Genomic DNA, 50000 nt, shown 5'->3' with positions numbered 1-50000 from the left:
CGAGCAGGGACGAAAGTCGGGCTTAGTGATCCGGTGGTTCCGCATGGAAGGGCCATCGCTCAACGGATAAAAGCTACCCCGGGGATAACAGGCTTATCTCCCCCAAGAGTCCACATCGACGGGGAGGTTTGGCACCTCGATGTCGGCTCATCGCATCCTGGGGCTGTAGTCGGTCCCAAGGGTTGGGCTGTTCGCCCATTAAAGCGGTACGCGAGCTGGGTTCAGAACGTCGTGAGACAGTTCGGTCCCTATCCGTCGCGGGCGCAGGAAATTTGAGAGGAGCTGTCCTTAGTACGAGAGGACCGGGATGGACGCACCGCTGGTGTACCAGTTGTCTTGCCAAAGGCATCGCTGGGTAGCTATGTGCGGACGGGATAAGTGCTGAAAGCATCTAAGCATGAAGCCCCCCTCAAGATGAGATTTCCCATAGCGCAAGCTAGTAAGATCCCTGAAAGATGATCAGGTAGATAGGTTCGAGGTGGAAGCGTGGCGACACGTGGAGCTGACGAATACTAATCGATCGAGGACTTATCCTAAATGATACGCCTAACGGCGTCACACATGAAATGGCACGGAGTTGCCGGTTACTTGAACATATTATCCAGTTTTGAAAGAACAAACTCTTTCAACTTTATACAGTCTGGTGGCGATAGCGAAGAGGTCACACCCGTTCCCATCCCGAACACGGAAGTTAAGCTCTTCAGCGCCGATGGTAGTTGGGGGATTCCCCCTGTGAGAGTAGGACGCTGCCAGGCAATCCAAAAGAACAGCAGACGCTGTTCTTTTTTTTGTTAAAAACATTCCTGATAATCGCTAGATTCGTATATTTTTAACCTATCAAGGCCATACTAGCTTTCAGGAGGTGGAGAAAATGGGGAATTTATTCAAAGGTAGTAAAACGTGCATCGTTTGTGAAAAAGAAAAAAATGAAGGGATGCATGTGTACACAGCATTTATTTGTTGGGAGTGTGAAAGAGAAATTGTCCAGACAGAGCCTGAATCTGAAAAGTATGCGGAATTTGTAAAAAAGTTGAACAAAATAAGAAAGCCCTCTGTTTTTTCGTGATCCCGTCGCTTTAGTGTGTTAGGCTAAGAGAAAAGTATAGAAAAGGCAGGATATTCATTGAAACAAACACGTACCCCACTCGTTGATGCATTACAACAGCATATTAAACGGCAGCCTTTGTCTTTTCACGTACCGGGCCATAAGAACGGCTCGTTGTGGAAGGAAGGGCTGCCTGCTGGTTTTCAAATTTTTTTAGCTTATGATGTGACCGAAATATCCGGGATGGATGATCTCCATTCACCCGAAGGCTGCATTTTAGAAGCCGAGCAGCTGTTAACGGATTTATACAATACAAGAAAGAGTTATTTTTTAATCAATGGGAGCACAGTTGGAAACTTGGCTATGGTTATGTCTACTTGTAAGGAAGGAGATACCGTTTTTGTCCAACGCAATTCTCACAAGTCTATTTTTCATGCATTGAAGCTGGCAAGATTAAATCCCGTCTTTCTAGATCCAGAGTATGATAGCTACGTACAGTCGGCAGGGCAAGTGAGTCTACATACATTGACCGAAGCATATAACCGTTTTCCTGCTGCAAAAGCGGTCATTTTAACGTATCCTACTTACTATGGCATGGCTAAGGAAATGGAAGAATTGATTCAACTGGCAAAGCATCATGGATCATTTGTTCTTGTCGATGAAGCCCATGGCCCTCATTTTATTCTGCAAGAACCCTTTCCGAAAACTTCTTTAAAGTCAGGGGCTGATATCGTTGTTCATTCAGCTCATAAAATGCTGCCTGCCATGACAATGGGTTCTTACCTTCATGTACAATCCGAAAACGTACTGCTGGAGAAGCTAGAATTTTACTTGCAGGCTCTTCAATCCAGCAGTCCTTCTTATCCAATCATGGCCTCATTAGATATGGCTCGCGCGTATTTAGCTAGCGTAACAGCAGAGGATCAGGCCTTTATCGTTCATATGAGAGAAAAGCTAGCTTTGCAGTTATATGAGAAAGGAATAGAAACGGTTTTTCCGGATGACCCTTTGAAAGTGCTGCTTAGAAAGCCAGGATACACTGGATATGAACTGCAGAAGAGACTGGAAGATGTGAATATTTACACAGAACTGGCTGATCCTGTACAGGTTTTATGTACGCTCCCTTTAGTTAAACAAGGAGATCATACTTTTTTAAACCATGCCGAAAAAAGGCTGTCAGAGATTATAATAGAAGAGAGACAATCGCATGCTTCTAACAGCATCCCTATTCTCCAACAGGAGAAAATATCTCCACTAGTCTTGCCCTACACAGCACAGGAGAAATGCCAAATAGAATGGATAGCTATCCAGGAATCGGCAGATAGAATAGCAGCTGAAACGGTTATTCCTTATCCTCCGGGGATTCCTTTGATTATAAGTGGGGAAAAGATATCCAAGGAACAAGCTGTGGCGATAGAGAAGTTACACGCCCAAGGGGTACATATACAAGGGGGACAGCGGTTGCGAGAAAATCAATTGGCTGTTTTTACAAAGGAAACGGCTACTAACTAACCAGGTGGAGGACTGTATGAGAAAAGGACTATTTATTACCATTGAAGGCCCAGAGGGAGCTGGCAAGACAAGCATTATCCAAATGCTTGCGCAAAGGCTTGAGGAAGAGGGGCAAGTCGTTATGGCCACACGTGAACCAGGCGGCATTTCTATAGCTGAGCAAATACGGAAGGTCATTTTAAATAAAGAAAACATCTCAATGGATGGGCGGACAGAAGCACTATTATATGCTGCAGCAAGAAGACAGCATCTCGTGGAAAAGGTGAGTCCTGCTCTTGAGGAAGGTCATATCGTGCTTTGTGACCGTTTCATCGATAGTTCTCTTGCTTATCAAGGATATGCGAGAGGATTAGGCGTGGAAGAGGTCTATGAAATCAACCGGTTCGCGATTGGAGAACTAATGCCTCATCTCACTTTATTATTTGATGTTCGTCCGGAAATTGGTCTGGATCGGATTAAAGCGCATAAAGAGCGGGAAGTGAACCGTTTAGATTTAGAAGCTTTATCTTTCCATAAAAAAGTAAGAGAAGGATATTTGCAGTTGGCGGACAAATTTCCAGACCGAATTGCCGTTATAAATGCAGAAGCTTCTATGGAATCTGTGTATCAGGAGAGTCTAAAGTTAATTTTGGCTAAGATTAAGGAGCGATCTCTTTGCCAGTAATGATGAAAGAATTCCTGAGAAAGGGGTTCTTTTTTCACAATATTGTTTGTACAATTCAAAAAAACAATCTTTTTCTTGGTATAATAGAAAAAAGAGGATAGAGGAGGAAGAGGAATGAAATTAATTTTGGCAGTGGTACAGGATCAGGATAGCCATCGTTTATCACAAGCTTTAATAGAGAATAATTTCCGTGCAACAAAACTTGCTACAACAGGCGGCTTTTTAAAAGCAGGAAATACTACATTTATCATCGGAACAGATGATATTCGGCTTGATCGGGCACTCGCTATTATTAAGGATAACTGCCAGTCACGTGATCAGATGGTAGCACCTGTTTCACCAATGGGAGGCAACGCTGATTCTTATGTTCCTTATCCTGTAGAAGTTCCGGTGGGTGGAGCCACAGTATTTGTCTTGCCAGTAGAGCAATTTCATCAATTTTAATAGGGGAATAGATGATGAAAATCAACAAAGATATAAACTTTAATATAGATAAGCTACGGACAGATCAGAAGCTAGAGCAGACAGGACAGTCGAAATTTGCAGGACTTGTGCAGCATCAGAGCCAGCAAATGAAAACAGAGCAGCTGACAAAATTGTTGGCTGATATTGAGGGAGCGGGAGAGAGATTGGCCCGCTCGCGAACCTTCCAGGATATGGCTAAATACAAGACGCTCGTACGACGGTTTATTAAAGAAGCAGTAGATTTTGGCATGAATTTGAAGAATTCGCATACGTGGAATCAATTCGGCGAAGGGCGCAAGTTAAAAACTGTTGAAACCATCGACGAGAAATTAATTCAATTAACAGAGGATGTAATGAAGCAGGAAAAGTCATCCGTTGATTTATTAGGCCAAATTGGCGAGATCAAGGGATTAATTATAAACTTATACACATAGGCGGGGATGAAAGTGTCCGATATATGGAAAGATTTAAATGAAATGCAGCCTATTGTGCTCAAAATGATTACAAACAGCCTGGCAAAAGACCGGGTGGCTCATGCTTACCTGTTTGAGGGGGATCCGGGGACAGGTAAGAAAAAGACCGCCTTTTATTTTGCCAAAAGTTTGCTTTGTAAAGAAGGGACCATGCCTTGCAATGAGTGCAGCAATTGCCGGCGGATTGACAGCGGCAACCATCCTGATGTTCATATGGTAGAGCCTGACGGCTTATCGATCAAAAAACAACAGATTGTATTCCTTCAACAAGAATTTAGCAAAACAGCTGTAGAAGCGAACAGGAAAATATACATTATCAACCACGCAGACAAGATGACTGCGAGCGCTGCTAATAGTTTGCTAAAGTTTTTAGAGGAACCAGCAGCAGACACAGTCGCCTTGCTTTTGACTGAACAGGCGCAGCGAATGCTTCCAACGATTATTTCTCGTTGTCAGCTCCTCTCTTTTAAACCGCTGCCCCCAGCTCTCCTAAAAAATAAACTCGTTGAAAAAGAAGTTTCCCTGCCAATGGCTGCACTGGTTTCAAGGCTGACAAACAACTTTGATGAGGCGTTTCGTCTGGGTACCGAGGAGTGGTTTGCACAGTCACGCAAGATAGTGTTAAAATTATACGAAGTCCTACTCAAAAATCCATTGGAAGCAATGGTAAAATTGCAGGAGGACTTTAATGGGCATTTTAAAGATAAACAACAAGTAAGTCTGGCACTCGATCTTTTACTGCTGCTTTTCAAAGATTTGTTGTCCATCCAAACAGGAGAAGAACAAGGTCTTGCTTATCCTGACCAGCTTGCCTTGCTTAAGAACACAGCTCTTCATTCTTCCATTGTAAATACAACAGAGCAGATAACTGCTATTTTAGAAGCAAAGCGGAAACTTGATGCTAATATGAATCCACAGCTGCTAATGGAGCAGCTTGTGCTAAAATTGCAGGGGGGAGCATCCTTTGTATGACGTAGTAGGAGTACGTTTTAAAAAAGCGGGTAAAATATATTATTTTGATCCAATGGATCTGGGCGTTGAAAAAAACGACCATGTAATTGTAGAAACAGCGAGAGGCGTAGAACACGGTGAAGTAGTAGTAGGGCCGAAAAAGGTAGAGGATGATGATATCGTCCTTCCTTTGAAGAAAGTCATCCGTAAAGCTGATCAGAAAGACCGCTTAATTGTTGAAGAAAACAAAACAGCTGCAGAAGAAGCTTTCGAGATCTGCTGTGAGAAAATTTCTGAACATAAGTTGGATATGAAGCTTGTTGATGTTGAATATACGTTTGATCGCAATAAGGTTATTTTTTATTTTACGGCAGACGGAAGAGTCGATTTCCGGGAGCTTGTAAAAGATCTCGCTGCCATTTTCCGAACAAGAATTGAACTTCGGCAAATCGGTGTTCGTGACGAAGCCAAAATGCTTGGCGGGATTGGTCCATGTGGCAGAATGCTTTGCTGCTCGACTTTTCTGGGAGATTTCGAGCCAGTTTCAATAAAAATGGCGAAGGATCAGAACCTCTCATTAAACCCGACTAAAATTTCAGGTTTGTGTGGTCGTTTAATGTGCTGCTTAAAATATGAGAACGATGAATATGAAGCAGCAAAAGAGATTCTTCCTGATATAGGTACAAAAGTAAACACCCCTCATGGTGCCGGAAAAGTTGTCGGTTTGAATATTTTAGAACGGGTGCTTCAAGTAGAAGTATTCAATCACGAGCGGATCCTTGAATTCACCATTGATGAAATTGGGGCGGAAGGTGCCGTGTCAGTACAAGCCACAGAGTAATGGGGTGGAACGGGTGAAAAAAAAAGAATTTCTTGATTCGGTCAGTGATATGGAAATGCAAATCAGCCAGTTGTATAAACAGCTTGGAGATTTGAAAAAAGGTTTAACAAAAATGATGGAAGAAAATCATTCATTACGGTTAGAGAATGATCATTTACGACGCCGGCTTGAAGAGATTGAGCTTTCGCATAATCAAGTTGGACAAGAGATGGACAAAGAGGCCAGCAGTAAAAACTTTTCAAAGCTGATGGATATAGGTGAAGGCTATGATAACCTTGCCAGACTTTATCAAGAAGGTTTTCATATTTGCAATATTCATTTTGGAAGTCCGCGTAAAGACGAAGATTGCTTGTTTTGTTTATCATTTTTAAATAAAAAGTAATAGAGCATGCTAATGAGGCTGTCCATGAAGGCTAATGCCGGAGCTGTCAATCATTTAAGGAGAGATGACATTCTTCCTAAGTGAAGTGACAGTCGGGCCTGCCTGGACAGTCTTTCTTTTTTGTAAAAACAGGAGGAAAGAAAGAATGGTACTATTAAAGGATGATGAAAGGCTCGATTATTTATTGGCGGAGGAGCTGCGAATTATTCAAAGTCCGTCTGTTTTTGCTTTTTCCCTTGATGCAGTCCTTCTCGCGAGGTTTGCCTATCTTCCAACTAAGAAGGGTTCCATTGTTGATTTATGTTCTGGAAATGGAGTCGTGCCACTATTAATGAGTGCGAAAACAAGCGTTCCAATCATCGGTGTAGAAATTCAAGAGCGGCTATATGATATGGCTGTCCGCAGCATTGCATACAATGGTCTCGAAGACAGAATCTCCATGGTACATGGAGATTTGAAAGAGGCACCAGCACAATTAGGATATGAAAAGCACAGCGTCGTGACCTGTAACCCTCCCTATTTTGTCACACCCTCTCATAAAGAATTAAATATGAATGAACATTTGGCCATTGCCCGTCATGAAATTCACTGTACACTAGAGGATTGTATCCGCTCAAGCAGTGAGCTCTTGAAACAAGGTGGAAAAGCAGCGTTCGTTCATCGCCCGGGAAGGTTATTGGATTTAGTGACGTTGATGAGGAAATATCGTCTAGAGCCTAAGCGACTTCGTTTTGTTTATCCGAAAATGGGAAAAGAGGCCAATACGGTTCTCATCGAGGGTACGAAAGATGGGGCGCCTGATTTGAAAATATTGTCGCCATTATTCGTATATGATGAGCAGGGTGAATATACAGCAGAAGTAAGAGAGATGTTATATGGAGAAAAACACTGATCATTTTTTCTACGTGTTGGAGTGCAAGGATCATTCGTTCTATGGAGGGTACACGACAGACTTAGAGAAAAGACTGAAGGCCCATAACTCTGGTAAAGGGGCAAAATATACACGAGGCAGAGGGCCGGTGCGACTGATTCATTGGGAAAAATTTCATACAGTAACAGAAGCCATGCAGGCGGAATATGCCTTTAAACAGCTGACACGAAAGCAAAAAATTAATTATTTGCAAAGGGAGGGCAGCCGCTATGATAGTTAAGCAAAAAAGTTTTATTGATGAGCAAGGAGCTCTTTACCTCGTTCCTACACCAATCGGTAATTTAGAGGATATGACTTTCCGGGCCATTCGAATCATGAAAGAAGCTGATGTCATTGCTGCCGAAGATACACGCAATACAAAAAAACTCTGTAATTACTTTGAGATCGCTACTCCGATAACAAGCTATCATGAACATAACAAAGAAACGAGTGGAAAGCAGCTTCTCGAACGCATCAGACAGGGGGAAAAAGTAGCCTTGGTCAGCGATGCGGGAATGCCATCTATTTCAGATCCGGGTTATGAGCTAACTTCCGCTGTTATAGCCGAGGGATTAACGGTAGTTCCTCTGCCTGGAGCAAATGCCGCACTAACAGCTCTCATTGCTTCAGGACTTGCTCCCCAGCCATTTTATTTCTATGGCTTTTTAAGCCGATACAAAAAAGAAAAGAAAGCACAGTTAGTCGAGTTGAATAAAATACGCAGCACATTTATTCTGTATGAATCCCCACACCGGTTAAAGGACACACTCGCTTTCATGGCTGAAATATTGGGAGAGGACCGAAAAATTGTATTGTGCCGGGAATTGACAAAGAAGTTTGAAGAGTTTTTGCGAGGTACGATAGCAGAGGCAATTGTCTGGTCAAAAGAAGAGGATATCCTTGGGGAATTTTGTTTAATCGTCGAAGGAAATGAAAAAGCAGAAGAAGAGGAAACTGAAGAATGGTGGTCTTCTTACTCTGTCGTTGACCATGTTCATTATTATATCAACGAAAAAAATTTCTCTACAAAAGAAGCTATTAAGCAGACGGCTGTTGATCGAAATATGGGAAAACGGGATGTGTATCAGGCTTATCACATAGAATAAAGGGAGTTTTTACAAATTTGGTTGCTATGAGGTATTGATTTCCATTTTCCAGAAAAGAGCCAAAATAAAAACGAGCCCGTTGGCTCGTTTTTATTTTGTAGAAGCAAATGACTCGGAAATTTCTTTCATCAATTGTTCTGCACCTTCGCGGCTAAGAATTAATTTTCCGCCTGCAAGCTTGATATTGTCATCAGAAACTTCTCCTGTAATGTGACAAGTCATGCTAGGTTTGTATTTTTTAAGAATGATTTTATCATCATCTACGTAAATTTCTAGAGCATCTTTCTCCGCAATACCTAATGTGCGGCGAAGTTCGATTGGAATAACCACCCGTCCTAATTCGTCAACTTTACGAACAATACCTGTTGATTTCATTTTTTTTGCTCCTTCCAAACTTGTTTATTTAAAAAATATAAAGTTTAATCGTCAATTTTCGACATATTTTTCACTTATGATCTTATCATACCAGCTATTCCCAACATCGTCAACAAGAAAATGTAATTTTACCAGGGAATGTAAAGCGCTTAAAATACTGATATATTAAGGTTTTTCAAAGATTAGTAACAAATTGGAAAAAGAGAAATAAAAAAAATGTCGAATGACCTAGTATTGATGTCGAATCCATTAAAAATCAAAGAGATAAGAGAGTTTAATATTTACAATTGCTACGGAATAAGAGAAAATAAAAGAAGTGGCTCTTTAACGGCGTCCTATGTATATTTTTTTTGTATAATAGTCATAATGTCAATAAAATTTAGTATGAATTGTCCGCTAGGGGCATGAATGTAAAAGAAAGCTCTCAACCGCCGGGTGAGGGCTTTTCTACATAAGAATCAGCGTTTCAAGGAGGGGTACAAGATGAATGATCAAAAAAACACATTTTATCTAACGACACCGATTTATTATCCGAGTGGAAATCTCCATATTGGACATGCTTATACAACGGTAGCAGGTGACGCTATGGCGCGTTATAAGAGACTGCGCGGATTTGATGTCATGTACTTAACAGGTACCGATGAACACGGACAAAAAATTCAACGGAAAGCAGAAGAAACAGGAGTAACTCCACAGCAGTATGTCGACAATATTGTCTCTGGCATTCAAGAGTTATGGGACAAGTTAGATATTTCTTATGATGATTTTATCCGTACAACGCAAACTCGTCATAAGGACATTGTTGAAAAAATCTTTAAACAGTTATTAGATCAAGGGGATATTTATCTAGACGAATATGAGGGCTGGTACTGTACACCTTGTGAATCTTTCTTTACAGAGCGCCAGTTGGAAAATGGCAACTGCCCGGACTGCGGTCGCCCTGTTGAGAAAGTAAAAGAACAGTCTTATTTCTTTAAGATGAGCAAATATGCTGACCGACTGCTTGAATATTATGAAGAGAACCCGGACTTTATCCAACCGGAATCCCGCAAAAATGAGATGATTAACAATTTTATTAAACCGGGACTAGAGGACTTGGCTGTCTCACGTACAACGTTTGATTGGGGCATTAAAGTACCGGGTGATCCTAAGCATGTTATTTACGTGTGGATCGATGCGCTCTCTAACTATATTACAGCCCTTGGCTATGGCACCGATCATGATGAGAGATATCAAAAATATTGGCCGGCTAATGTCCATCTTGTCGGCAAGGAGATTGTCCGTTTCCATACGATTTACTGGCCAATTATGCTGATGGCGCTTGACTTGCCGCTTCCTAAAAAAGTATTTGCTCATGGATGGCTGCTCATGAAAGACGGGAAGATGTCGAAGTCAAAAGGTAATGTAGTAGATCCCGTTACGTTGATTGACCGTTATGGATTGGATGCCCTTCGTTATTATTTACTTCGTGAAGTACCATTTGGTTCAGACGGCGTCTTTACACCGGAAGGCTTTGTTGAACGGATTAATTACGATCTAGCCAACGATTTAGGCAACTTGCTAAACCGGACTGTTGCAATGATCAATAAATACTTTGACGGTGTCATTCCAACATATAAAGGATCGAATGGGGAATTTGACAAGCAGCTTCAACAGTTGAACATGGAAACAGTCAAGCAGTATGAAGAAGCGATGGAAAAAATGGAGTTTTCCGTTGCGTTGTCAGCTCTCTGGCAGCTCGTTAGCCGTACGAATAAGTACATTGATGAAACACAGCCATGGGTGCTTGCTAAAGAGGAAGAGAAAGATAAGCTTGGCGATGTCATGGCACACTTAGCAGAATCGCTCCGCCGAATGGCTGTTCTTTTGAAGCCATTTTTAACACAGACGCCAAAGAAGATTTTTGAGCAGCTGAATATTCAGGATGAAAAACTGCAATCATGGGATAGTCTGTCTCAATTTGGACTAATACCGGAAGGAACGACAGTAGTAAAAAAAGGAGAACCAATCTTCCCTCGTCTGGATATTGAGGAAGAAATCACTTATATTAAAGAAAAAATGCAAGGGACTCCTGAGAAAAAAGAAGAGCCGAAAGTAGAGTTAACAGAGGAAATAAAAATTGATGATTTCATGAATGTCGATCTGCGTTCAGCAACAGTTATTGCAGCGGAACCAGTTAAAAAAGCTGACAAATTGTTAAAGCTGCAGTTGGATCTCGGTTTTGAAAAGCGTCAGGTCGTTTCAGGTATCGCTGAATTTTACAAGCCAGAAGAGTTGGTCGGCCGCAAAGTAATCGTTGTCGCTAACTTAAAGCCTGTTAAATTGCGTGGAGAACTGTCACAAGGCATGATTCTTGCTGGTAAGGCTGATGGCGTATTATCATTAGTAAGTGTAGATGAAAGCTTGCCAAACGGTTCACGGATTAAATAAATGAGTCGATCGAAAAACATAGAATGTTTCACGTGGAACGATTATTCGACGGGAACGTCTATGTTTTTCTTTTAGAAAGGATGAAAAGAGTGCTATTCGATACGCATGTTCATTTAAATGCTGAACAGTATAATGAAGATATAGAAGAAGTAATTGAGCGGGCTAGAGCAGCTGGAGTAGAAACCATGGTCGTTGTTGGTTTTGACCGTCCAACGATTCAAAAAGCCCTTGAACTTATTGAAAAATATGAATTTCTGTATGCCAGTGTCGGATGGCATCCAGTAGACGCCATCGACATGGAAGAAGAGGATCTTGCTTGGCTGGAAGAGCTGGCGGCACATCCGAAAGTCGTAGCCTTAGGAGAAATGGGGCTTGACTATCATTGGGACAAGTCGCCTAAGGATGTTCAGAAAGAAGTATTTCGTAAGCAAATCCAGCTCGCTAAAAAAGTAAAGCTTCCTATCATTATTCACAATCGGGAAGCCACACAAGACATCGTTGAGATTTTGAAGGAAGAAGGAGCCGAGGAAGTCGGTGGGATTATGCACTGTTTTAGCGGCAGTGTAGAAACCGCGCGTGAATGTGTAGCGATGAACTTTTATATTTCCCTTGGCGGCCCTGTTACATTTAAGAATGCTAAAAAGCCAAAAGAAGTAGCGGTTGATATTCCGCTTGATAATTTGCTCATCGAAACGGACTGTCCATATCTCGCTCCTCATCCTTATCGTGGCAAACGGAACGAACCGGCTTATGTAAAATTGGTTGCAGAGCAAATTGCTGAGCTAAAAGGGATGGATTACGAGGAAGTCGCACGCATAACAACTGAAAATGCCCATAAGCTTTTCTCTATTGAGCGGTGATCGATCATATGAAAATAAAAGAAATCATCGTAGTAGAAGGAAAAGATGACACAACAGCGATTAAGAGAGCGGTAAATGCGGATACGATTGAAACAAACGGCTCAGCCGTTTCAGAAGCTGTTATTGAGAGAATTAAATTAGCACAAGAAACAAGAGGCGTGATCGTCTTCACAGATCCCGATTATCCAGGAGAACGGATTAGACATATTGTTGCTGAACGTGTGCCGGATTGTAAGCATGCTTTTTTGCCGAAGCATGAAGCGATTGAGAAAAGAGGAAGAGGTGTCGGCGTGGAGCATGCTTCTATCGAGGCAATCCGCAAAGCATTAAAAGACGCCCAGACTGTTGAAAAAGAAGCAGTAGAGCAAATTTCCAAAGAGGATTTGGTCGATGCCGGATTAATTGGAGGAGCGCAAGCAAAGGAAAGAAGACAGAAGCTTGGTGAAAAGCTGCGAATTGGCTATACGAATGGAAAGCAGCTGTACAAACGGCTACTCATGTTCCAAATTACACGGGAACAATTTGCCCGTGCCTTAAAAGAAGTGTTGCAGGAGGAAAAGACATGAAAGATATTGCTACTCCTACGCGAACGAAAGAGATATTAGAAAAGTACGGTTTTTCTTTCAAAAAAAGCTTAGGACAGAATTTTTTAATTGACCCGAATATTTTACGCAGAATTACGGAAACAGCCGAGCTGACAAAGGAGACCGGAGCGATTGAAATCGGTCCGGGAATTGGTGCTTTAACGGAACATTTGGCCCGGAGTGCAGGAAAAGTGGTTGCATTTGAAATTGATCAGCGTCTTCTTCCCATTTTGTCGGATACGCTTTCTCCTTATGACAATGTAAAGGTCATTCACGAAGATGTTCTAAAAGCAGACGTTGCTCAAATAGCTGGACAGGAATTTGAAGGCTGTGAACAGTTAATGGTAGTGGCAAACTTGCCTTACTATGTGACAACGCCAATTATTATGAAGCTGCTTGAGGACAAGGTTCCTTTTAAGGGGATTGTTGTCATGCTTCAAAAAGAGGTAGCCGATCGTATCTCAGCCAAGCCTGGTACGAAAGACTACGGTTCTCTGTCAATTGCCATTCAATATTATATGGAAGCAGAAACAGCTTTTATTGTGCCTAAAACGGTCTTTATGCCGCAACCGAACGTTGATTCTGCTGTTATTAAATTGCTGAGACGAGAGCAGCCGGCTGTAGAAGTAATTAACGAAGAATTTTTCTTTACAGTGACACGTGCTTCTTTTGCCCAGCGACGAAAAACAATCTTAAATAATCTAACAAACCAGCTGCCTGCAGGGAAAGAAAAGAAAGACCAGATTATAGAGGCGCTTAGCCAAGCAGAAATCGAGCCTTCTAGAAGAGGAGAGTCTCTTTCCCTAGAGGAGTTTGCTCGGCTCGCCAATGCCCTTTGCCCAGTTTTTTGTTAACAGAGTATCCGCCTCAATTTGCAGGCGGATATTTTACTTTGAGAGTTTTTCTTTCATAAATATAGAAGTACATTCCCCAATTGGGCATTTCCTGCATAAGATAATCGGAAGAGTAAAAATTAACGGGGATGATCACATGGTGATTCGTATTAATTCTATTGTCAGCCGCCCGTCTTATGGGAACGACATTTTGTTTAGAGTAATGGAAATCAAAGATACGGAAGAAGGCAAAATAGCTATTTTGTCAGGAGAAGATTATCGGCTGATTGCAGACGCCCCGTTCTCCGATTTGTTAGAAGTAGACCCTGATGAACAAAAAAGAATGACACGCGCTACGAGAATGCGAGAAGAGCAGTCGCTGCACCTATTTAGACAAGAGCTAGAATTAATTAAAGAAAAGCAGGAGTACAGGGCAACAGATTGTTATCGGAATGAAAATGATGTTTTTCAAATACCAGGCAGAGTACTACACATGGATGGTGACCCCAATTATTTAAAAAAATGCTTGGCCGCTTATGAAAAAATCGGTCTTCCGGTTTATGGCATACACTGTCTGGAAGAAGAAATGCCCAAAAAAATCTCAGCATTAATCGACGAATATCGCCCCGATATCTTAGTCATAACGGGGCATGATTCATATTCAAAAACGAAAGGAAGCAAATCAGATATAAAGGCCTACCGACATTCAAAATATTTTGTACAAACGGTTCGATTGGCGAGAAAGAAAGTCCCTCACTTAGATCAATTGGTTATTTTTGCTGGAGCGTGCCAGTCACATTTTGAATCTTTAATACGGGCAGGAGCCAACTTTGCTAGTTCTCCCTTCCGTGTAAATATTCATGCACTGGATCCGGTCTACATCTCCTCTAAAATTGGCTTTACACCTTTCAATGAGCTTGTCGATGTCAGAGAAGTGTTGAGAAATACACTGACAGGTAATAAAGGGTTGGGGGGAGTTGAAACAAAAGGAGTGCTCCGCATTGGCATGCCGTTTAACCAGTCTGAGGAAGAATAAAGAAGGCGAAAAACAATTTTGTCATGGTTATTGGATTATTGGGAACGCTAAAAATATGATGAAAAAAGCAGGTTTTTGTAAAATAAAAAACGTTGACAAAAGGGGGCGCGGGTTGATAAAATATTTTATTTATTTGACTTGCTATTTAAATCATGTTATTATAAAAATAGTGAGGTGGAAGCGGATGCCAAAAACATTAGCCGACATTAAAAAATCCCTTGATTCAAATTTAGGAAAAAGACTCTTGTTGAAAGCGAACGGGGGACGCCGTAAAACTATTGAGCGATCTGGGGTTCTAGCTGAAACATATCAAGCAGTCTTTGTTGTAGAATTGGATCAAGATGAAAACGCATTTGAAAGAGTATCGTACAGCTATGCAGATGTGTTAACAGAAACAGTAGAATTAACGTTTGAAGACGCAGCAGGAAGCGCCGTTTAATTTTGCAGTAAACAATATTGTTTACTGCTTTTTTATTGGTTTAAAGTTAGTCACCTGGGAGACACTTAACTTTTCCCCGACCAAAAGAAAAGCAAACTTTTTAATAAATAGTATTTCATAGAGGCCAAACGAGCGCTCTCTGCTTTTGATGCTGTCCAGCTCCAAGCGCTAACACGTACGGCAGTTTCGGCCTGTCTGCAGAGCCAAAGAACGGGCTCTTTCAGTCAGCCCTCCAACTGCCTATCGTGCTAAACGAGCGCTCTCTGCTTTTGAAGGCTTCCCTTCATTTTCCGCTAATCGTTTTAAATAGGCTGGTTAAGCTATAAATGGCGGCAAAAGGAGGGCAACTAATGGGCAGAAGAAGAGGAATTATGTCTGACCAATTGAAAGAAGAGCTTGCGAAGGAGTTAGGGTTTTATGACACTGTTCAACGGGAAGGCTGGGGCGGAATTACAGCCCGTGACGCGGGTAACATGGTCAAACGAGCAATTGAACTGGCAGAAAACCAGCTCGTCAACAAGCGCTGACACTTTTAGCTAACTTCTAATTAAAAAGCCGCTAAGGGATCGGGGAAACCCCGATCCTTTTTTACATAGAAAATTGCTCCATCACACATCATATTTACAACTCCTAATCGACTTTATGATAAAATAAGCTAAACTGTAATGTGCACAAAGTAGGTGGCCTATTGTGAAAATAATGATGAAAGCACCGGCGAAGATTAATTTAACGCTCGATGTGCTACATAAACGTGCGGATGGATATCATGAGGTAGAGATGATCATGACAACAGTAGATCTGGCAGACCGAATTGAATTGGAACCACTCGCAAAAGATGAAATTAAAATTATATCCCATAACCGTTTTGTTCCGGATGATAAACGTAACTTAGCTTACCAGGCAGCGATGCTGCTTAAAGAAAGGTACGGCATTCGTTCAGGTGTAGCGATTGGCATTGAAAAGGTGATCCCGGTAGCTGCTGGTCTAGCAGGCGGCAGCAGTGACGCCGCTGCTACATTGAAGGGGCTAAACAAGCTATGGGATCTAGGGTTAAGTCTAGACGAACTAGCGACTCTCGGAGCGGAGATTGGTTCCGATGTTTCTTTTTGTGTATACGGCGGCACCGCTTTAGCCAAGGGACGGGGAGAAAAAATACAGCACCTTCCAGCTCCCCCGAATTGCTGGGTGGTTCTTGCTAAACCGACAATCGGTGTGTCCACAGCTGAAGTGTACAAAAATTTAAAGATTGACGGCTTGCGGCATCCTAATACACAGGCAATGATGTCTGCCATTGAAACGAAGGATTATCATAAAATGTGCGCTCATCTTGGCAATGTTCTGGAGTCTGTGACATTAAAGCTCTATCCGGAAGTGGCTCAAATTAAAGAACAGATGGAACGATTTGGAGCAGATGCTGTGCTGATGAGTGGAAGCGGACCAACCGTTTTTGGACTAATGCAGCATGATTCTAGAATGCACCGGGTTTGCAACGGCTTAAGAGGCTTTTGCGACCAGGTATACGCAGTCAGAATGCTAGGAGAAGGGATTCCTGTTGATTGAACCCGTATGTTAAGATATATTTAAAATTAAATATTCGGATTTACTCCTTAGGAGGGTCGAACAGAACATGAAGTTTCGTCGAAGTGAACGGTTAATTGACATGACACATTATTTACTGGAGCATCCACAGCAGCTTGTTTCACTTACTTTTTTTGCCGAACGGTACGGATCGGCAAAATCATCTATTAGTGAAGACTTGTCTATTGTGAAGGAAACGTTTGAACAGCGCGGCATTGGCTCTCTTCAAACCATTCCGGGAGCTGCTGGTGGGGTTAAATATTTCTCAAAAGTTAGTGAGATAGAAGCACGAAAATTTATCGCAAATCTTTGCGAACAAATTGAAAGCCCCGAGAGACTTCTTCCTGGCGGCTATTTATACATGATGGACCTGCTTGGTCATCCGCAAGTTATTCATCAAGTCGGCAAACTTCTTGCCTCTGCTTATGCAGGCATGGAGATTGATGCCATCATGACAGTAGCAACAAAAGGCATTCCCATCGCCCATGCCATTGCCTCACATTTGAATGTTCCGGTTGTTGTCGTTCGTCGGGACAGCAAAGTAACAGAGGGCCCGACTGTCAGCATTAATTATGTATCGGGTTCTACAAAGCGCATACAAACGATGGTGCTCGCAAAGCGCAGTTTGAAAGAAGGATCCAAGGTGTTGCTTGTAGATGATTTTATGAAGGCTGGCGGGACGATAAATGGAATGATCAGTCTGTTAGCAGAGTTTAATGCTTCTGTAGCAGGAATTGCTGTCCTCGTTGAAGCAGAACATGACGAGGAAAGACTCGTAGAGGATTACATATCACTTGTTAAGCTGCAAGATGTAAATGTTCGCACGTCTGCTATTTCTGTAGTAGAAGGAAATTATTTTTCCAAAAACATACAGTTTTCATAAGGAGAGGTTAAAATGAAAGTAGTAGCGACAAATCAAGCACCAGCGGCCATTGGCCCATATTCTCAGGGGATTATTGTAAATAACATGTTTTATAGTTCTGGTCAAATCCCATTAACACCTGCAGGGGAATTAGTAAATGGAGATGTAACCGAGCAAACTCATCAAGTATTTAAAAATCTTCAGGCTGTTTTAGCTGAAGCTGGAGCTTCCTTGGATACAGTCGTGAAGGCTACAGTCTTCATCGCTGACATGGAAGAATTCGGGGCAGTGAATGACGTGTACAGCCAATACTTTGGTGAACATAAACCAGCCCGTTCCTGCGTGGAAGTGGCAAGGCTGCCTAAAGATGTGAAAGTCGAAATTGAAGTAATTGCCCTCGTAAAATAATACGAGTAACCAAGAGTTGGAAACGCTTTTCTTCGCCAGCATGTTGATTGGTAGAAATGGTGGTTTTGACTGGCATATCCATCTCTAAAATCAGTTTTTTCCGTTTCGAAACACTCGTGAAATCATCACGGGTGTTTTTTTATACAAAATAAAGTAAAATTTTTTCAAAAAAAAGAAGGAATATTTGAAATATTATTGAATAGTTAGTTTAAGCTTTTTATATAGGGGAAAAAGGGGTGAACAGAGTGGAAGTAACTGATGTGAGACTAAGACGCGTAAATACGGATGGCCGCATGAGAGCGATTGCATCAATTACGTTGGACAATGAATTTGTTATTCATGATATCCGTGTAATTGACGGCAACAATGGTTTGTTTGTTGCTATGCCAAGCAAACGTACGCCAGATGGCGAGTTTCGTGATATTGCCCATCCAATCAACTCCAACACACGCGGTAAAATCCAAGATGCTGTTTTAGCTGAGTATCACCGTCTGGGAGAATTGGAAGAAGTGGAATTAGAAGAAGCAGGAGCTTCATAAATTTACATGCAACAAGAGCCTACTTCAAATGTATGGCTCTTTTTTCATTGAAAAAAACACCTCCATTTCCACTCATATTTCCCTTTTGGCATCTTCTTTCTTACATTCCTTTAAAAATCCGAATATTCATTGACAAAAATTTGTCGTTTTTTAAGCTGTCTTGAAATAAGAGCCCTTTTAAGATATAGTCAATAAGGATAAAAAGTTATAGGGGGACCCTCAATGACGAATATTTATGCTGTCATTCTTGCGGCAGGAAAAGGCACACGGATGAAGTCTAAGCTTTATAAAGTGCTTCACCCTGTCTGTGGTAAACCGATGGTAGAGCATGTGATTGATCAAATATCTGATTTACATACAAATAAAATTGTTACAATTGTTGGCCATGGAGCAGAAAAAGTAAAAGGCTATCTTGGTGAAAAGAGTGAATTTGCTTTGCAGGAAGAGCAGCTTGGTACTGCTCATGCAGTCATGCAGGCAGAAGCTATTCTTGGAGAAGAAGAGGGCTGCACACTCGTTGTTTGCGGTGATACACCACTTATTAAGTCTTCTACTATGGAGCAGCTTGTTCATTATCATACAGAACAGCAGGCGAAGGCAACAATTTTAACAGCTTATACAGAGCAGCCAGACGGCTATGGACGGATCATTCGAAACGAGCAAGGAATGGTCGAGAAGATCGTTGAGCATAAAGATGCAACAGACGAAGAACGGCAAGTAAAGGAAATCAATACAGGCACTTATTGCTTCGATAACCGCTATCTATTTGATACGTTGAAAAAAGTATCGAATGATAATGCTCAAGGTGAATACTATTTGCCAGATGTAATTGAAATTCTTAAGAAAGCTGGAGAAAAAGTAGCAGCTTATCAAACAGAGGATTTTAATGAAACATTAGGTGTAAATGATCGCGTGGCTTTAAGTCAGGCAGAGAAGATTATGCGTGAACGTATTAATGAGCAGCATATGCGCAATGGTGTCACGCTCATCAGTCCAGAAAACACATTTATCGGTCCGGATGTTGTCATCGGTTCGGATACAGTGCTTTACCCTGGAACCGTCTTATCGGGAAATACAGTGATCGGTGCTGACTGTGAAATTGGACCAAATAGTGAAATCACTAATTGCCAAGTCGGAGATCATACTGTTGTTCGCCATTCTGTAGCGGCCGATAGTGAAATTGGTTCTCGCGTGGCTATTGGGCCATTTGCACACATTCGCCCGGCTTCTCAAATCAGTGATGAAGCAAAGATCGGTAATTTTGTTGAAATTAAAAAAACTGTCTTTGGCAAAGGCAGCAAAGCTTCCCATTTAAGTTATATCGGGGACGCGGAAGTAGGAAGCGGAGTAAACATCGGCTGTGGTTCCATTACAGTTAACTATGATGGAAAAAATAAGTTTTTAACAAAGATTGAAGATGATGCATTCATCGGCTGCAATTCTAATCTTGTAGCCCCAGTTACAGTAGGCAAGGGAGCATATGTAGCAGCAGGCTCTACGATTACAAACGACGTACCTGGTGAAGCTTTATCTATTGCTCGTGCCCGTCAAGTAAACAAAGAAAATTATGTAGAAAAATTAAATCTTAAAAAATAAAGGCGGAGGTCCACCCATGCATAATCAGTATTTAGATCCGAAGTTGAAAATCTTTTCTCTTAATTCTAACCGCAAACTTGCTGAAGAAATTGCTGAAACGATCGGCGTAGAATTAGGGAAATGCTCCGTGAAGCGTTTTAGTGACGGAGAGATACAAATTAATATTGAAGAGAGTATTCGCGGCTGTGACGTATACGTTGTTCAATCAACAAGCGCACCGGTCAATGAAAATCTAATGGAATTACTCATTATGATTGATGCTCTAAAAAGAGCCTCTGCTAAAACGATTAATATTGTCATTCCTTACTATGGTTATGCACGTCAGGACCGCAAAGCCCGCGCTCGTGAGCCAATCACAGCTAAGTTGGTAGCAAACTTACTTGAAACGGCTGGAGCTACTCGCGTGATTACGCTTGATCTACATGCACCGCAAATTCAAGGATTCTTTGATATACCAATCGATCATCTAATGGGTGTACCAATCTTATCTGATTACTTTAAAGGAAAGAACTTCAGCGGAGATGATGTCGTTATTGTTTCTCCAGATCATGGCGGAGTAACACGCGCACGTAAAATGGCTGATCGCTTAAAAGCACCGATTGCTATTATCGATAAGCGTCGCCCAAGACCAAACGTAGCTGAAGTGATGAATATTGTTGGTAACATTGATGGAAAGATTGCCATCTTGATCGATGATATCATCGATACAGCTGGCACAATTACACTTGCAGCAAATGCTCTTATCGAAAATGGAGCAAAAGAAGTATACGCTTCTTGTACGCATCCTGTACTTTCAGGTCCAGCGATCGAGCGCATTCAAAACTCTAACATTAAAGAACTGGTTATTACTAACTCCATTGCCCTGCCTGAAGAGAAGAAGACTGATAAAATTGTAGAGCTATCGATTGCACCATTGATCAGCGAAGCCATTATTCGCGTTCACGAAGAGCAATCTGTCAGCACTCTATTTGATTAATAGAAAAGCGGAGGGCGCTTGTTCAGCGGCGTAGGGACTGGACGGTTCTGCATGAGATAAAGGAAACACGAAGAGCGTTAGCGATTCGATGTTGATTTATCGCAAGAAAGGGCAGGGAGTCAACTAGCCGCTAAGCGCCTCCAGCTGGACAATAGAAAAGCGGAAGGCGCTCGATTAGCGACGACAAGCATAGGTCAAGCCGTCTGGAAGGTTGTTCTTTAACCTTCTGGGCGGCTTAGCTTATGACCTTGGGTCCCAAGGAGGCGCAGTTGAGCAAAGAAAAACAGAAGGTGCTCAATTCGCGTGATAGAAGGTTGGAGGGATTTCTGTTAGAGTCACTCTTAGCTCGAGCGAGATTTTCCAAACCGCCAGCCCCTTAATAAAATAGCCTTTTCCCAAAAAGCTGTTTTTTCAGTTTTAGAGGGAAGGGCTTTTTTATTTAGGCAGGCAGACACTGGTTGCTATAAAGTGACTATGAGCAAGTCGGCGGGTCTTTCATTCAGAGATAAAAAGAAGTCATTCTGCCCTTTTATGTTTAAGTATGACGAAATCAGGGAATAGATGATTTAGGACAAAAATTTTAAACAGAGATCATAATACAGGAAGGTGAGTTTCTCTAATGAATTCAGTACTTGAAGCAAAAAAGCGTCAAGAATTTCAACGTTCTGCTAAAACTGAGCTTCGTGAGGAAGGAAATTTCCCTGCTGTCGTTTATGGAAAAGATATGGAAGCAGAATCCGTCTTCGTCAATGAAGGAGATTTCATTAAAGTCATTAAAGAAGTTGGCCGCAATGGTGTGATTTCTTTAGCAGTGGATGGAAAAGAACATAACGTTATTCTGCATGACTATCAACAAGATCCCATTAAAAATTACATTGTCCATGCGGACTTCCTTGCGGTAGATTTATCATCCGAGATCACTTCAAATGTCCGGGTAGATTTAGAGGGAGAAGCAGCTGGAGCGAAAGAAGGCGGAGTTGTCCAACAACCGCTATTTGAGCTTTCAGTGACAGCCAAAGTTAGTGAATTCCCTGAAAATCTTACAGTCGATGTTTCCCACTTAAACATCGGTGATAGTTTGTCTGTTGGAGAAATCCGTGGTAATCATCCGTTTATCATTAATCATGAAGATGATGAGGTCGTTGTATCTATTCTTGCTCCGCGTGTGGAGGAAGCCGCCGAGGATAGCAATCCTGAAGCAGCAGAAGAAGGCAGAGAGGCAGAAACAAATACAGCGCAAGAATAATATAATTAAAGAGGCCAGCCCAGTTTTTACTGGAGCCGGCCTCTTTTTTATGGGAGAAAGAAGTGATGGAATAGAATTAGGCGTATAATTTCTTATGCATGTGCGTTATACTTAAATTAATTTATTGAAGAAAAATTTGAGGTGCAAAACATGAAGCTAGTTGTTGGTCTCGGCAATCCGGGGGCAAAATATGCAGGTACGAGGCATAATATCGGTTTTGATGTGATTGAGGAGTTAGCTGAACGTTTCAATTCCCCCCTCACAGAGGCAAAGCACAAAGGGGTTTATACGATTGTGCGAAAGGGAACAGAGAAAGCGATTTTGCTTAAGCCGCTTACATACATGAACCTGTCCGGAGAAAGCATCGGGGAGGTTATGCGCTATTATGATGTGGCAACAGAGGATGTTGTTGTGATTTATGATGATCTAGACTTGCCAACCGGCCGTATCCGCCTTCGACAAAAAGGCAGTGCAGGCGGGCATAATGGAATAAAGTCAACTATTGCTCATCTTGGTACGCAAAACTTTAATCGCATCCGTATTGGGATTGACCGCCCAGTTCCTCCGATGAAGGTGGTTGATTACGTATTAGGCAAATTTACGGAGGATGAGCAGGAAAAAATGAAACAGGCTGTTTCAAAGAGTGCGGATGCAGTAGAAGCATGGTTGGAAAAGCCGTTTCTTGAAGTAATGAACGAATATAACATTCAAACGTGAATAAATGCTTTCTTCTTTGCCTATACTAACGTTAACTACATAGTAGAGGTTAGCAGCAAAGGAGGAGGCACATGGCCATTCATTACGTTTGCCGCCATTGCGGAACGACAGTTGGGAGTCTTAAACAGCCAGTTGTTTCAAGCCGGCAGCTTGGCATTCACGCACTGACGGAAGACGAGAGAATAGAGATGGTTCAATACGATTCTGAAGGTAACGTGACAATAACAACAATATGTGAAGATTGTGAGGAGTCTCTTCAAAGAAACCCTGATTTTCACCAATACGATTATTTTATACATTAAAGCAGCTTTGGACAGCGATCCAAAGCATTTTTCTGTTTTCCACCAGGGCAATACACAGACAGCCTTGGCTGAACGGACAGCAAAGCGTCCATTTAAGGGGAGGAAGAAAGTGTGAATAGTTTACAGAAAATTCTCTTACAAAATAATGATATTCAATCTATTTTTGATGGGGTAACAGGAGGGCTGAAGGAGCAACTGGCCGCAGGTCTTTCGGGATCATCAAGAGCCCTTTTTATTTCGGCTGCCTATGAAAAAACAAGCAAGCCGATCATTGTAGTAACATACAACTTACTGCAAGCTCAAAAGTTATATGATGATTTGCTGCAATTTGTAGACGATCAAGAAGTGTATTTATACGCGGCTAATGAGTTAATAGCAGCAGAAATTAGCGTGGCCAGCCCTGAATTGCGTGCCCAGCGGATTGAAGTGCTGAATCATATGGTCCATGAGGCAAAGGGGATTTATATCGTTCCTGTTGCCGGATTGCGAAAGCTGCTTCCGCCTAAAGAAGTATGGGCTGGCTTGCAAAAAACCATTAAAGTTGGAGAAGAAATCGATCTAGACAATATGATTCATCAGTTTGTGCAAATGGGCTATCAACGTACAGATATGGTGTATGCTCCGGGGGAATTCAGCTTACGTGGTGGCATTATCGATATTTATCCGTTAACAATCGAACATCCTGTGCGAATCGAACTATTTGATACAGAGGTAGATTCGATTCGTACCTTCTCCATGGAGAATCAGCGTTCTATTGAAAATAAGTCTGCTATTGAAATCAGTCCAGTAACAGAAACACCTTGTTCTTCTGAGCAGCTCGTCATCCTATCGCGGCGGCTGGAGGAAGCTTTACAAGACTCACTAAAGAAGGTAAAGAAGGCTGAAACGAAACAGTTGATGAAAGAAAATATCAGCTTCGAGATCGATCGACTAAAGCAAGGGATAGCAATAGACGGGTTATCCAAATATACAGCTTTACTGTATGAGAACCCAATGAATTTAACGGACTATTTACCGGAGAATGGCCTTGTCTTTTTTGATGAAATCAGTCGGATCAATGAAATGAATGATTCTTTGCAGCAGGAGGAAGCTGAATGGTATGTTGCCTTGCTCGAAGAGGGGAAAATTATTCATGATATTAAGCTCTCCTATCATTTTACAGAGACACTATCAGCTATCCGACAGCCCATCATTTACCTTGCGCTGTTTTTGCGTCAGGTCGCTCATACGAGACCCGAAAACATTGTGAATTTCTCTTCACGGCCAATGCAAGATTTTCACGGGCAGATGAACGTGCTTCATGCAGAGGTGGAACGGTGGAGAAAGCTTGGCATGACAGTTGTATTTCTCGGTGAAAGCGAAGAGCGAATAGCTAAAATTCAGCGAGTTCTAGCAGATTATGAGATTGAAGCCACTAGTTCACTAGAAAAAAATAATATTATCGAACGAGTGGTACAAGTCGCTCGAGGCTCTTTGACAGCAGGATTTGAATTTCCTGCCCTGCATCTAGCGGTTATTACAGAACAGGAGCTTTTCAATAAGAAGCCAAAAAGAAGCAAGCGACGACAGAAACTGTCTAATGCAGAGAGAATTAAGAGCTATTCTGAATTGAAGCCGGGCGATTACGTGGTGCATGTGAACCATGGGATTGGGAAATATTTAGGAATTGAAACGCTCCAAATTAAAGGAGTGCACAAAGACTACTTAAATATTAAATACCAGGGAACAGACCAACTTTATGTTCCGGTCGAACAAATCGAACTCGTGCAAAAATATGTAGGTTCAGAAGGCAAAGAACCTAAAGTATATAAATTAGGTGGCAGTGAGTGGAAGCGCGTAAAAAGTAAAGTTCAATCTTCTGTCCAGGATATTGCCGATGATCTGATCAAGCTTTATGCAGAAAGGGAAGCAGCTAAAGGGTATGCATTCTCACCTGATGGGGAAATGCAACGAGAATTTGAAGCCGCTTTCCCATATGAAGAAACGGAAGACCAGGTTCGTTCTATTAATGAAATCAAAATAGATATGGAAAAAGAACGGCCGATGGATCGTTTATTGTGTGGAGACGTCGGTTATGGAAAGACGGAAGTCGCGATTCGGGCAGCTTTCAAAGCGATTGCTGATGAAAAACAAGTAGCGTTTCTTGTGCCGACCACTATTCTTGCTCAGCAGCATTTTGAAACAATGAGCGAGCGCTTTCGGGACTTTCCTGTAGAGATTGGATTGTTAAGTCGCTTTCGTTCTAGAAAGCAACAGACAGAGACGATTAAAGGCCTTAAAAATGGCACGGTAGATATTGTTGTTGGAACCCATCGCCTTTTGTCGAAAGATATTCAGTACAACGATCTAGGGTTGCTAATCGTGGATGAAGAGCAGCGTTTCGGGGTAACACATAAAGAAAAAATTAAACAGCTGAAAACAAATATAGACGTTTTAACGCTAACGGCGACTCCGATCCCGCGAACTCTTCATATGTCGATGCTCGGTGTAAGAGATTTATCTGTTATTGAAACGCCACCGGAAAATCGTTTTCCAGTGCAAACATATGTGGCAGAACTCAATCCGGCTTTAATTCGGGAAGCTATTGAACGAGAACTGGCCCGTGAAGGACAAGTGTTTTATCTGTATAACCGTGTAGAAGATATTGAGCGGAAAGCGGACGAAATTGCCATGCTTGTGCCGGATGCGAAAGTTGCTTATGCCCATGGCCAAATGACGGAACGAGAGCTCGAAAATGTGATCTTAGGCTTTCTGGAAGGAGAATTTGATGTTCTTGTCACGACAACGATCATCGAAACGGGTGTCGATATTCCAAATGTAAATACACTCATTGTCCACGATGCCGACCGGATGGGCTTGTCCCAGCTTTATCAAATCCGTGGCCGTGTCGGACGTTCTAACCGAGTAGCCTACGCTTATTTTATGTATCGCAAGGATAAGGTATTGTCAGAACAAGCAGAAAAGCGCTTGCAGGCGATCAAGGAATTTACCGAGTTGGGCTCTGGCTTTAAAATTGCCATGCGAGACTTATCCATTCGCGGGGCAGGAAATCTGCTTGGTTCTCAGCAGCATGGGTTTATTGATTCTGTCGGTTTTGACTTGTATTCTCAAATGCTGAAGGAAGCAATCGAGCAAAAACAAGGAACGGACAAACAAGAAACAGGCCCTTCGTTTGAAGCAGAAATTTCTATTGATGCTTACATTCCGGATACGTATATTAAAGACAGCCGCCAGAAAATTGAGATGTATAAGCGTTTTAGAAGTATAGAATCATTAGAAGAAGTGGAAGAACTTAAAGAGGAAATGGTTGACCGGTTCGGTGATTATCCACATGAGGTAGCAGATCTGTTTAAGGTAGCAGAGATGAAGGTATATGCCATAGCTGCTCAATTGGAGTTAATCAAGCAGGAAAAAGAGTCGGTATATATATTGATGAATGAAGCTGGAACAAAACAAATCGATGGCTCAAAAGTGTTCAATATCTGTAATAAACATGGCCGTTCAGTGGGTCTGGGCATGGAGGACAACAAACTCAAACTCACCATTGATATTAAGAACATGGCCACTAATACATGGTTCGAAATTGCCTTTGATATTATAAAGAACTTGGAGACGGCGAAAAAATAAAGGGAAAAACACAACAAAATGTATAGAACTTCCCAGATGATAAATAATAACAATCACAGGGGCAATATCATCGAGCTTGCATCGTTGAACTATTGTCAATTAATCATCTGAGGAAAGTGAGGCAACATGAGATGAAAGCAACTGGTATCGTTCGTCGAATTGACGATTTAGGTCGGGTTGTCATTCCAAAGGAAATCCGCCGTACGTTAAGAATTAGAGAAGGAGATCCATTAGAGATTTTTGTCGATCGTGATGGAGAAGTCATTTTAAAAAAATATTCCCCGATTAGCGAGTTAGGAGACTTTGCTGACGAGTATGCAGAGGCATTGAATGACAGTTTAAACACGGCTGTCTTGATTTGTGACCGCGATGCCATTATTGCTTCTGCCGGAGTATCTAAGAAAGAGTACGTTAATAAAAGTATTGGGGAAGTCATTGAAAAAGCGATGGATGACCGGCAGAGTGTTTTACATCACCCACAATCAAAGATCTCATTCGTGGATGGCCGTGAAGAAAAGGTGCAATCCTATACGCTAGCCCCTATTGTGGCAGGTGGCGATCCAATCGGTGTAGTTGTCATTTTCTCTGATGAACGCTCCATAGGAGAAGTGGAGAGAAAATCAGCAGAAACCGCCGCCAGCTTTTTAGCTAAACAAATGGAAAGCTAATCAGACAAGGAAGCAGAGGCAAAACTGCTTCCTTTTTTGATGGATCAAACATTTGTTTGTATATAGATGAAGAGGGACTTTTTATTAAATTTCTTGCGCTTTTCTATGCAAATATATTAAGTTGGAAGCAGTATGTTTAGAAGGGCAGAGTGTTATATGTTGCCATTAAGGAAGAAAAATTCATTGATACAAGGAGCCGCCATTTTAACGATTGCCGCTATTTTCGTAAAAATCTTAAGTGCTGTATATAGAGTTCCCTTTCAAAATATAGTCGGGGATATCGGCTTTTATATTTATCAGCAAATATATCCTTTTTACGGAATTGCTAATGCATTAGCTACATATGGGTTTCCGGTCGTTATTTCAAAATTAATCGCGGAATCAGCAGGTGATGGGCAGCGCAGGCAGGAAGTGGTTCGACTTTCTTACTATGTAACAAGCTGCACGGGCATTTTGCTCTGGGCCGCTGTCTTTTTCGGAGCTGGATGGATAGCAGACAAAATGGAGGATCCTTCTTTGCGGCCACTCCTTCAGATTGTAGCTTTTTCTTTTTTACTGATTCCGTTTTTAACTGTATGGCGCGGTACATTCCAGGGTGAAGGAAATATGGTCCCGACAGCGGTTTCTCAGACAGTGGAGCAATCTGTCCGGGTTGGAGCTATTTTATTATTCTCTTATATTTTAATTGGAAAGGGAGCCTCTCTTTATACGGCCGGTGCAGGAGCATTTGCAGGATCAATAGCCGGCAGCCTTGCTGCACTGGCAGTTTTATTTTACTTTATAAAGAAGAGTGTTTCTATCTCTGAAAAAAAGGTGAAGAGGGGAAACACATTGGCTGGAAAAGAAATCCGAATGCTCTTTATCCAGGCAGCGGCTATTTGTCTGTCTAGCATAGGAATTGTATTGTTCCAGCTTGTCGATTCATTTAACCTATATAGTGGATTAATTCAATCGGGTATGGGCGAATGGGAAGCTAAAATGGCCAAAGGAATTTATGACCGTGGCCAGCCCCTCTTGCAGCTTGGCACTACAGCGGCTGCTTCTCTTGCTTTAACGGTTGTGCCACTCGTAACCTCTGTTTATCGCAGAGGGTTGTATCAGGAGCTAGATAGCTGTATCCAGCTGGCGCTGAAGGTTAGTTTTACATTTGGACTGGCAGCAACAGTGGGGTTAATCAATATTATGGGAGAAGTAAACACGATGCTGTTCGAAAATGGAAGTGGGTCGTTTGTTCTTTCGATTTTTTGTGCATCGATTCTATTTAGTTCACTTGCTCTGACATTGACGGGTATTCTGCAAGGGTTTGACAAGGATTTCATTCCAGCTCTCGCTGTGTTAACAGGCATTCTTTTTAAGTACATGGGGAACATTCTCTTTATTCCTCGTTTTGGAACAGCAGGGGCTGCAGCGGCTACGTTGCTCTCATTTGTTTGGATGGCGCTTTTTTTAGCCGCCTTTCTTCGAAAACATTGGAAGACAGCTTTCCTGAAAAAGGAGGCTGCTGGTAAAGCAGTATTTGCCGTTCTTTGTATGACAGGTGTATTGCAGGTTTGGAAATTACTCATAGGATATATCTTGTTTAAGGAAGCTCACAGCCGGCTTATTATGGCCGGGACGGCATTAAGTAGTGTCATTATTGGCGCATTTGTTTTTATTTATCTCATTTTTAAGCTAAAAGTGTTCACAGAAGAAGAGTTGCAGCAGATCCCTTTTGGCAGCCGGCTGAGCAAGAAACTTAGTTAGGTTGCCTATTTAAAAATCATAGTAGAAAGAGAGAGGGAACATGATACCATCTATTACTATTGCCGGTCTCGGAGCCGGAGATATTAACCAACTGCCGCTTGGCATATACAGATTGTTGTTACAGTCGAAGCACGTATTCACCCGTACCCTTGATCACCCGGTCATTAATGATCTTCAACGGGAGGGTGTCCGCTTCGAAAGTTTTGATTCTATTTATGAAAAACATGATCAATTTGAAGCGGTCTATGAAGAAATTGTTTCCTTGTTAATAGAGAAAGCCAAAGATCACGGTGCGCTCATTTACACAGTTCCCGGCCATCCTATTGTCGCAGAGAAAACAGTTCAGCTTTTGCTTGAGGCAGCACAGCCAGGCAAATTGGAGGTAACGATCGCTGGCGGTCACAGTTTTCTTGACGATCTGTTTGCCGCTGTTGGGGCAGACCCGATAGAAGGCTTTCAATTTCTTGATGGAACATCCTTAAGAAAAGATGATATTAACATTTTCCAACACATTGTCATTGCACAAGTATACGATGCCTTCGTCGCCTCTGATGTGAAATTGACACTAATGGAGAAGTATCCGGATGACTATGAGGTAACTATCGTTACGGAAGCAGGGAGTGGAAACCAGCACACCGTAAAGCTGCCTTTATATGAATTGGATAGACAAGTAACACTGAACAATCTAACATCTTTATATGTGCCGCCTGTACGGAAAGAAGAAGATACATATAAAGAATTTGCTGTTCTGCGACAAATTATCGCAACGTTGAGAGGGCCGGGGGGCTGTCCTTGGGATCGTGAGCAAACGCACGAATCGTTAAAGAAATATTTAATTGAAGAAGCCTATGAGTTACTTGACGCTATTGATCAGCAAGATGATGATCACATCGTGGAGGAGCTGGGGGACGTGCTGTTGCAAGTGATGCTTCATGCGCAAATTGGCGAAGACGAAGGAATGTTCTCCATTGAAGATGTCATTGAATCGATTTCTAGTAAAATGATTCGCCGCCATCCGCACGTATTTGGCGATGCAACAGCTGAAAATGCAGAAGCAGTTATTTCAAATTGGCAAAAGATTAAGAGCGAAGAAAAAGGAGAAAGACAAGCTTTCCGGCTTGATGAAGTAGCGAAAGGATTGCCCGCGTTGTTGCGCGCCTATGAATTTCAAAAGAAAGCAGCAAAGCTGGGCTTTGATTGGGATGATGCCAATGGGGCCATGGAAAAGGTGCTGGAAGAGTGGCAGGAATTTCTAGAAGAAGTGAAGAATGAAGATAGCAGCAAACAGCTTGATGAATTCGGTGATGTTCTTTTTGCACTCATCAATGTTGCCCGCTTTTATCACCTTCACCCCGAAGAAGCGCTGGCTAAAGTAAATGAAAAATTTTACCGCCGTTTTTCTCATGTCGAAAAACGGGTAAAAGAGAGCGGCCGGCCATTTAATGATTTCACACTAGATGAGTTAGATGCATTCTGGGACGAAGCGAAAAATATAGGTTTATAAAGGGAGAGAGAAACATGTCGACAATGAGACTCGATAAGTTTTTAAAAGTATCACGTTTAATTAAACGGAGAACACTGGCAAAGGAGGTAGCGGATCAAGGAAGAATCACCATTAATGGAGTAACTGCGAAAGCGAGCTCTAACGTAAAAGAAGGCGATGAGTTATCTATTCGGCTTGGCCAGCGCATTCTTACTGTGAAAGTGGAAAAGCTGCAGGAAACGACAAAAAAAGAAGAAGCAGCTGGCATGTATCAGTTGCTGAAAGAAGAGAGAGTGAACGAATAAAAGAGAGAGTCAATGAATGAACGTTTAATGCCTATTTAGAAAGTGCTCAAAAGCTATGCTTTTTGAGCACTTTTTTATAAGATCTAATGCTTCCTCTATCTTTATTAACATCCGTCTAGGGTCTTTGAAACGTGTGTGCGTCTTTTAAATTTTTGGCTTCTCCTCATAGTTTTGCTATTGCTCGCATACATTTAGTGGCAAAGCTTGTACTTTGCAGTGAGGGGGAGAAAGATGAATCAGATGCATGATTCTACTAATAGTCGCTCAGCTGACGGTCATGATATTGTTATGCAAGGTAGAAAGATAATGGAAATTACTGGTGTCAAGCAGGTGGAAAGTTTCGACAGCGAGGAATTTTTGCTGCTCACTGTGATGGGAATGCTCGTTATTAAAGGTGAAAACCTGCAAATGAAAAATTTGGATGTAGATCGCGGCTTGGTAGCGATTAAAGGCCGCATCTCCAGCCTTATTTATACTGACCAATCCGCCGGGGACAAATCAAAAGGATTATTCAGTAAGTTGTTCAAATGACATTAACTGTTCAATTTGAAACGTTGTTGTCAATGATAGCTATGGGAATAACATTTGGAGCCTTCCTCGACACCTACCAAAGGTTTTTAAAACGGCAGACCCGGCCGCGAGCCGTTTCTTTTTTCACTGACATTATATTTTGGTGTCTATTTGGATTGCTCATCTTTTATTGCTTATACCGGGTTAATTACGGTGAAATCCGTCTCTATCTTTTCCTCGCCTTACTTTGTGGTTACTCGGCTTATCAAGCCTTATTTAAGCGGCTTTACCTTCGGCTTCTTGAGCAAATGATTTTAGCGGTTGTAAATATTTTCTTATTTTTAAAGAAGTGCGGTTATTTTCTTATTATCCTCCCAATTAAGTTAATTATAAAGGCGATAGTAATTGTTATAGGTTTAATCGGGAAGACTTTGCTAGTCCTTGCCAAAAGTACCCTTTACCTATTATTATGGATAGGAAAGATTGTTTTTTCGCCTATTCTCTTAATTTGGCGCTTTTTTCCTGACAGCATAAGGAAAAGAGCAACCGCCTTAAAAGAGAAGCTGGCAGGATTTTTCTTATTAATCAAGAATAAAATTATGGATAGAGCAAATCGCTGGAAAAAATGAGCCGGGAGGAAGGGAAATGAGCGGTGTAAACAAACGGAAAGTAACTGCCTTGAAAAACGCCTTTGTCTTCAGCCGTGCGAGAAAAGATATGTTTTTAGCGAGACATAAAACAAAGCTGTACAGAAGGCTAGGTGCTTTCGTAGTTGTGGCCCTTATTCTTTCTGTCGGTTTGGGATCAACTCTTTTTTCACGAACGGCCCATCTTGAAGAACAAAAGCTTGAAAAGAAAAAAGCTGAGGCAGCTCTTGTAGAATTGAAGCAGCAACAAAAGCAGTATGAAGAAGAATTGAAGAGATTGGAAGACGATGAATATATCGCAGAGCTCGCCAGGAAAAAGTATTTTTTATCGGATGATGGAGAGATTATATTTAATATTCCTGAGTCAAGTGAAAGCAAAGGGAAAAGTAAAGAATAAGAAGGGGTATATTGACACCTCTTTTTTTCGTAATATAATAAAGGGTAAAGTTTGATCATTTCTAAGGAGGAACATTTTTTTTATGTCAATCGAAGTAGGCAGCAAGTTACAAGGTAAAGTGACAGGGATCACTAAATTCGGAGCGTTTGTTGAACTGCCAGAAGGCTCAACTGGATTAGTACACATTAGTGAAGTTGCAGACAATTATGTAAAAGACATCAATGATCACCTAAAGGTTGGTGATGAAGTAGAAGTAAAAGTCATTAATGTGGAAAGTGATGGAAAGATCGGTTTGTCCATCCGCAAGGCGAAAGACCAGCCGCAGCAACAGCAGTCCTATCGTCCCCGTCCAAGAAATAATGATTACCGCTCTAAAGGTCCAAGAGGAGGAGGAGGCTATTCGACTCCGAAAGAAAACTTTGAACAAAAAATGGCCCGCTTTCTCAAGGAAAGTGAAGATCGTCTGTCTACCTTGAAACGCCAAACAGAATCGCGCCGTGGCGGTAGAGGAGCGAAACGGGGTTAATTGCTGTCTATTTAACTATAACTATGAACTGATCGGAAACGTTCAGCAGCTAAAAAAAACAGCCTTGCAAGATATCATAAATCTTGCAAGGCTGTTTTTTATTGATTGGGGCAATCTAGTTGCCAAACTATGCCGAATTTGTCTTGAAGTTTTGCGTAAGTAGAGCCCCAAAATGTAGTCTGTAATTCCATATGAATAGTTCCCTCTTGTTGCAGCTTCCCGTATACAGATTGGATATCTTCTTTGCTTTCAAAGGTCAGGGCAAGGGAAATTTGATTTCCTGTCTTTATCTCTTGTCCGGGAAACGTGTCTGAAACCATAAGGAGGAAATGTCCCTTTGCCAAACGGGCATGCATAATACGGTTGGCTGCTTCGGGAGGAGTGGGATAATCGGCTTCGCCAAATGTCTGAAGTCCTTGTATCTCAGCTTGAAAAGCCTCGGCATAAAAATTCAGTGCTTCTTTTGCATTTCCATTAAAAGTTAGATAAGGTGTAGTTTGTCCTTTCACATCGATCCCCCTTTTTTATCAATATTGAAACTATGGCTGTACGATGGCTGGCTGTCAATGCTAAATGGTAGGTAGAAAAACAATATAAAAAACCAGATTTTCAACAGACCGCTTGGATCTGTGAAAACCTGGTTTTTTTGCCGATGACCCGTACGGGATTCGAACCCGTGTTACCGCCGTGAAAGGGCGGTGTCTTAACCGCTTGACCAACGGGCCTTTATAATTAGTGATTCATTCATACTGCTAATAGATTTTGACTGCCTATTCCTTTGCAGAATACCAAAGCTATTCTCTAAAAGGTTCCTGTTGTATTCAAGTTTCATAGAGAGCAAAGTGAGTAGGGATTGCCAAAGAACGTGGCAATTAGTCTGCATTCCTTTAGAAACGACTGCTTTCGCTTTTTTAGTAGCGGCGGAGGGGATCGAACCCCCGACCTCACGGGTATGAACCGTACGCTCTAGCCAGCTGAGCTACACCGCCATGGGAAGTGAAAATTCAAGCACAATGACTATAATACTTAGGTTATAAGCTGTTGTCAATTAGTTTTTTTAGGGTTTATAAAAAAAGTGACTGTTCCTGTTGTCGAACGGTTTTTAGACAAGCCTTCTCTTTTTGACAAACTTTGAAAGGGTGGTTTTGTATAATGGCAGCAAAGAAACGTGGATGGGAGTTGTTAATATGGAGAAAGCGGAAAGAAGTTTGGCAGAGCCGGTCAATCATGTGGGATTGGAAGAAACAAAAGTGGAAGTGTTCAAGGGGCTTAAACAGTTTCTTACCCATTTGCAAGTGCTGTTGCTTGAAAAAGGGTTTATTTTGCTGCTCATTGGATTTTTGTTAGGCCGGGCATTGATACTGTCTCATTTAACGCCGTTTGGCCTGCCTTTTTTCGCTGCTGCTTTTATGCTAAGGCGTGATTGTGCGCCACTTGCTCTAATCGGTTTGCTTGCAGGGTCTTTAACCTTGTCCATTGAGCAAATGAGCTATTCCTTTTTTACAATTGCCGTGTTTCTCGTCGTCTACCGACTGCTAAAGAATTTTCATAAGGAAGATGCCGTATCACTGCCATTCTTTGTTTTCTTTACAGTCATGGCAGTAAAATCGGGATTTTCCTATTTTCAAAGCGGTCAGCAATTTGCACCCTATGATCTGTTAATGGCCGCGATTGAATCCTCATTAGCCTTTGTGCTTACACTTATCTTTATGCAGAGCATTCCCTTTTTATCACTCAAAAAACGGATAAAAGCGTTAAAGACTGAAGAGATTGTCAGCTTAATCATTATGCTTGCTTCCATTACATCGGGCACGATCGGCTGGTCGGTTTATGGTTTATCAATTGAACATATCTTCTCCAGATACTTGGTCTTAATTTTTTCTTTTATCTCTGGGGCGGCTGTTGGTTCCACTGTTGGTGTTGTCACTGGGTTAATATTTAGTCTTGCGAGTGTGTCCAGCTTCTTTCAGATGAGCTTGCTTGCTTTTGCTGGTTTACTTGGCGGATTATTAAAAGAGTGGCGAAAAGCAGGAGCGGCAGGCGGGCTGATTATCGCTACCTTGCTTGCTGGAATGTATGGAGAACAAGGGGTACCGCTCATGCAAACCTTATATGAATCCCTAGCAGCAGTAGCCCTTTTATTCTTAACGCCTAAAATCTTTACCGACCAGTTGGCTAAGCTCATACCCGGCACTGTAGAGCATTCAAATGAGCAGCAACAATATTTACGGAAGATGAGAGATGTGACAGCCAATAGAGTAGAACAATTTTCTGAAGTGTTCCAAGCACTATCAAAAAGCTTTTCCCAATATAACATTGAAGCACTGGATAATTACGAAGAGCGGGAACTAGACATGTTTTTAAGTCATGTTACTGAAAAAACATGTCAAACATGCTTTAAAAAAGAACAGTGCTGGACGAAAAACTTTCATCAAACCTACCATCTAATGAAAGATGTGCTTTATGAATTAGATGAGGGACAAGCAGGGTTAAGTCAAAGATTGTCGAGGGAGTTGGATACCCACTGCTTCCGCCCGGCGAGGGTAGAGGAAGCTATTAAACAGCAATTAACATACTACCAAGCAAACCAAAAGTTAAAAAAACAGGTGCAGGATAGCCGGAAGCTGGTGGCAGAGCAGCTGCGAGGCGTTTCTGAGGTAATGAGTGACTTTGCTGAAGAAATTCAGAGAGAACGGGAAAATCACTATAATCAGGAAGAGCAGATATTAGAAGCGATTGAAGCATTCGGTTTGGAGATTGACTATGTAGATATATACAGTTTGCAAAAAAGCAACGTTGACATTGAAATGAGTATTCCTTTTATTTATAACAGTCACGGGGAATGTCAGAAGATTATAGCTCCTATGCTTTCTGATATTTTAGGTGATAACGTGATTGTTCATAAGGAAGAATGTGAGGGAGGCCCTGCAGGTGTTTGTCATGTGATCTTTCGCTCTGCTAAAGCGTTTGCTGTTACAACAGGAGCGGCACATGCTGCTAAAGGCGGTGGATTAGTGTCAGGAGACAGTTACTCTACGATTGAGTTGGGGGCAGGAAAGTATGCCGTAGCGATTAGTGATGGGATGGGAAATGGAGAAAGGGCTCATTATGAAAGCCATGAAACTCTTCGCCTGCTACAGCAAATTTTAAAGTCAGGCATTGAAGAAAAAGTCGCCATTAAATCTGTTAACTCTATTCTTTCTTTGCGAACGACAGACGAGATCTTCTCGACTCTTGATCTGGTCATTATTGATTTGCAGGATGCGGTAGCAAACTTTTTGAAAGTGGGCTCGACACCAAGCTTTATTAAACGAGGCAGCAAAATAATGAAAATTGAAGCAAGCAACTTACCGATCGGTATTTTACAGGAATTTGAAGTGGATGTAGTGAGTGAACAATTGAAATCGGGCGATTTAATTATCATGATGAGTGACGGGATTTTTGAAGGCCCAAAGAATGTCGAGAACAAGGATCTTTGGATGAAAAGGAAAATACAGGAAATGGAAACAGAGGACCCACAAACGATTGCTGATTTACTTATTGAGGAAGTCATAAGAACAAGATCAGGAGAAATTGAAGATGATATGACAGTTGTAGTGGCCAAGGTAGAACACAACCTACCAAAGTGGACATCTATTCCAATGCAATTCGGTTTTTCAAAAAAGAAAAAGAAAATTTCTTAAAGCACTGAATTTATTTACAGAGAAGTATAAATTCCCCTCTTTCTGGCGAGGCTGAGGATAACTCGTAAAGGTTGGAGGGGTTACCATGAAACAAGGGACGATTAAGCAAATCTTACTGCTGACAGACGGCTGCTCGAATCACGGGGAAGATCCAGTTGCTATGGCTGCTCTCGCCCGGGAGCAGGGAATTACAGTTAATGTTATTGGAATTATAGATGATCATGCTACGGATCAGCGGGGACTTCAGGAAATTGATCAAATTGCTCTTTCGGGAGGAGGGATTAGCCAAACTGTTTGCACGAAGCAGCTTTCCCATACTGTTCAAATGGTCACGAGACAAGCGATGACCCAAACACTTCAAGGGGTGGTAAATGAACAATTAAAGAAGATCTTGCATAAGGAAACAGCGATGGAGGCTTTGCCGCCAGAAACTCGCGGTGAGGTAATGGAAGTAGTAGATGAGCTTGGAGAAACTGCTAACTTGGAGGTGTTAGTCTTAGTTGATACAAGTGCAAGTATGAAGAGCAAGCTTCCAACCGTGAAGGAGGCGCTCCTTGATTTATCGCTGAGTATGAACGCAAGAATGGGAAGCAGTCTCTTTTCCTTGTTTATATTTCCCGGGAAAAGAAAAGATACGGAGCAGCTGCTTGACTGGACACCAAAGCTTGAATCCTTAACATCGATGTTTTCAAAGCTGTCCCCTGGCGGTTTAACACCAACTGGCCCTGCTATTCGCGAAGCTATTTCCCGCTTTAAAACAAAACGAAGCCGGAAAGGCTGGTTATCAGATGGCGATGAATACATCGAAAAATCAGTTTAATATTCGCCGGGGAGCCGTCATACATGGTAAATGGCACAAGCAAGCCTATCTGGTGGAGCGAACGCTCGGCCAGGGAGCTACCGGTACAGTTTATTTAGTGAACGGAATGGATGGAGCAGCAGCGTTAAAGTTCAGTAATCCATTATCGATCACGGCTGAAATGAACGTTTTGAAGGCGTTTGCTAAGGTCCAGGGGTCTTCCCTTGGGCCTTCTTTATTAGATGCAGATGATTGGGAGAACAGTTATGGTGTGCACCCTTTTTATGTCATGGAATATATACAGGGGCCAACCCTTTCTGCTTTTATCCAGGCAAGAGGATCATCATGGATTGGTGTTTTGCTGTTACAGCTGCTGGAAAACTTACAGGCACTTCATGAAGCTGGCTGGATTTTCGGGGATATTAAACCGGATAATTTGATTGTGTCAGGACCGCCATATGCGCTCCGCTGCGTTGACGTTGGCGGGACGACTAAAATGGGGCGGGCTGTTAAAGAGTATACAGAGTTTTTTGATAGAGGCTACTGGCGTGCTGGTTCAAGAAAAGCAGAGCCCTCCTACGATTTATTTGCTACTGCAATGGTAGCGATTAATCTTGTTTACCCTGAAAGATTTTCCCGGAATGAAGAGGGCATAAAACAATTGGAAGCTAAAGTCAGACAAAAAAAAGAATTGCAAGCTATCGCGCCGGTATTAATTAAAGCCCTGCAGGGAAGGTATTCTGCAGCCCAGGCTATGCGTAAAGAGCTGCTGGCTGCTTTAAGCTATGAAAAGAAAAAAAGCGAGCAAGGTCACATGCGATCTGCTGTCCGCAAAACCAGCGGAAGGGTTTCGCTTAAACAAAAGAAAAGGAAAGAGCGTGGGCTGTATACACTGACTGTTGTCTTGTTTGTCGCAGTTATCTATGTTTTATACGTACTGACGGAACTGCTCATTTAAACATTAGTCTTTTCTTTTTGTTTGTTTTCTTTAGAAAGTGTTAATATAGTCAGTAAAAAGAGCAGGAAGAGGAACAAATGCTGGCATATGAAGAGAACGTCAAACAATTTATTACTCGTCATCGGTTAATCAGCAAGGGCGACAGAATTGCTGTCGGCATATCAGGAGGGCCAGATTCATTATCGATGCTTTCGTATTTGGAAAGCAGACGTAAAAAGTTAAATATCCAAGTATTCGCTCTTCATCTGGATCATATGTTCAGAGGAGAAGAGTCTTATGAGGAGCTAAAGTTTGTTGAGCAATTCTGCAAGGATAAAGACATTCCTTTTTATGCGGAAAGGATCAATATTGGACAGGAAATGAAAGAAACAGGTGGAGGATTACAGGAAGTATCACGCCGGGTACGCTACGAATTTTTTGAAAGGGGAATGAGAAAGTTTGCTGCTAACAAATTAGCGCTTGCCCATCACGGTGATGATCAGATAGAAACGGTTCTGATGCAGCTCGTGAAGGGAACTAGCAATCGCACAGGCATCCCTATTCGAAGAGCGCTAGGAGAAGGAGAAATTATTCGTCCACTTCTTTATGTGAATAAAGAAATGATTGAGGAATACTGCCTGCATTATCAACTTAACCCGCGCCGAGATCCGAGCAATGAAAAGCCTGTGTATACCCGCAATCGGTTTCGTCTTGAACTGCTTCCTTTTTTAAAGGAAGAAAATCGAAAAGTTCATGAGCATTTTCAAAGATTTAGTGAAGAGTTGAATGAAGACAACAGAATGTTGGAAGAATTAACAAAGGAGAAACTAAAGAATATATGGCAAAAGAATGACAGTAATTGCTCCTTGGAAATTGAGGGCTTTCTGATGATGCCTTTGCCTTTACAAAAAAGAGCGATTCATCTAATATTAAACTATCTTTATAAAGGAAAAAAGCCCTTCTCCTTCATACATATTCAACAGATTTTACAGCTTTTAAAGGAAGACAAATCCTCATGGAAATTGGACTTGCCGCATGGGCTGAAAGTCTGCCGGGAATATCAAGTGTGTGTCTTTGGATTTAACACTTCTGAAAAAAGGGAATATGTGTTTAAACTGACTTATGAAAACAAGGTTTCCTGGCCATATGGAGGTCAATTTATACTGACTGACAACATTCCCAAAGTAACGGGCGAATATGAGTATATGATTCTTGATGAGAAGGTCAAACTTCCACTTTATATCCGTACAAGGAAACAAGGCGACAAAATTCAGCCAAAGGGCATGAACGGTTCAAAAAAATTGAAAGACCTGTTTATTGATGAGAAAGTGGTCCTTGCAAGGCGCGATCAATGGCCAATTGTGACAGACAGCGAGGGGAAACTGCTCTGGGTGCCCGGATTAAAGAAGTCTAGGCATGAAAAAGCCGACTCCACTGGTAACCATTTAATATTAATTTATATACGCAATCACTTCTAGGAGGCTAACAAATTGCTAAATCAGGATATTGAGAAAGTACTCATTACCGAGGAAGAAATTCAAGAGAAAGTTAAGGAGCTCGGTCTTGAACTTACAGAAGAGTATAAAGACAAGTTTCCCCTCGTTATTGGAGTTTTAAAAGGAGCCATGCCTTTCATGTCTGATTTAATTAAGCGCATGGATACTTATTTAGAAATGGATTTCATGGATGTTTCCAGCTATGGCCGTTCGACAACTTCATCAGGGGAAGTCAAGATTGTTAAGGATTTGGATACATCAGTGGAAGGCAGGGACATACTCATTATTGAGGATATTATCGATAGCGGTTTAACGCTGAGCTATCTAGTGGAGCTTTTCCGATATAGAAAAGCAAAATCCATTAAGATTGTAACGCTTTTAGATAAGCCAACGGGCAGAAAGGCGAAAATTAAAGCCGACATGGTCGGGTTTAAAGTGCCTGATGAATTCGTTGTCGGTTATGGCCTTGACTTTGCAGAAAAATATCGGAACCTTCCTTACATCGGCGTTTTGAAACCAAAAATATATACAGAAGCGGATAACGATTAAGAAAGGTTGATCAGCATATATGAATAGGCCGATCCGCATGTCAAATAGTTGTAATGCCAAGATTTTCTATGATAGTATTGAATACAGTATTTTTACCGTGGGAGGAGGTAAGGGATGAGCCGGATTTTTCGTTATACCATATTTTATTTACTAGTTTTCCTTGTCATTATTGGGGTTGTCAGTTATTTCAATAACAATAATGAACCGAATAAGAATATAACGTACAATGAATTTGTTTCTTATCTGGAAAAAGATCAGGTGGAAACGTTCTCCATGCAGCCGGAGAGAGGGGTCTACGAGGTTCGTGGACAACTGAAGGGTGCGCAAGAAGGTGAATTTTTTCTTACTTACGTAATGAATAGTGAGAATATGCTGAACCGCATTGATGAAGCGGCAAAAGATTCTAAAGTAGAAATCTTACCTGCCAAAGAGACAAGCGGCTGGGTATCTTTCTTCACGACAATCATTCCTTTCTTAATTATTTTCCTTTTATTCTTCTTCTTATTGAACCAGGCACAGGGCGGCGGCAGCCGAGTGATGAATTTCGGAAAAAGCAAAGCCCGCTTGTACAATGATGAAAAGAAAAAAGTGCGCTTTAAGGATGTAGCGGGAGCCGACGAAGAAAAACAAGAGCTAGTAGAGGTTGTTGAATTCTTAAAGGACCCGCGCAAGTTCTCTGAGTTAGGTGCAAGAATTCCGAAGGGGGTTCTTTTAGTCGGACCTCCGGGAACCGGTAAAACATTGCTTGCGAGAGCGGCAGCAGGAGAAGCGGGCGTACCATTCTTCTCCATTAGTGGTTCTGACTTTGTGGAAATGTTTGTTGGGGTCGGGGCTTCTCGTGTACGCGATTTGTTTGAAAATGCAAAAAAGAATGCTCCATGTATCATCTTCATCGATGAGATTGACGCAGTGGGTCGTCAACGTGGTGCCGGTCTTGGCGGCGGACATGACGAACGTGAACAGACATTGAACCAGCTATTAGTTGAAATGGATGGATTTAGTGCCAATGAAGGAATCATTATTATTGCCGCAACAAACCGTCCTGACATTCTAGACCCTGCCTTATTGCGTCCAGGCCGTTTCGACCGTCAAATCACAGTTGATCGCCCGGATGTAAATGGCCGTGAAGCGGTACTCCGCGTTCATGCACGTAACAAGCCGCTTGATGATTCGATTGATTTAAAAGCGATTGCGATGAGAACGCCAGGCTTCTCTGGTGCCGATCTCGAAAACTTATTAAACGAAGCAGCGCTTGTAGCTGCACGCCGTAATAAAAAGAAAATTGATATGCGTGATATCGATGAAGCAACAGATCGAGTGATCGCTGGTCCTGCAAAGAAGAGCCGCGTTATTTCTCAGAAAGAGAGAAAAATTGTTGCTTTCCACGAAGCGGGACATACTGTGATCGGTCTTGTGCTTGATGAAGCCGACATGGTTCATAAGGTAACCATCGTTCCGCGTGGTCAAGCTGGCGGTTATGCCGTTATGCTACCAAGAGAGGATCGTTACTTTATGACGAAGCCAGAGCTTCTTGATAAAATCACCGGTTTGTTAGGTGGTCGTGTGTCTGAAGATCTCATCTTTGGTGAAGTATCAACTGGTGCACACAATGACTTCCAGCGTGCGACAGGCATTGCCCGCCGTATGGTGACGGAATTTGGAATGAGTGACAAACTAGGACCGCTTCAATTTGGTCAGAGTTCTGGTGGTCAGGTATTCCTTGGACGCGACTTTAATAATGAACAAAATTATTCAGATGCGATTGCATACGAGATTGATTTGGAAATCCAAAGAATTATCAAGGAATGCTATGAGCGTGCGAAGAATATCTTAACGGAAAATCGCGAGAAGCTGGAATTAATTGCGAATACTCTTCTTGAGGTAGAAACACTTGACGCCGCTCAAATTAAACATCTCGTTGATCATGGCACATTGCCAGAGCGCAAGTATGAAGCAGATGAAGGAACAGAAACGCTGAAGCTTTCTAAAGATGAACAGGTTGTTGTCAATGTACAGAAGAAGGAAGAGCCTTCTCAAACGGACAACACAGCGCCTGCTTCTGGTGAAAAGGAACAGCAGCCAATTGATCAGGAAGATGATCCAAAAGCATAATAGAAAACGCCGATGAAAATCGGCGTTTTTTTTGCTTTATAGGAAATGATAAATTGAAACTCCCTCTATTTTTCTGTTTGTCGTCCGGCTTATGTATCTTTTGTTAAATAAGAAAAAAGGATGCAGTCAGCAACAGACTTTTTTAAAAAAATCCTTTATTTTGGAATGCGTGACATAATGATGTTACCGCTTTTATGTGATATGATGAATGGCAGCAATAAAAGTTTAAATGAGTGTGGTGAGAGTCTTGATATTTGTGTTGGATGTAGGGAATACAAATACTGTGCTAGGCGTTTATGAAGAAGACGAGTTGAAATTTCACTGGCGGATCGAAACGAGCCGCAATAAAACGGAAGACGAGTACGGCATGGTCATTAAAAGCCTTTTTCAGCATGTCGGAATTACTTTCGATCAAATTGAAGGGATTATCATCTCTTCCGTAGTGCCGCCAATTATGTTTTCGTTGGAGCAAATGTGTCAAAAATACTTTAATATAAAGCCAATGATCGTCGGTCCTGGTATGAAAACCGGTTTAAATATTAAATATGAAAATCCGAGGGAAGTAGGGGCAGACCGGATTGTTAATGCGGTAGCTGCTATTCATGAATACGGCAGTCCTTTAATCATTGTAGATTTTGGAACAGCTACAACGTACTGTTATATTGATGAGGACGGGCATTACATGGGTGGTGCCATCGCTCCAGGCATTACGATTTCTACCGAGGCTCTTTATTCAAGAGCAGCCAAGCTGCCTCGTATAGAAATCATTAGACCCGACCATATTGTTGGGAAAAATACAGTTTCCGCTATGCAGGCTGGGATATTGTATGGATATGTAGGGCAAGTAGACGGTATTGTCAACCGGATGAAGGAGCAAAGCAAAAAACAGCCGACTGTAGTAGCAACTGGGGGGCTTGCTCCTTTGATTGGAGAAGAAGCGCAATCAATTGATATTATTGATCCGCTATTAACGCTTAAAGGGTTATGTCTGATTTATAAACGCAACCTTTAAGAAGAAAGGAGTTTTCCTGTGAAAGATTATTTAGTAAAAGCATTAGCATATGAGGGACAAGTTCGTGCGTATGCGGTGGATACAACGGAGACGATAAATGAAGCGCAAAGAAGGCACTACACGTGGCCGACTGCTTCTGCAGCGATGGGCCGGGCGATGACGGCTGGCGTTATGATGGGAGCTATGCTTAAAGGTGAAGAAAAAATTACAATTAAAATAGAGGGAGGCGGACCAATTGGAGCTATTCTGGTTGACGCCAACTCAAAAGGGAAAGTTCGAGGCTACGTTACCAATCCACAAACCCATTTTGATTTAAATGAACACGGCAAGCTAGATGTTCGTCGTGCTGTTGGTACAGAGGGAATGCTGACGGTTGTGAAAGATCTTGGGCTTCGCGAACACTTTACTGGTCAAACTCCAATTGTTTCTGGAGAGCTGGGAGAGGACTTTACCTACTACTTCGTGGCATCCGAACAAGTTCCGTCATCTGTAGGGGTTGGAGTATTGGTTAATCCGGATAACTCGATCTTAGCGGCTGGGGGGTTTGTAATTCAAATTATGCCTGGAGCTGAGGAAGAGGTAATCTCTACGATTGAGGAAAAGATTTCGAGCATGACCCCGATTTCTAAATTGATCGAAAAGGGACTGTCTCCTGAAGAGATCCTTTATTATATTTTAGGAGAAGAAAATGTAAAAATCCTTGATCATATGCCAGTTGGCTTTGAGTGCACTTGCTCAAAAGAGCGGTTTGGCAATGCCATTATCAGCCTTGGAAAAGAGGAAATCCAGGAAATGATCGATGAGGATGGTCAAGCAGAAGCACAATGCCATTTCTGTAACGAAAAATATCTTTTCACAAAAGATGAGCTTGAGGAATTAAAAGCAGCAGCTTCTATTTAATTGAATCAAATTGAAAAAACCTGCTGACAAAAAAGTTTTGCAGGTTTTTTTATAATTAACACGTATATTAAAAAGTAAAACGATTGACTTTTAATAAAAAGATTGGTAAATTCTATATAACCAATAAAAATACTTGGTATTGAGGTGGATAAAATGGTACGTGTAGCAAATTCAGTAGCTGAATTAGTCGGTCAAACTCCAATTGTTAAATTGAATAACGTAGTAAATGAAAACAGTGCAGATGTATATTTAAAGCTGGAATATATGAATCCTGGAAGCAGTGTAAAAGATCGGATTGCCCTTGCAATGATTACGGAGGCAGAGGAGAGCGGTAATCTTCAAGAAGGCGGAACAATCATTGAGCCAACGAGCGGTAACACTGGAATAGGATTGGCAATGATCGCAGCGGCAAAAGGGTATCGTGCTATCCTTGTTATGCCAGAAACTATGAGTATGGAGCGTCGCAATCTGCTTCGTGCTTATGGTGCTGAACTTGTATTAACGCCTGGCTCTGAAGGAATGAACGGAGCTATTCGCAAAGCAAAAGAACTGGCTGAAGAGAATGGCTACTTTATGCCTCAACAATTTGAAAATGAAGCAAATCCAGAGATTCACCGAAAAACAACAGGAAAAGAAATTGTTGAGCAAATGGATCAAGTGGATGCTTTCATTTCTGGTATCGGTACAGGTGGAACGATTACTGGAGCCGGCCAAGTGCTGAAAGAAAAGTTCCCTGAAGTAAAAGTGTATGCAGTAGAGCCAGCGGATTCTCCAGTTCTCTCTGGAGGAAAGCCGGGACCTCACAAAATACAAGGAATTGGAGCAGGCTTTGTTCCAAAAGTACTGGATACAGACGTATATGATGAAGTCATTAAAATTACAAATGATGAAGCCTTTGAAACGGCCCGAAAAGTAGCTCGTGAAGAAGGGATTTTAGGTGGAATATCATCTGGAGCAGCCGTTGCTGCCGCCTTGCAAGTAGCGGAAAAGCTTGGGAAAGGTAAGAAAGTGCTGGCAATCATTCCTAGTAACGGAGAACGCTATTTAAGTACCCCGTTGTATAACTTTGAAGAAAATTAATTAAATGAATTGAAAAGCAGACTGAGAAATCAGTCTGTTTTTATTTTTGTATCGTTTAGGCATGTTAAAATAAAAGAAGAGCAGAAAGATGAAAGGAGCAAAAAAATGAAAGTTTCCGCAGGACCATATGAATTAGATTTCACGAAAAAAACATACATTATGGGGATTTTAAATACAACGCCAGATTCATTTTCTGATGGCGGGCGTTATAACGAGATAGAGACAGCTGTTCAGCATGCAGAAGAGATGGTGAGTGAAGGAGCAGACATCATCGATATTGGTGGAGAGTCGACGCGGCCAGGGTATGCTGCTGTGTCAGCAGAGGAAGAGTTGAAGAGAGTGTTGCCAATTATCCAGGCCGTATCTGCTAGTGTGGACGTGCCGCTTTCGATTGATACATATAAAGCGGAAACGGCAAGACAATCGATAGAAGCTGGTGCTCATATTATTAATGATATTTGGGGAGCAAAAAGAGACCCCGAGATTGCGGTGGTAGCTGCTGAGAAAAATGTGCCAATTATTCTCACGCATAATCGAGACAACATGGATTATGGTTCCTTTATCCGAGATGTATTGCTTGATTTGTATGAAAGTATTGAGATTGCCATGAAAGCGGGCGTTCCCGAAGAAAAGATTATTCTTGATCCTGGGATTGGATTCGCCAAGGATATGGAACAGCATCTACTTATGCTGAGAAACATGGACAAAGTAGCTGCTCTTGGATTCCCGGTGTTGCTTGGTGCTTCGCGAAAAAGAATTGTCGGGCATGTACTCGATCTGCCAGTAGGAGAAAGAATGGAAGGAACAGGGGCTATTTGCTGTTATGGTATTGAAAGTGGCTGCCATGTTCTTCGTATTCATGATGTAAAGCCGATCAGCCGAATGGCGAAAATGATGGACGCTTTAGTTGGAAAGGGAGGAGGAAATGGATAAAATTTACGTAACCGGTATGGAGTTTTATGGTTATCATGGTGTGTTCCCAGAAGAGAACAAACTTGGCCAACGCTTTCGAGTCGACGCTGTACTTGAGGTTTCCTTGCGAAAGGCAGGACAGTCGGATAACCTTGAGGATTCTGTAAATTACGGGGAAGTTTATCAAGTCTGCAAAGAGATTGTAGAGAACCGTACTTTTAAATTGGTAGAAGCAGTTGCTGAGCATATCTCCCTGGCTCTTTTAGAAAGTTTCCCTAAAGTGACTGCTTGCACGATAAAGGTTATTAAGCCTGATCCACCTATTCCAGGTCATTACAATCATGTAGCTGTTGAAATAATGAGGAGAAGAATAGAAAATGAATAATAGAGCTTTCTTATCATTAGGAACAAATATAGGGGACAGGTTGGCCAATCTGCAAATGGCAATTCATCTGCTACATTCACAGGATGTTATTACTATAGAGAAACTCTCTTCTATTTATGAAACAGAACCGGTTGGTTATACGGATCAGCCTGCTTTTTTAAATATGGTTATTCAAATAAGCACCTCTCTGTCTGCGGAAGAGCTGCTGGAATTATGTTTATCTGTTGAACAAAAACTTGGAAGGGTTAGGGAATTCAGATGGGGGCCGCGAATAATAGACCTTGACATTTTATTGTATAATCAAGACAATATTGAATCAGAGAAACTTATCGTTCCGCACCCAAGAATGCATGAACGCGCTTTTGTTCTCGTTCCTTTAATAGAGATAGATCCAACCATTTGTTTTCCAGGGAGTGATAGGCCTCTTGAAAAAGCACTTTCAAGTATGCAGGAAAGGGAAGGGGTGCGCCTATGGAAACCGAACAGTGGGGAAGAAGGATTCGGGCTTTCAGAAAGTTGAAGGGATTTACTCAAGAACGCCTTGCCCATCAGCTCGGCATATCTGTTTCTGTGCTTGGTGAAGTGGAAAGAGGCAGCCGCCCGCTAACTGATGAGCTGTTAAGGGAAATATCGAAAGCTTTGCATATATCAATTGATGAACTTTGTCCGCCGGAAAAGAAGTAGAAAGGTGATGAATATGTTAAAGATCGGAAACATCGAGATGAAAAACCCGGTGGTACTTGCTCCGATGGCAGGAATTTGTAATTCTGCTTTTCGTCTGACAGTAAAAGAATTTGGTGCCGGTCTTGTATGTGCTGAAATGGTCAGCGACAAAGGAATTGTTTTTCAGAATGAAAAAACAATGAATATGCTCTATATTGATGAGAGAGAAAAACCGCTTAGCCTGCAAATTTTTGGAGGTAAAAAAGAATCGCTCGTACAAGCTGCAAGCTTTGTCGACAAACATACAAATGCCGATATTATTGATATTAATATGGGTTGTCCAGTTCCTAAAATTACAAAGTGTGACGCGGGAGCTAAATGGCTGCTTGATCCGAACAAGATTTATGAAATGGTATCGGCTGTAGTGGATGCTGTTGATAAGCCGGTCACAGTAAAAATGCGTATGGGTTGGGATGAAGAGCATATTTATGCGGTGGAAAATGCCCGAGCTGTAGAGAGAGCAGGTGGACAGGCGATAGCCCTTCACGGCCGGACTCGTGTACAAATGTATGAAGGGACAGCGAACTGGGATATCATTAAAGAAGTAAAACAGTCAGTCAACATCCCGATCATTGGAAATGGAGATGTCCAAACTCCACAGGATGCTAAGCGGATGCTTGAAGAAACAGGTGTTGATGGAGTGATGATTGGTCGTGCTGCCCTAGGAAATCCATGGATGATTTATCGCACGGTAAAATATTTAGAAACAGGCGAATTAATTGAAGAACCTACAGCGCGTGAAAAAATCGATGTTTGTTTATTGCACCTTGACCGTCTTATTGCTTTGAAAAACGAGAACATTGCTGTACGTGAAATGCGAAAGCATGCTGCTTGGTATTTAAAGGGTATCCGTGGCAATGCTGGCGTACGTAAAGAAATTAACTACTGTGAGACGAGAGAGCAATTAGTTAGCTTGCTGTCTACTTTCGTTCAAGAGGTAGAAGAAAAAGAAGCGGCTGTCCAAGCCGGATAACTTGTAAGGGTGACCATAGGAATAGGAGTGAATGGAATGAGTGAGGAATTAAACGATCAGCTGCTGGTCAGAAGAGAAAAAATGCAGGCGTTAAGAGATAAAGGGCTCGATCCTTTTGGCAAACGCTTCGAACGCACACATACAGCTCAAGGCATTTTGGCTGCATATGAGGAGCTTTCCAAGGAAGAATTAGAAGAAAAAGAAATAGAAGTAAAAATTGCTGGACGTATTATGACAAAGCGTGGAAAAGGAAAAGCTGGGTTTGCCCATGTGCAAGATTTAACAGGACAGATTCAAATTTACGTGCGCAAAGACGCAGTCGGGGACGAAGCTTACGAATTATTTAATATGACAGATCTAGGTGACATTGTTGGCATTACTGGTACAATCTTTAAAACAAAAGTGGGAGAGCTTTCAATTAAAGTTAATCATTATGAGTTCTTAACGAAAGCTTTGCGTCCGCTTCCTGATAAGTTTCATGGGTTGAAAGACATTGAACAGCGTTACCGTCAGCGTTATTTGGATTTGATTACGAGTCCGGATAGTCAACAGACGTTTATTACACGCAGCCGTATTATTCAGTCGATGAGACGCTATTTGGATGACCATGGCTATTTAGAGGTAGAGACGCCGATGATGCATTCAATTGCGGGAGGAGCTTCTGCTCGTCCATTTATTACACATCACAATGCGCTTGATATGGAATTGTATATGCGTATTGCTATCGAACTTCATTTAAAACGCCTGATTGTAGGAGGCATGGAAAAAGTATATGAAATCGGTCGCGTATTCCGTAATGAAGGAGTTTCTACTCGCCACAATCCGGAATTTACGATGATTGAATTGTATGAAGCCTATGCAGACTATGAAGATATCATGCGCTTAACAGAAAACTTAATTGCTCATATTGCTCGTGAAGTGCATGGCACCACAACAATCGCGTATGGGGAATATGAAGTGAATTTAGAACCACAATGGCGTCGTTTACACATGGTTGATGCCGTTAAAGAATATACAGGTGTCGATTTCTGGCAAGAAATGACGGACGAACAAGCCCGTGCGCTGGCTAAAGAACATGGGATTGAATATAAAGAAACAATGCAATATGGGCATATTGTTAATGAGTTCTTTGAGCAAAAAGTAGAGGAAAAATTGATTCAACCTACTTTCATCTATGGTCACCCGGTTGAAATCTCTCCACTTGCTAAGAAAAACGATGAAGATCCACGCTTTACAGATCGTTTTGAATTATTTATCGTTGGTCGTGAACACGCAAATGCATTTACAGAGTTAAATGATCCAATTGATCAACGTGAACGCTTTGAGGCACAGCTGAAAGAGCGTGAGCAAGGAAATGACGAAGCGCATGAAATGGATGATGACTTTGTTGAGGCGTTGGAATA

General features: G+C 41.8%; 53 protein-coding genes, 2 tRNA genes and 2 rRNA genes (2 of these 57 cut by a window edge). 53 read left to right on the top strand and 4 right to left on the bottom strand.

The annotated features are described in order from the left end of the window. From MKZ02_RS02475 to rsmI, 13 genes are all read left to right on the top strand, one after another. A 23S ribosomal RNA gene (locus tag MKZ02_RS02475) occupies window positions 1–536 on the top strand (it extends 2396 nt beyond the left edge of the window). A 103-nt stretch (window positions 537–639) separates the two neighbouring features. Beyond that, window positions 640–755, top strand: a 5S ribosomal RNA gene (rrf, locus tag MKZ02_RS02470). 116 nt (window positions 756–871) lie between these two features. Then, window positions 872–1066, top strand: a complete 195-nt coding sequence (locus MKZ02_RS02465) for a sigma factor G inhibitor Gin (protein WP_120035794.1) — start codon at window positions 872–874, stop codon at window positions 1064–1066. A gap of 57 nt (window positions 1067–1123) precedes the next feature. Continuing rightward, window positions 1124–2557: an aminotransferase class I/II-fold pyridoxal phosphate-dependent enzyme gene (locus MKZ02_RS02460; protein ID WP_340851666.1), complete on the top strand. Its 1434-nt coding sequence runs from the start codon at window positions 1124–1126 to the stop codon at window positions 2555–2557. Window positions 2558–2573: 16 nt separating this feature from the next. Further along, the gene (gene tmk, locus MKZ02_RS02455; RefSeq protein ID WP_340851664.1) at window positions 2574–3221 is read left to right on the top strand and encodes a dTMP kinase; all 648 of its coding nucleotides are present in this window, start codon (window positions 2574–2576) and stop codon (window positions 3219–3221) included. 114 nt (window positions 3222–3335) lie between these two features. Beyond that, window positions 3336–3665, top strand: coding sequence for a cyclic-di-AMP receptor (locus MKZ02_RS02450; protein WP_049665996.1), 330 nt, complete (start codon window positions 3336–3338; stop codon window positions 3663–3665). A 14-nt stretch (window positions 3666–3679) separates the two neighbouring features. Next, window positions 3680–4120, top strand: coding sequence for a YaaR family protein (locus tag MKZ02_RS02445; RefSeq protein WP_120035797.1), 441 nt, complete (start codon window positions 3680–3682; stop codon window positions 4118–4120). 12 nt (window positions 4121–4132) lie between these two features. Continuing rightward, window positions 4133–5131, top strand: coding sequence for a DNA polymerase III subunit delta' (gene holB / locus MKZ02_RS02440; protein WP_340851658.1), 999 nt, complete (start codon window positions 4133–4135; stop codon window positions 5129–5131). Continuing rightward, window positions 5124–5951 (top strand): PSP1 domain-containing protein, encoded by an 828-nt coding sequence (locus tag MKZ02_RS02435; protein WP_120038033.1) that lies wholly within the window; start codon window positions 5124–5126, stop codon window positions 5949–5951. Before holB ends, MKZ02_RS02435 begins: the two co-directional genes overlap by 8 nt. 13 nt (window positions 5952–5964) lie before the next feature. Then, window positions 5965–6333 (top strand): DNA replication initiation control protein YabA, encoded by a 369-nt coding sequence (yabA, locus tag MKZ02_RS02430; RefSeq protein ID WP_120035798.1) that lies wholly within the window; start codon window positions 5965–5967, stop codon window positions 6331–6333. A gap of 145 nt (window positions 6334–6478) precedes the next feature. Then, a complete protein-coding gene (locus MKZ02_RS02425) occupies window positions 6479–7225 on the top strand; it encodes a tRNA1(Val) (adenine(37)-N6)-methyltransferase (protein ID WP_120035799.1) in 747 nt (248 codons plus the stop codon). Continuing rightward, window positions 7209–7484 (top strand): GIY-YIG nuclease family protein, encoded by a 276-nt coding sequence (locus MKZ02_RS02420; RefSeq protein WP_120035800.1) that lies wholly within the window; start codon window positions 7209–7211, stop codon window positions 7482–7484. The genes MKZ02_RS02425 and MKZ02_RS02420 overlap by 17 nt, the downstream gene beginning before the upstream one ends. Next, entirely contained in the window at window positions 7477–8349 is an 873-nt protein-coding gene (rsmI, locus tag MKZ02_RS02415) for a 16S rRNA (cytidine(1402)-2'-O)-methyltransferase (RefSeq protein ID WP_120038035.1), read from the top strand. Before MKZ02_RS02420 ends, rsmI begins: the two co-directional genes overlap by 8 nt. A gap of 90 nt (window positions 8350–8439) precedes the next feature. On the opposite strand, the gene MKZ02_RS02410 is transcribed toward rsmI, so the two are convergent. Continuing rightward, window positions 8440–8724, bottom strand: a complete 285-nt coding sequence (locus MKZ02_RS02410; protein WP_049666009.1) for an AbrB/MazE/SpoVT family DNA-binding domain-containing protein — start codon at window positions 8722–8724, stop codon at window positions 8440–8442. 435 nt (window positions 8725–9159) lie between these two features. Here MKZ02_RS02410 and metG point away from each other — a divergent pair, with 435 nt between their 5' ends. From metG to MKZ02_RS02290, 25 genes are all read left to right on the top strand, one after another. Further along, window positions 9160–11154 (top strand): methionine--tRNA ligase, encoded by a 1995-nt coding sequence (gene metG / locus MKZ02_RS02405; RefSeq protein ID WP_340851656.1) that lies wholly within the window; start codon window positions 9160–9162, stop codon window positions 11152–11154. 89 nt (window positions 11155–11243) lie between these two features. After that, complete coding sequence (locus MKZ02_RS02400; RefSeq protein ID WP_120035802.1) at window positions 11244–12014, top strand: TatD family hydrolase; 771 nt, start codon at window positions 11244–11246, stop codon at window positions 12012–12014. 8 nt (window positions 12015–12022) lie between these two features. Beyond that, a complete protein-coding gene (gene rnmV / locus MKZ02_RS02395; RefSeq protein ID WP_120035803.1) occupies window positions 12023–12580 on the top strand; it encodes a ribonuclease M5 in 558 nt (185 codons plus the stop codon). Then, the gene (gene rsmA / locus MKZ02_RS02390; RefSeq protein ID WP_120035804.1) at window positions 12577–13452 is read left to right on the top strand and encodes a 16S rRNA (adenine(1518)-N(6)/adenine(1519)-N(6))-dimethyltransferase RsmA; all 876 of its coding nucleotides are present in this window, start codon (window positions 12577–12579) and stop codon (window positions 13450–13452) included. The genes rnmV and rsmA overlap by 4 nt, the downstream gene beginning before the upstream one ends. 136 nt (window positions 13453–13588) lie before the next feature. Beyond that, window positions 13589–14467: a sporulation peptidase YabG gene (gene yabG, locus MKZ02_RS02385; protein WP_120035805.1), complete on the top strand. Its 879-nt coding sequence runs from the start codon at window positions 13589–13591 to the stop codon at window positions 14465–14467. Between the two features lie 184 nt (window positions 14468–14651). After that, on the top strand, window positions 14652–14906 hold the full coding sequence (veg, locus tag MKZ02_RS02380) for a biofilm formation stimulator Veg (RefSeq protein WP_049666021.1): 255 nt from the start codon (window positions 14652–14654) through the stop codon (window positions 14904–14906). A gap of 350 nt (window positions 14907–15256) precedes the next feature. After that, a complete protein-coding gene (locus tag MKZ02_RS02375) occupies window positions 15257–15433 on the top strand; it encodes a small, acid-soluble spore protein, alpha/beta type (protein ID WP_039234758.1) in 177 nt (58 codons plus the stop codon). 163 nt (window positions 15434–15596) lie between these two features. Then, window positions 15597–16466 (top strand): 4-(cytidine 5'-diphospho)-2-C-methyl-D-erythritol kinase, encoded by an 870-nt coding sequence (ispE, locus tag MKZ02_RS02370; protein WP_120035806.1) that lies wholly within the window; start codon window positions 15597–15599, stop codon window positions 16464–16466. A 67-nt stretch (window positions 16467–16533) separates the two neighbouring features. Beyond that, entirely contained in the window at window positions 16534–17367 is an 834-nt protein-coding gene (gene purR / locus MKZ02_RS02365) for a pur operon repressor (protein ID WP_120035807.1), read from the top strand. Between the two features lie 12 nt (window positions 17368–17379). Continuing rightward, the gene (ridA, locus tag MKZ02_RS02360) at window positions 17380–17754 is read left to right on the top strand and encodes a 2-iminobutanoate/2-iminopropanoate deaminase (protein WP_120035808.1); all 375 of its coding nucleotides are present in this window, start codon (window positions 17380–17382) and stop codon (window positions 17752–17754) included. 245 nt (window positions 17755–17999) lie between these two features. After that, the gene (gene spoVG / locus MKZ02_RS02355; protein WP_041101893.1) at window positions 18000–18293 is read left to right on the top strand and encodes a septation regulator SpoVG; all 294 of its coding nucleotides are present in this window, start codon (window positions 18000–18002) and stop codon (window positions 18291–18293) included. A 222-nt stretch (window positions 18294–18515) separates the two neighbouring features. After that, a complete protein-coding gene (gene glmU, locus MKZ02_RS02350; protein ID WP_120035809.1) occupies window positions 18516–19889 on the top strand; it encodes a bifunctional UDP-N-acetylglucosamine diphosphorylase/glucosamine-1-phosphate N-acetyltransferase GlmU in 1374 nt (457 codons plus the stop codon). Between the two features lie 16 nt (window positions 19890–19905). Further along, the gene (locus MKZ02_RS02345) at window positions 19906–20865 is read left to right on the top strand and encodes a ribose-phosphate diphosphokinase (protein ID WP_120035810.1); all 960 of its coding nucleotides are present in this window, start codon (window positions 19906–19908) and stop codon (window positions 20863–20865) included. A 619-nt stretch (window positions 20866–21484) separates the two neighbouring features. Then, the gene (locus MKZ02_RS02340) at window positions 21485–22111 is read left to right on the top strand and encodes a 50S ribosomal protein L25/general stress protein Ctc (RefSeq protein ID WP_120035811.1); all 627 of its coding nucleotides are present in this window, start codon (window positions 21485–21487) and stop codon (window positions 22109–22111) included. 150 nt (window positions 22112–22261) lie between these two features. After that, window positions 22262–22828, top strand: coding sequence for an aminoacyl-tRNA hydrolase (gene pth, locus MKZ02_RS02335; RefSeq protein WP_120035812.1), 567 nt, complete (start codon window positions 22262–22264; stop codon window positions 22826–22828). A gap of 71 nt (window positions 22829–22899) precedes the next feature. Next, on the top strand, window positions 22900–23130 hold the full coding sequence (locus tag MKZ02_RS02330; protein ID WP_120035813.1) for an anti-sigma-F factor Fin family protein: 231 nt from the start codon (window positions 22900–22902) through the stop codon (window positions 23128–23130). Window positions 23131–23241: 111 nt separating this feature from the next. Further along, complete coding sequence (gene mfd, locus MKZ02_RS02325) at window positions 23242–26757, top strand: transcription-repair coupling factor (protein ID WP_340851634.1); 3516 nt, start codon at window positions 23242–23244, stop codon at window positions 26755–26757. Window positions 26758–26888: 131 nt separating this feature from the next. Beyond that, complete coding sequence (spoVT, locus tag MKZ02_RS02320; protein ID WP_120035815.1) at window positions 26889–27425, top strand: stage V sporulation protein T; 537 nt, start codon at window positions 26889–26891, stop codon at window positions 27423–27425. A 183-nt stretch (window positions 27426–27608) separates the two neighbouring features. After that, a complete protein-coding gene (locus MKZ02_RS02315; RefSeq protein ID WP_340851633.1) occupies window positions 27609–29168 on the top strand; it encodes a putative polysaccharide biosynthesis protein in 1560 nt (519 codons plus the stop codon). 40 nt (window positions 29169–29208) lie between these two features. Continuing rightward, window positions 29209–30672 carry a nucleoside triphosphate pyrophosphohydrolase gene (gene mazG / locus MKZ02_RS02310; RefSeq protein WP_340851631.1) on the top strand — a complete coding sequence of 488 codons (1464 nt, stop codon included), beginning with the start codon at window positions 29209–29211 and terminating at the stop codon, window positions 30670–30672. Window positions 30673–30695: 23 nt separating this feature from the next. Next, on the top strand, window positions 30696–30956 hold the full coding sequence (locus MKZ02_RS02305; RefSeq protein ID WP_120038038.1) for an RNA-binding S4 domain-containing protein: 261 nt from the start codon (window positions 30696–30698) through the stop codon (window positions 30954–30956). Between the two features lie 231 nt (window positions 30957–31187). Next, window positions 31188–31487 (top strand): sporulation protein YabP, encoded by a 300-nt coding sequence (yabP, locus tag MKZ02_RS02300; RefSeq protein ID WP_340851630.1) that lies wholly within the window; start codon window positions 31188–31190, stop codon window positions 31485–31487. Then, on the top strand, window positions 31484–32095 hold the full coding sequence (yabQ, locus tag MKZ02_RS23965) for a spore cortex biosynthesis protein YabQ (RefSeq protein ID WP_120035817.1): 612 nt from the start codon (window positions 31484–31486) through the stop codon (window positions 32093–32095). Before yabP ends, yabQ begins: the two co-directional genes overlap by 4 nt. A gap of 16 nt (window positions 32096–32111) precedes the next feature. Beyond that, the gene (locus MKZ02_RS02295) at window positions 32112–32510 is read left to right on the top strand and encodes an FtsB family cell division protein (protein WP_120035818.1); all 399 of its coding nucleotides are present in this window, start codon (window positions 32112–32114) and stop codon (window positions 32508–32510) included. 82 nt (window positions 32511–32592) lie between these two features. Next, window positions 32593–33036 carry a S1 domain-containing RNA-binding protein gene (locus tag MKZ02_RS02290; protein ID WP_120035819.1) on the top strand — a complete coding sequence of 148 codons (444 nt, stop codon included), beginning with the start codon at window positions 32593–32595 and terminating at the stop codon, window positions 33034–33036. Between the two features lie 98 nt (window positions 33037–33134). Here the strand turns inward: MKZ02_RS02290 and MKZ02_RS02285 are convergent, their stop codons facing one another. From MKZ02_RS02285 to MKZ02_RS02275, 3 genes are all read right to left on the bottom strand, one after another. Continuing rightward, window positions 33135–33545, bottom strand: a complete 411-nt coding sequence (locus MKZ02_RS02285; protein ID WP_340851625.1) for a VOC family protein — start codon at window positions 33543–33545, stop codon at window positions 33135–33137. Window positions 33546–33689: 144 nt separating this feature from the next. Next, window positions 33690–33761 (bottom strand) — tRNA-Glu (locus MKZ02_RS02280). Between the two features lie 190 nt (window positions 33762–33951). After that, window positions 33952–34025, bottom strand: a tRNA-Met gene (locus tag MKZ02_RS02275). Between the two features lie 198 nt (window positions 34026–34223). On the opposite strand from MKZ02_RS02275, the gene spoIIE reads away from it, so the two are divergent. From spoIIE to lysS, 15 genes are all read left to right on the top strand, one after another. Beyond that, a complete protein-coding gene (spoIIE, locus tag MKZ02_RS02270; protein ID WP_120035821.1) occupies window positions 34224–36719 on the top strand; it encodes a stage II sporulation protein E in 2496 nt (831 codons plus the stop codon). Window positions 36720–36804: 85 nt separating this feature from the next. After that, a complete protein-coding gene (locus MKZ02_RS02265; protein ID WP_120035822.1) occupies window positions 36805–37539 on the top strand; it encodes a VWA domain-containing protein in 735 nt (244 codons plus the stop codon). After that, on the top strand, window positions 37508–38476 hold the full coding sequence (locus MKZ02_RS02260) for a protein kinase domain-containing protein (protein ID WP_340851621.1): 969 nt from the start codon (window positions 37508–37510) through the stop codon (window positions 38474–38476). Before MKZ02_RS02265 ends, MKZ02_RS02260 begins: the two co-directional genes overlap by 32 nt. Before the next feature lie 77 nt (window positions 38477–38553). Further along, on the top strand, window positions 38554–39933 hold the full coding sequence (gene tilS, locus MKZ02_RS02255) for a tRNA lysidine(34) synthetase TilS (protein WP_120035823.1): 1380 nt from the start codon (window positions 38554–38556) through the stop codon (window positions 39931–39933). A gap of 12 nt (window positions 39934–39945) precedes the next feature. Next, window positions 39946–40500, top strand: a complete 555-nt coding sequence (gene hpt, locus MKZ02_RS02250; protein WP_120035824.1) for a hypoxanthine phosphoribosyltransferase — start codon at window positions 39946–39948, stop codon at window positions 40498–40500. Between the two features lie 114 nt (window positions 40501–40614). Beyond that, a complete protein-coding gene (gene ftsH, locus MKZ02_RS02245; RefSeq protein WP_120035825.1) occupies window positions 40615–42612 on the top strand; it encodes an ATP-dependent zinc metalloprotease FtsH in 1998 nt (665 codons plus the stop codon). 247 nt (window positions 42613–42859) lie between these two features. After that, a complete protein-coding gene (locus MKZ02_RS02240; protein WP_120035826.1) occupies window positions 42860–43624 on the top strand; it encodes a type III pantothenate kinase in 765 nt (254 codons plus the stop codon). Between the two features lie 18 nt (window positions 43625–43642). Beyond that, window positions 43643–44524 carry an Hsp33 family molecular chaperone HslO gene (gene hslO, locus MKZ02_RS02235; protein ID WP_340851617.1) on the top strand — a complete coding sequence of 294 codons (882 nt, stop codon included), beginning with the start codon at window positions 43643–43645 and terminating at the stop codon, window positions 44522–44524. A 153-nt stretch (window positions 44525–44677) separates the two neighbouring features. Then, window positions 44678–45604, top strand: coding sequence for a cysteine synthase A (gene cysK / locus MKZ02_RS02230; protein ID WP_120035827.1), 927 nt, complete (start codon window positions 44678–44680; stop codon window positions 45602–45604). A 105-nt stretch (window positions 45605–45709) separates the two neighbouring features. After that, window positions 45710–46537, top strand: coding sequence for a dihydropteroate synthase (gene folP / locus MKZ02_RS02225; protein ID WP_340851616.1), 828 nt, complete (start codon window positions 45710–45712; stop codon window positions 46535–46537). Beyond that, complete coding sequence (gene folB / locus MKZ02_RS02220) at window positions 46530–46901, top strand: dihydroneopterin aldolase (RefSeq protein ID WP_120035829.1); 372 nt, start codon at window positions 46530–46532, stop codon at window positions 46899–46901. The genes folP and folB overlap by 8 nt, the downstream gene beginning before the upstream one ends. Then, on the top strand, window positions 46894–47421 hold the full coding sequence (gene folK, locus MKZ02_RS02215; RefSeq protein ID WP_340851613.1) for a 2-amino-4-hydroxy-6-hydroxymethyldihydropteridine diphosphokinase: 528 nt from the start codon (window positions 46894–46896) through the stop codon (window positions 47419–47421). Before folB ends, folK begins: the two co-directional genes overlap by 8 nt. Beyond that, complete coding sequence (locus tag MKZ02_RS02210) at window positions 47373–47585, top strand: helix-turn-helix domain-containing protein (RefSeq protein WP_120035831.1); 213 nt, start codon at window positions 47373–47375, stop codon at window positions 47583–47585. The genes folK and MKZ02_RS02210 overlap by 49 nt, the downstream gene beginning before the upstream one ends. A gap of 13 nt (window positions 47586–47598) precedes the next feature. Continuing rightward, window positions 47599–48597, top strand: coding sequence for a tRNA dihydrouridine synthase DusB (gene dusB / locus MKZ02_RS02205; protein WP_120035832.1), 999 nt, complete (start codon window positions 47599–47601; stop codon window positions 48595–48597). A 36-nt stretch (window positions 48598–48633) separates the two neighbouring features. Beyond that, window positions 48634–50000, top strand: partial view of a lysine--tRNA ligase gene (lysS, locus tag MKZ02_RS02200; RefSeq protein WP_120035833.1) — the 5' portion only. The gene runs 118 nt beyond the window's last position; only the first 1367 of its 1485 coding nucleotides appear in the window; its start codon is at window positions 48634–48636; the stop codon falls past the right edge of the window.

The organism is Pseudobacillus sp. FSL P4-0506 (genome assembly GCF_038003025.1).
Classification (GTDB): domain Bacteria; phylum Bacillota; class Bacilli; order Bacillales; family Domibacillaceae; genus Pseudobacillus.
This window is presented reverse-complemented; position numbering and strand designations above follow the sequence as displayed.

Bases quoted from the DNA above. Each gene is read 5' to 3' on its own strand.
- MKZ02_RS02465 (WP_120035794.1), top strand. From the start codon at position 872: ATGGGGAATTTATTCAAAGGTAGTAAAACGTGCATCGTTTGTGAAAAA.
- tmk (WP_340851664.1), top strand. From the start codon at position 2,574: ATGAGAAAAGGACTATTTATTACCATTGAAGGCCCAGAGGGAGCTGGC.
- MKZ02_RS02450 (WP_049665996.1), top strand. From the start codon at position 3,336: ATGAAATTAATTTTGGCAGTGGTACAGGATCAGGATAGCCATCGTTTA.
- MKZ02_RS02445 (WP_120035797.1), top strand. From the start codon at position 3,680: ATGAAAATCAACAAAGATATAAACTTTAATATAGATAAGCTACGGACA.
- MKZ02_RS02425 (WP_120035799.1), top strand. From the start codon at position 6,479: ATGGTACTATTAAAGGATGATGAAAGGCTCGATTATTTATTGGCGGAG.
- MKZ02_RS02420 (WP_120035800.1), top strand. From the start codon at position 7,209: ATGGAGAAAAACACTGATCATTTTTTCTACGTGTTGGAGTGCAAGGAT.
- MKZ02_RS02410 (WP_049666009.1), bottom strand. From the start codon at position 8,724: ATGAAATCAACAGGTATTGTTCGTAAAGTTGACGAATTAGGACGGGTG.
- rnmV (WP_120035803.1), top strand. From the start codon at position 12,023: ATGAAAATAAAAGAAATCATCGTAGTAGAAGGAAAAGATGACACAACA.
- rsmA (WP_120035804.1), top strand. From the start codon at position 12,577: ATGAAAGATATTGCTACTCCTACGCGAACGAAAGAGATATTAGAAAAG.
- yabG (WP_120035805.1), top strand. From the start codon at position 13,589: ATGGTGATTCGTATTAATTCTATTGTCAGCCGCCCGTCTTATGGGAAC.
- veg (WP_049666021.1), top strand. From the start codon at position 14,652: ATGCCAAAAACATTAGCCGACATTAAAAAATCCCTTGATTCAAATTTA.
- MKZ02_RS02375 (WP_039234758.1), top strand. From the start codon at position 15,257: ATGGGCAGAAGAAGAGGAATTATGTCTGACCAATTGAAAGAAGAGCTT.
- purR (WP_120035807.1), top strand. From the start codon at position 16,534: ATGAAGTTTCGTCGAAGTGAACGGTTAATTGACATGACACATTATTTA.
- ridA (WP_120035808.1), top strand. From the start codon at position 17,380: ATGAAAGTAGTAGCGACAAATCAAGCACCAGCGGCCATTGGCCCATAT.
- glmU (WP_120035809.1), top strand. From the start codon at position 18,516: ATGACGAATATTTATGCTGTCATTCTTGCGGCAGGAAAAGGCACACGG.
- MKZ02_RS02345 (WP_120035810.1), top strand. From the start codon at position 19,906: ATGCATAATCAGTATTTAGATCCGAAGTTGAAAATCTTTTCTCTTAAT.
- MKZ02_RS02340 (WP_120035811.1), top strand. From the start codon at position 21,485: ATGAATTCAGTACTTGAAGCAAAAAAGCGTCAAGAATTTCAACGTTCT.
- pth (WP_120035812.1), top strand. From the start codon at position 22,262: ATGAAGCTAGTTGTTGGTCTCGGCAATCCGGGGGCAAAATATGCAGGT.
- MKZ02_RS02330 (WP_120035813.1), top strand. From the start codon at position 22,900: ATGGCCATTCATTACGTTTGCCGCCATTGCGGAACGACAGTTGGGAGT.
- spoVT (WP_120035815.1), top strand. From the start codon at position 26,889: ATGAAAGCAACTGGTATCGTTCGTCGAATTGACGATTTAGGTCGGGTT.
- mazG (WP_340851631.1), top strand. From the start codon at position 29,209: ATGATACCATCTATTACTATTGCCGGTCTCGGAGCCGGAGATATTAAC.
- MKZ02_RS02305 (WP_120038038.1), top strand. From the start codon at position 30,696: ATGAGACTCGATAAGTTTTTAAAAGTATCACGTTTAATTAAACGGAGA.
- yabP (WP_340851630.1), top strand. From the start codon at position 31,188: ATGAATCAGATGCATGATTCTACTAATAGTCGCTCAGCTGACGGTCAT.
- yabQ (WP_120035817.1), top strand. From the start codon at position 31,484: ATGACATTAACTGTTCAATTTGAAACGTTGTTGTCAATGATAGCTATG.
- MKZ02_RS02295 (WP_120035818.1), top strand. From the start codon at position 32,112: ATGAGCGGTGTAAACAAACGGAAAGTAACTGCCTTGAAAAACGCCTTT.
- MKZ02_RS02290 (WP_120035819.1), top strand. From the start codon at position 32,593: ATGTCAATCGAAGTAGGCAGCAAGTTACAAGGTAAAGTGACAGGGATC.
- spoIIE (WP_120035821.1), top strand. From the start codon at position 34,224: ATGGAGAAAGCGGAAAGAAGTTTGGCAGAGCCGGTCAATCATGTGGGA.
- MKZ02_RS02265 (WP_120035822.1), top strand. From the start codon at position 36,805: ATGAAACAAGGGACGATTAAGCAAATCTTACTGCTGACAGACGGCTGC.
- MKZ02_RS02260 (WP_340851621.1), top strand. From the start codon at position 37,508: ATGGCGATGAATACATCGAAAAATCAGTTTAATATTCGCCGGGGAGCC.
- tilS (WP_120035823.1), top strand. From the start codon at position 38,554: ATGCTGGCATATGAAGAGAACGTCAAACAATTTATTACTCGTCATCGG.
- ftsH (WP_120035825.1), top strand. From the start codon at position 40,615: ATGAGCCGGATTTTTCGTTATACCATATTTTATTTACTAGTTTTCCTT.
- cysK (WP_120035827.1), top strand. From the start codon at position 44,678: ATGGTACGTGTAGCAAATTCAGTAGCTGAATTAGTCGGTCAAACTCCA.
- folP (WP_340851616.1), top strand. From the start codon at position 45,710: ATGAAAGTTTCCGCAGGACCATATGAATTAGATTTCACGAAAAAAACA.
- folB (WP_120035829.1), top strand. From the start codon at position 46,530: ATGGATAAAATTTACGTAACCGGTATGGAGTTTTATGGTTATCATGGT.
- folK (WP_340851613.1), top strand. From the start codon at position 46,894: ATGAATAATAGAGCTTTCTTATCATTAGGAACAAATATAGGGGACAGG.
- MKZ02_RS02210 (WP_120035831.1), top strand. From the start codon at position 47,373: ATGGAAACCGAACAGTGGGGAAGAAGGATTCGGGCTTTCAGAAAGTTG.
- dusB (WP_120035832.1), top strand. From the start codon at position 47,599: ATGTTAAAGATCGGAAACATCGAGATGAAAAACCCGGTGGTACTTGCT.